General features: G+C 50.0%; 55 protein-coding genes, 1 tRNA gene and 4 pseudogenes (1 of these 60 running past the window's edge). 42 read left to right on the forward strand and 18 right to left on the reverse strand.

Annotation, left to right across the window (positions count from 1 at the left end):
* The coding region (locus BEB42_RS18980; RefSeq protein ID WP_004200914.1) for an IS1 family transposase at nucleotides 1-74 on the forward strand (74 nt) is incomplete at its 5' end.
* An 11-nt stretch (nucleotides 75-85) separates the two neighbouring features.
* Nucleotides 86-1,447, forward strand: a pseudogene (gene emrY / locus BEB42_RS18985) (multidrug efflux MFS transporter permease subunit EmrY); the annotation flags it as partial.
* 128 nt (nucleotides 1,448-1,575) lie between these two features.
* On the opposite strand, the gene dsdA reads toward emrY, so the two are convergent.
* Nucleotides 1,576-2,904: a D-serine ammonia-lyase gene (dsdA, locus tag BEB42_RS18990; RefSeq protein WP_105267494.1), complete on the reverse strand. Its 1,329-nt coding sequence runs from the start codon at nucleotides 2,902-2,904 to the stop codon at nucleotides 1,576-1,578.
* Nucleotides 2,886-3,104: pseudogene (locus tag BEB42_RS18995) on the reverse strand (GntT/GntP/DsdX family permease); the annotation flags it as partial. The pseudogene BEB42_RS18995 and the gene dsdA, both read right to left, overlap by 19 nt.
* A gap of 256 nt (nucleotides 3,105-3,360) precedes the next feature.
* On the opposite strand from BEB42_RS18995, the gene BEB42_RS19000 reads away from it, so the two are divergent.
* Entirely contained in the window at nucleotides 3,361-4,356 is a 996-nt protein-coding gene (locus tag BEB42_RS19000) for a LacI family DNA-binding transcriptional regulator (RefSeq protein ID WP_001353060.1), read from the forward strand.
* Between the two features lie 7 nt (nucleotides 4,357-4,363).
* On the opposite strand, the gene cscA is transcribed toward BEB42_RS19000, so the two are convergent.
* Nucleotides 4,364-5,797 (reverse strand): sucrose-6-phosphate hydrolase, encoded by a 1,434-nt coding sequence (gene cscA, locus BEB42_RS19005; protein WP_000194537.1) that lies wholly within the window; start codon nucleotides 5,795-5,797, stop codon nucleotides 4,364-4,366.
* A gap of 215 nt (nucleotides 5,798-6,012) precedes the next feature.
* Between cscA and BEB42_RS19010 the strand changes: the two genes are divergently transcribed.
* Both BEB42_RS19010 and BEB42_RS19015 read left to right on the forward strand, forming a co-directional pair.
* Nucleotides 6,013-6,927, forward strand: coding sequence for an aminoimidazole riboside kinase (locus BEB42_RS19010; protein WP_001274880.1), 915 nt, complete (start codon nucleotides 6,013-6,015; stop codon nucleotides 6,925-6,927).
* Between the two features lie 71 nt (nucleotides 6,928-6,998).
* Nucleotides 6,999-8,246 (forward strand): oligosaccharide MFS transporter, encoded by a 1,248-nt coding sequence (locus tag BEB42_RS19015; RefSeq protein ID WP_074500925.1) that lies wholly within the window; start codon nucleotides 6,999-7,001, stop codon nucleotides 8,244-8,246.
* Between the two features lie 523 nt (nucleotides 8,247-8,769).
* Here the strand turns inward: BEB42_RS19015 and torI are convergent.
* The 4 genes from torI to BEB42_RS19040 all read right to left on the reverse strand — a co-directional run bounded on the left by torI (nucleotide 8,770) and on the right by BEB42_RS19040 (nucleotide 10,235).
* Nucleotides 8,770-8,970, reverse strand: a complete 201-nt coding sequence (gene torI, locus BEB42_RS19025; protein ID WP_001163428.1) for a response regulator inhibitor TorI — start codon at nucleotides 8,968-8,970, stop codon at nucleotides 8,770-8,772.
* A gap of 124 nt (nucleotides 8,971-9,094) precedes the next feature.
* The gene (locus BEB42_RS19030) at nucleotides 9,095-9,439 is read right to left on the reverse strand and encodes a hypothetical protein (protein ID WP_001281200.1); all 345 of its coding nucleotides are present in this window, start codon (nucleotides 9,437-9,439) and stop codon (nucleotides 9,095-9,097) included.
* Nucleotides 9,440-9,466: 27 nt separating this feature from the next.
* Nucleotides 9,467-9,634 (reverse strand): hypothetical protein, encoded by a 168-nt coding sequence (locus BEB42_RS19035; protein ID WP_000545725.1) that lies wholly within the window; start codon nucleotides 9,632-9,634, stop codon nucleotides 9,467-9,469.
* Between the two features lie 142 nt (nucleotides 9,635-9,776).
* On the reverse strand, nucleotides 9,777-10,235 hold the full coding sequence (locus tag BEB42_RS19040) for a multidrug/biocide efflux PACE transporter (RefSeq protein ID WP_001164448.1): 459 nt from the start codon (nucleotides 10,233-10,235) through the stop codon (nucleotides 9,777-9,779).
* Nucleotides 10,236-10,338: 103 nt separating this feature from the next.
* Between BEB42_RS19040 and BEB42_RS19045 the strand changes: the two genes are divergently transcribed.
* On the forward strand, nucleotides 10,339-11,223 hold the full coding sequence (locus BEB42_RS19045; RefSeq protein ID WP_105267495.1) for a LysR family transcriptional regulator: 885 nt from the start codon (nucleotides 10,339-10,341) through the stop codon (nucleotides 11,221-11,223).
* Nucleotides 11,224-11,424: 201 nt separating this feature from the next.
* Here BEB42_RS19045 and BEB42_RS19050 read toward each other — a convergent pair.
* From BEB42_RS19050 to BEB42_RS19065, 4 genes and pseudogenes are all read right to left on the reverse strand, one after another.
* Nucleotides 11,425-11,720, reverse strand: a pseudogene (locus BEB42_RS19050) (dATP/dGTP pyrophosphohydrolase domain-containing protein); the annotation flags it as partial.
* Nucleotides 11,716-12,198 (reverse strand): annotated as a pseudogene (intS, locus tag BEB42_RS19055) (prophage integrase IntS); the annotation flags it as partial. The pseudogenes BEB42_RS19050 and intS, both read right to left, overlap by 5 nt.
* 161 nt (nucleotides 12,199-12,359) lie before the next feature.
* Nucleotides 12,360-12,434, reverse strand: a tRNA-Arg gene (locus BEB42_RS19060).
* Nucleotides 12,435-12,509: 75 nt separating this feature from the next.
* On the reverse strand, nucleotides 12,510-13,442 hold the full coding sequence (locus tag BEB42_RS19065; RefSeq protein WP_000368131.1) for a formate/nitrite transporter family protein: 933 nt from the start codon (nucleotides 13,440-13,442) through the stop codon (nucleotides 12,510-12,512).
* Between the two features lie 293 nt (nucleotides 13,443-13,735).
* On the opposite strand from BEB42_RS19065, the gene mlaA reads away from it, so the two are divergent.
* Complete coding sequence (gene mlaA, locus BEB42_RS19075) at nucleotides 13,736-14,491, forward strand: phospholipid-binding lipoprotein MlaA (RefSeq protein ID WP_000776770.1); 756 nt, start codon at nucleotides 13,736-13,738, stop codon at nucleotides 14,489-14,491.
* A gap of 181 nt (nucleotides 14,492-14,672) precedes the next feature.
* On the opposite strand, the gene BEB42_RS19080 is transcribed toward mlaA, so the two are convergent.
* Entirely contained in the window at nucleotides 14,673-15,872 is a 1,200-nt protein-coding gene (locus BEB42_RS19080) for a hypothetical protein (protein WP_000937961.1), read from the reverse strand.
* 375 nt (nucleotides 15,873-16,247) lie between these two features.
* Complete coding sequence (gene fadL, locus BEB42_RS19085) at nucleotides 16,248-17,588, reverse strand: long-chain fatty acid transporter FadL (RefSeq protein WP_001353061.1); 1,341 nt, start codon at nucleotides 17,586-17,588, stop codon at nucleotides 16,248-16,250.
* A 371-nt stretch (nucleotides 17,589-17,959) separates the two neighbouring features.
* Between fadL and BEB42_RS19095 the strand changes: the two genes are divergently transcribed.
* The 11 genes from BEB42_RS19095 (at nucleotide 17,960) to BEB42_RS19145 (ending at nucleotide 29,583) form a co-directional block, all read left to right on the forward strand.
* Nucleotides 17,960-18,244 (forward strand): YfcZ/YiiS family protein, encoded by a 285-nt coding sequence (locus BEB42_RS19095; protein WP_001296261.1) that lies wholly within the window; start codon nucleotides 17,960-17,962, stop codon nucleotides 18,242-18,244.
* A 181-nt stretch (nucleotides 18,245-18,425) separates the two neighbouring features.
* Nucleotides 18,426-19,736, forward strand: a complete 1,311-nt coding sequence (fadI, locus tag BEB42_RS19100; RefSeq protein WP_074500922.1) for an acetyl-CoA C-acyltransferase FadI — start codon at nucleotides 18,426-18,428, stop codon at nucleotides 19,734-19,736.
* Complete coding sequence (gene fadJ / locus BEB42_RS19105) at nucleotides 19,736-21,880, forward strand: fatty acid oxidation complex subunit alpha FadJ (RefSeq protein WP_000425049.1); 2,145 nt, start codon at nucleotides 19,736-19,738, stop codon at nucleotides 21,878-21,880. Before fadI ends, fadJ begins: the two co-directional genes overlap by 1 nt.
* A gap of 202 nt (nucleotides 21,881-22,082) precedes the next feature.
* The gene (sixA, locus tag BEB42_RS19110; RefSeq protein WP_074497235.1) at nucleotides 22,083-22,568 is read left to right on the forward strand and encodes a phosphohistidine phosphatase SixA; all 486 of its coding nucleotides are present in this window, start codon (nucleotides 22,083-22,085) and stop codon (nucleotides 22,566-22,568) included.
* A gap of 547 nt (nucleotides 22,569-23,115) precedes the next feature.
* The gene (locus tag BEB42_RS19115; protein WP_000032643.1) at nucleotides 23,116-23,676 is read left to right on the forward strand and encodes a fimbrial protein; all 561 of its coding nucleotides are present in this window, start codon (nucleotides 23,116-23,118) and stop codon (nucleotides 23,674-23,676) included.
* 84 nt (nucleotides 23,677-23,760) lie between these two features.
* Complete coding sequence (locus BEB42_RS19120) at nucleotides 23,761-26,397, forward strand: fimbrial biogenesis outer membrane usher protein (protein ID WP_001353062.1); 2,637 nt, start codon at nucleotides 23,761-23,763, stop codon at nucleotides 26,395-26,397.
* Nucleotides 26,398-26,416: 19 nt separating this feature from the next.
* The gene (locus BEB42_RS19125; RefSeq protein ID WP_000288456.1) at nucleotides 26,417-27,169 is read left to right on the forward strand and encodes a fimbria/pilus periplasmic chaperone; all 753 of its coding nucleotides are present in this window, start codon (nucleotides 26,417-26,419) and stop codon (nucleotides 27,167-27,169) included.
* Between the two features lie 15 nt (nucleotides 27,170-27,184).
* On the forward strand, nucleotides 27,185-27,700 hold the full coding sequence (locus BEB42_RS19130) for a fimbrial protein (RefSeq protein ID WP_000877915.1): 516 nt from the start codon (nucleotides 27,185-27,187) through the stop codon (nucleotides 27,698-27,700).
* On the forward strand, nucleotides 27,697-28,185 hold the full coding sequence (locus tag BEB42_RS19135) for a fimbrial protein (protein ID WP_000746677.1): 489 nt from the start codon (nucleotides 27,697-27,699) through the stop codon (nucleotides 28,183-28,185). The genes BEB42_RS19130 and BEB42_RS19135 overlap by 4 nt, the downstream gene beginning before the upstream one ends.
* Complete coding sequence (locus BEB42_RS19140; RefSeq protein ID WP_000846254.1) at nucleotides 28,182-28,721, forward strand: fimbrial protein; 540 nt, start codon at nucleotides 28,182-28,184, stop codon at nucleotides 28,719-28,721. The genes BEB42_RS19135 and BEB42_RS19140 overlap by 4 nt, the downstream gene beginning before the upstream one ends.
* Before the next feature lies 1 nt (nucleotide 28,722).
* A complete protein-coding gene (locus tag BEB42_RS19145) occupies nucleotides 28,723-29,583 on the forward strand; it encodes a StfH/YfcO family fimbrial adhesin (RefSeq protein ID WP_000723789.1) in 861 nt (286 codons plus the stop codon).
* 54 nt (nucleotides 29,584-29,637) lie between these two features.
* On the opposite strand, the gene smrB is transcribed toward BEB42_RS19145, so the two are convergent.
* A complete protein-coding gene (smrB, locus tag BEB42_RS19150; RefSeq protein ID WP_000730533.1) occupies nucleotides 29,638-30,189 on the reverse strand; it encodes an endonuclease SmrB in 552 nt (183 codons plus the stop codon).
* 164 nt (nucleotides 30,190-30,353) lie between these two features.
* Between smrB and prmB the strand changes: the two genes are divergently transcribed.
* From prmB to BEB42_RS19180, 6 genes are read left to right on the forward strand one after another with little or no spacing between them, the layout of a single operon-like run.
* On the forward strand, nucleotides 30,354-31,286 hold the full coding sequence (prmB, locus tag BEB42_RS19155; protein WP_001353063.1) for a 50S ribosomal protein L3 N(5)-glutamine methyltransferase: 933 nt from the start codon (nucleotides 30,354-30,356) through the stop codon (nucleotides 31,284-31,286).
* A gap of 34 nt (nucleotides 31,287-31,320) precedes the next feature.
* Nucleotides 31,321-32,406 carry a chorismate synthase gene (aroC, locus tag BEB42_RS19160; protein WP_001353064.1) on the forward strand — a complete coding sequence of 362 codons (1,086 nt, stop codon included), beginning with the start codon at nucleotides 31,321-31,323 and terminating at the stop codon, nucleotides 32,404-32,406.
* 2 nt (nucleotides 32,407-32,408) lie between these two features.
* Nucleotides 32,409-33,233, forward strand: a complete 825-nt coding sequence (gene mepA, locus BEB42_RS19165; RefSeq protein ID WP_001043810.1) for a penicillin-insensitive murein endopeptidase — start codon at nucleotides 32,409-32,411, stop codon at nucleotides 33,231-33,233.
* The gene (locus tag BEB42_RS19170; protein ID WP_000447349.1) at nucleotides 33,233-34,042 is read left to right on the forward strand and encodes a sulfite exporter TauE/SafE family protein; all 810 of its coding nucleotides are present in this window, start codon (nucleotides 33,233-33,235) and stop codon (nucleotides 34,040-34,042) included. Before mepA ends, BEB42_RS19170 begins: the two co-directional genes overlap by 1 nt.
* Nucleotides 34,042-34,590 (forward strand): elongation factor P hydroxylase, encoded by a 549-nt coding sequence (epmC, locus tag BEB42_RS19175; RefSeq protein WP_001089252.1) that lies wholly within the window; start codon nucleotides 34,042-34,044, stop codon nucleotides 34,588-34,590. The genes BEB42_RS19170 and epmC overlap by 1 nt, the downstream gene beginning before the upstream one ends.
* A 33-nt stretch (nucleotides 34,591-34,623) precedes the next feature.
* Nucleotides 34,624-34,902: a YfcL family protein gene (locus tag BEB42_RS19180; protein WP_000559764.1), complete on the forward strand. Its 279-nt coding sequence runs from the start codon at nucleotides 34,624-34,626 to the stop codon at nucleotides 34,900-34,902.
* 55 nt (nucleotides 34,903-34,957) lie between these two features.
* Here the strand turns inward: BEB42_RS19180 and mnmC are convergent, their stop codons facing one another.
* A complete protein-coding gene (gene mnmC / locus BEB42_RS19185) occupies nucleotides 34,958-36,964 on the reverse strand; it encodes a bifunctional tRNA (5-methylaminomethyl-2-thiouridine)(34)-methyltransferase MnmD/FAD-dependent 5-carboxymethylaminomethyl-2-thiouridine(34) oxidoreductase MnmC (protein ID WP_074500921.1) in 2,007 nt (668 codons plus the stop codon).
* Between the two features lie 158 nt (nucleotides 36,965-37,122).
* Between mnmC and fabB the strand changes: the two genes are divergently transcribed.
* Both fabB and BEB42_RS19195 read left to right on the forward strand, forming a co-directional pair.
* The gene (gene fabB, locus BEB42_RS19190) at nucleotides 37,123-38,343 is read left to right on the forward strand and encodes a beta-ketoacyl-ACP synthase I (RefSeq protein ID WP_000817187.1); all 1,221 of its coding nucleotides are present in this window, start codon (nucleotides 37,123-37,125) and stop codon (nucleotides 38,341-38,343) included.
* Between the two features lie 266 nt (nucleotides 38,344-38,609).
* Nucleotides 38,610-39,788: an arabinose transporter gene (locus tag BEB42_RS19195; protein WP_000127791.1), complete on the forward strand. Its 1,179-nt coding sequence runs from the start codon at nucleotides 38,610-38,612 to the stop codon at nucleotides 39,786-39,788.
* On the opposite strand, the gene flk is transcribed toward BEB42_RS19195, so the two are convergent.
* Complete coding sequence (flk, locus tag BEB42_RS19200; RefSeq protein ID WP_000615830.1) at nucleotides 39,785-40,780, reverse strand: flagella biosynthesis regulator Flk; 996 nt, start codon at nucleotides 40,778-40,780, stop codon at nucleotides 39,785-39,787. The two genes, BEB42_RS19195 and flk, sit on opposite strands and share 4 nt — an antisense overlap.
* Before the next feature lie 98 nt (nucleotides 40,781-40,878).
* Here flk and pdxB point away from each other — a divergent pair, with 98 nt between their 5' ends.
* The 16 genes from pdxB (at nucleotide 40,879) to rpnB (ending at nucleotide 56,064) form a co-directional block, all read left to right on the forward strand.
* Nucleotides 40,879-42,015: a 4-phosphoerythronate dehydrogenase PdxB gene (gene pdxB / locus BEB42_RS19205; protein WP_105267496.1), complete on the forward strand. Its 1,137-nt coding sequence runs from the start codon at nucleotides 40,879-40,881 to the stop codon at nucleotides 42,013-42,015.
* 65 nt (nucleotides 42,016-42,080) lie between these two features.
* Entirely contained in the window at nucleotides 42,081-43,094 is a 1,014-nt protein-coding gene (locus tag BEB42_RS19210; RefSeq protein ID WP_001289165.1) for an aspartate-semialdehyde dehydrogenase, read from the forward strand.
* Nucleotides 43,094-43,906: a tRNA pseudouridine(38-40) synthase TruA gene (truA, locus tag BEB42_RS19215; protein ID WP_001283592.1), complete on the forward strand. Its 813-nt coding sequence runs from the start codon at nucleotides 43,094-43,096 to the stop codon at nucleotides 43,904-43,906. The genes BEB42_RS19210 and truA overlap by 1 nt, the downstream gene beginning before the upstream one ends.
* Nucleotides 43,907-43,988: 82 nt before the next feature.
* Entirely contained in the window at nucleotides 43,989-44,648 is a 660-nt protein-coding gene (locus tag BEB42_RS19220; RefSeq protein ID WP_000364335.1) for a DedA family protein, read from the forward strand.
* A gap of 155 nt (nucleotides 44,649-44,803) precedes the next feature.
* Nucleotides 44,804-45,718 (forward strand): acetyl-CoA carboxylase, carboxyltransferase subunit beta, encoded by a 915-nt coding sequence (gene accD / locus BEB42_RS19225; RefSeq protein ID WP_000118404.1) that lies wholly within the window; start codon nucleotides 44,804-44,806, stop codon nucleotides 45,716-45,718.
* 69 nt (nucleotides 45,719-45,787) lie between these two features.
* Complete coding sequence (gene folC / locus BEB42_RS19230; protein WP_000584600.1) at nucleotides 45,788-47,056, forward strand: bifunctional tetrahydrofolate synthase/dihydrofolate synthase; 1,269 nt, start codon at nucleotides 45,788-45,790, stop codon at nucleotides 47,054-47,056.
* On the forward strand, nucleotides 47,046-47,708 hold the full coding sequence (gene dedD, locus BEB42_RS19235) for a cell division protein DedD (protein ID WP_000146990.1): 663 nt from the start codon (nucleotides 47,046-47,048) through the stop codon (nucleotides 47,706-47,708). The genes folC and dedD overlap by 11 nt, the downstream gene beginning before the upstream one ends.
* A 243-nt stretch (nucleotides 47,709-47,951) precedes the next feature.
* Nucleotides 47,952-48,440, forward strand: a complete 489-nt coding sequence (cvpA, locus tag BEB42_RS19240) for a colicin V production protein (protein ID WP_000262113.1) — start codon at nucleotides 47,952-47,954, stop codon at nucleotides 48,438-48,440.
* A gap of 36 nt (nucleotides 48,441-48,476) precedes the next feature.
* Nucleotides 48,477-49,994 carry an amidophosphoribosyltransferase gene (gene purF / locus BEB42_RS19245; protein ID WP_000334212.1) on the forward strand — a complete coding sequence of 506 codons (1,518 nt, stop codon included), beginning with the start codon at nucleotides 48,477-48,479 and terminating at the stop codon, nucleotides 49,992-49,994.
* A 94-nt stretch (nucleotides 49,995-50,088) separates the two neighbouring features.
* The gene (ubiX, locus tag BEB42_RS19250; RefSeq protein WP_000825694.1) at nucleotides 50,089-50,658 is read left to right on the forward strand and encodes a flavin prenyltransferase UbiX; all 570 of its coding nucleotides are present in this window, start codon (nucleotides 50,089-50,091) and stop codon (nucleotides 50,656-50,658) included.
* A gap of 265 nt (nucleotides 50,659-50,923) precedes the next feature.
* A complete protein-coding gene (gene argT / locus BEB42_RS19255; protein ID WP_000748235.1) occupies nucleotides 50,924-51,706 on the forward strand; it encodes a lysine/arginine/ornithine ABC transporter substrate-binding protein ArgT in 783 nt (260 codons plus the stop codon).
* A gap of 219 nt (nucleotides 51,707-51,925) precedes the next feature.
* Nucleotides 51,926-52,708 carry a histidine ABC transporter substrate-binding protein HisJ gene (hisJ, locus tag BEB42_RS19260; RefSeq protein ID WP_000737621.1) on the forward strand — a complete coding sequence of 261 codons (783 nt, stop codon included), beginning with the start codon at nucleotides 51,926-51,928 and terminating at the stop codon, nucleotides 52,706-52,708.
* 89 nt (nucleotides 52,709-52,797) lie between these two features.
* The gene (hisQ, locus tag BEB42_RS19265; RefSeq protein ID WP_000965505.1) at nucleotides 52,798-53,484 is read left to right on the forward strand and encodes a histidine ABC transporter permease HisQ; all 687 of its coding nucleotides are present in this window, start codon (nucleotides 52,798-52,800) and stop codon (nucleotides 53,482-53,484) included.
* Nucleotides 53,481-54,197, forward strand: a complete 717-nt coding sequence (locus BEB42_RS19270) for an ABC transporter permease (protein WP_000569957.1) — start codon at nucleotides 53,481-53,483, stop codon at nucleotides 54,195-54,197. The genes hisQ and BEB42_RS19270 overlap by 4 nt, the downstream gene beginning before the upstream one ends.
* A 7-nt stretch (nucleotides 54,198-54,204) precedes the next feature.
* Nucleotides 54,205-54,978 (forward strand): histidine ABC transporter ATP-binding protein HisP, encoded by a 774-nt coding sequence (hisP, locus tag BEB42_RS19275; RefSeq protein ID WP_001293612.1) that lies wholly within the window; start codon nucleotides 54,205-54,207, stop codon nucleotides 54,976-54,978.
* A 195-nt stretch (nucleotides 54,979-55,173) separates the two neighbouring features.
* On the forward strand, nucleotides 55,174-56,064 hold the full coding sequence (gene rpnB / locus BEB42_RS19280) for a recombination-promoting nuclease RpnB (RefSeq protein WP_000156127.1): 891 nt from the start codon (nucleotides 55,174-55,176) through the stop codon (nucleotides 56,062-56,064).
* A gap of 47 nt (nucleotides 56,065-56,111) precedes the next feature.
* Here the strand turns inward: rpnB and BEB42_RS19285 are convergent, their stop codons facing one another.
* Complete coding sequence (locus BEB42_RS19285; protein WP_000706595.1) at nucleotides 56,112-57,005, reverse strand: TIGR01777 family oxidoreductase; 894 nt, start codon at nucleotides 57,003-57,005, stop codon at nucleotides 56,112-56,114.
* Between the two features lie 20 nt (nucleotides 57,006-57,025).
* On the reverse strand, nucleotides 57,026-57,251 hold the 3' portion of the coding sequence (gene folX, locus BEB42_RS19290; protein ID WP_000068457.1) for a dihydroneopterin triphosphate 2'-epimerase. It continues 137 nt past the right edge of the window; only the last 226 of its 363 coding nucleotides appear in the window; its start codon lies off the right edge, out of view — the gene reads right to left on this strand; the stop codon is at nucleotides 57,026-57,028.

A 57,251-nucleotide genomic window follows, 5' to 3' on the forward strand; every position in this document is an offset into this window, starting at 1 on the left:
TGTCGTTCTCAAAATCGGTGGAGCTGCATGACAAAGTCATCGGGCATTATCTGAACATAAAACACTATCAATAAGTTGGAGTCATTACCCGTTTGGCGTAGCAAATGCCATTGCGATCCCTGTTACCGGCAGGCTGGCACAAAGAATAGGCGAATTAAGGTTATTTTTACTATCAGTAACCTTCTTTTCGCTGTCTTCATTAATGTGTAGTCTTTCGACTAATCTTGATGTTCTTATATTTTTTAGAGTCGTCCAGGGATTAATGGCGGGGCCGTTAATTCCATTGTCACAGAGTTTATTATTAAGGAATTATCCGCCAGAAAAAAGAACATTTGCTTTGGCGTTATGGTCAATGACCGTAATTATCGCTCCGATTTGTGGGCCGATATTGGGTGGCTATATTTGTGATAACTTTAGTTGGGGATGGATATTTTTAATCAATGTCCCTATGGGGATTATCGTCCTGACATTATGTTTAACTTTACTTAAAGGAAGAGAAACTGAAACTTCACCGGTCAAAATGAATTTACCAGGGTTGACCCTGTTAGTGCTCGGTGTTGGTGGCTTGCAAATTATGCTTGATAAAGGGCGCGATCTGGATTGGTTCAACTCGAGTACAATAATAATATTAACAGTAGTATCAGCTATTTCTCTGATCTCTTTAGTCATTTGGGAGTCGACCTCAGAGAACCCGATTCTTGACCTCAGTTTGTTTAAGTCCCGTAATTTCACCATTGGTATTGTGAGTATCACCTGCGCGTATTTATTTTACTCTGGAGCGATAGTACTTATGCCGCAGTTACTCCAGGAAACGATGGGGTATAATGCGATATGGGCCGGACTTGCTTATGCGCCCATCGGCATCATGCCACTATTGATTTCGCCTTTGATAGGACGTTATGGCAACAAAATAGACATGCGGGTGTTAGTGACATTTAGTTTTTTGATGTATGCGGTTTGCTATTACTGGCGTTCTGTGACATTTATGCCAACGATTGATTTCACAGGCATCATTTTGCCACAGTTTTTCCAGGGATTCGCCGTTGCCTGTTTCTTTTTACCCTTAACAACGATTTCGTTTTCAGGGTTGCCAGATAATAAATTTGCCAATGCCTCGAGTATGAGTAATTTTTTTCGTACCCTGTCAGGATCAGTTGGTACGTCGTTGACAATGACGTTGTGGGGACGACGCGAATCGTTACACCATAGTCAGTTGACAGCAACCATCGATCAATTTAACCCCGTGTTTAATTCATCATCACAAATTATGGATAAATACTATGGTTCGCTTTCAGAGGTTCTTAATGAAATTAATAATGAAATAACTCAGCAGTCACTTTCAATTTCTGCAAATGAGATTTTCCGTATGGCGGCTATTGCTTTTATCTTACTTACGGTATTGGTTTGGTTTGCGAAACCGCCGTTTACAGCGAAAGGTGTTGGGTGATGGTAAAAAGAGGAGGCTAGAGCAGGCAAGTCCGCGGAATTTTGAACCTGTACCATCATTTTATATGGATATTATCAGGCAGCATCGCTCACCCAGGGAAAGGATGGCGATGCTGCGGTGAAACGTTATTAACGGCCTTTAGCCAGATATTGCTTCATCTCTTCTTCCGGCACCATTCCACCTCCTGTCGCCCACACCAGATGAGTGGCATTACGCAGTTGTTCTGTGCTGAAACCTTGCATCTGTTGGTAAATTACTGATGCGCACACGCGCTGAGGCCCGGCCATACCCGCCAGTGCTGAAGGCTCAAGACGAATGTCTTCTTCCTGCGCCAGCCAGCCAAGCATGTCATACATGGTTTGATCGCTAAGGGTATAGAAGCCATCCAGCAGACGCTCCATTGCCCGCCCGACAAAGCCTGATGCGCGACCAACTGCAAGGCCATCCGCGGCGGTAAGGTTGTCGATACCAATATCCTGAACAGAAATCTGATCGTGTAATCCAGTATGGACGCCTAACAGCATACAAGGGGAGTGCGTGGGTTCGGCAAAAAAGCAGTGAACATGATCGCCAAACGCCAGTTTAAGCCCGAATGCGACGCCACCAGGACCACCGCCAACGCCACACGGCAGATAGACAAACAGAGGGTTATCAGCATCGACAATACGACCTTGCTCGGCAAATTGCGCTTTAAGACGCTGGCCTGCGACGGAATACCCAAGGAACAACGTGCGGGAATTCTCGTCATCAATAAAGAAACAGTTCGGGTCAGACTGCGCTGCTTTACGTCCTTCCTCGACGGCAACCCCATAATCTTGCTCATATTCCACGACCGTAACGCCATGGCTGCGCAGTTTCGCTTTTTTCCATGCCCGGGCATCAGCAGACATATGTACTGTCACCTTAAAGCCAATGCGGGCGCTCATAATACCGATTGATAACCCCAGATTTCCGGTTGAGCCCACAGCAATGCTGTATTGGCTAAAGAACTGCTTAAACTCCGGAGAAAGCAGTTTGCTGTAGTCATCTTCAAGCGTCAGCAACCCTGCTTCCAGAGCCAGTTTTTCTGCATGTGCCAGGACTTCATAAATCCCGCCGCGTGCTTTTATGGAGCCGGAAATAGGCAAATGGCTATCTTTTTTCAGTAACAGTTGCCCGCTGATCGGTTGCTGATATTCCTTTTCCAGCCGTTTTTGCATAGCCGGAATGGCAACCAGTTCTGATTCAATAATCCCTCCAGAGGCAGCCGTTTCAGGAAATGCTTTTGCCAGATAGGGGGCAAAACGAGATAAGCGCGCATGGGCGTCCTGAACATCCTGTTCGGTCAGGCCAACATAAGGTAAACCTTCAGCCAATGAGGTCGTGCCAGGATTGAACCAGGTGGTTTCTTTAAGAGCAACCAGATCCTTTACCAACGGATACTGGGCGATGAGCGAGTTCATTTTAGCGTTTTCCATAGTATGTCTCTTTGCGCTTCGATGATAAATGACAGCAGGAATGTGCCCGCCAGAGCGACGACTGAAGCGATAAATGTCGCTGTCGTATAGTATTTATATGTTTCACTGAGCGTAGCGCCGCAAAATTGTTTCATCAGCCAGAAAAACGAGTCCGTAACGATCGTGCAGCCAATCGCAATAATTTCCGGGCTGATGTCTGGTTACAGCCACAGCACAATGATCCATATTTATATTTTTTCTCCGGGTGGGTGATGCCAGTCGGCATGTTTTACCTACTTGTCTGCATGGTGACTCGTTGGCGAGAACAGAGGCGGAATTGGTTACAATTGTCCGGGAATTCTTGTTATTTTTTACTGTATTGTCGTGTCGGGTGATAGGACGTTAAGAATATCGCTGGATCTCGCCAGTGACGTCTGTTTCTGCTACAGTGCCCGTTTTACGGCAAACGGCTTGGGTATGGCTTCATTAAAGGATGTCGCACGCCTGGCGGGAGTGTCGATGATGACTGTCTCCCGGGTGATGCATAATGCAGAATCTGTGCGTCCTGCAACGCGTGACCGCGTATTGCAGGCAATCCAAACCCTGAATTATGTTCCTGATCTTTCCGCTCGTAAGATGCGCGCTCAGGGACGTAAGCCGTCGACTCTCGCCGTGCTGGCGCAGGATACTGCTACCACTCCTTTCTCTGTTGATATTCTGCTTGCCATTGAACAAACCGCCAGCGAGTTTGGCTGGAATAGTTTTTTAATCAATATTTTTTCTGAAGATGACGCTGCCCGCGCGGCACGTCAGCTGCTTGCCCTCCGTCCGGATGGCATTATCTATACTACAATGGGACTGAGGCATATCACGCTGCCTGAGTCTCTGCATGGTGAAAATATTGTATTGGCGAACTGTGTGGCGGATGACCCAGCGTTACCCAGTTATATCCCTGATGATTACACTGCCCAATATGAAGCAACACAGCATTTGCTCGCGGCGGGCTATCGTCAACCGTTATGCTTCTGGCTACCGGAAGGTGCGTTGGCAACAGGGTATCGTCGGCAGGGATTTGAGCAGGCCTGGCGTGATGCTGGACGAGATCTGGCTGAGGTGAAACAATTTCACATGGCCATAGGTGATGATCACTACACCGATCTCGCAAGTATACTCAATGCCCACTTCCAGTCTGTAAAACCAGATTTTGATGTTCTGATTTGTGGTAACGATCGCGCAGCCTTTGTTGCTTATCAGGTTCTTCTGGCGAAGGGGGTACGTATCCCGCAGGATGTCGCCGTAATGGGCTTTGATAATCTGGTTGGCGTCGGGCATCTGTTTTTACCGCCGCTGACCACAATTCAGCTTCCACATGACATTATCGGGCGGGAAGCTGCATTGCATATTATTGAAGGTCGTGAAGGGGGAAGGGTAACGCAGATCCCTTGCCCGCTGTTGATCCGTTGTTCCACCTGATATTATGTTACCCCAGTTGCCAGAGTGCTCCATGTTGCAGCACGGCCACTCCGTGGGCGGCATAGAGCGACAGTTCCCGTTCTTCTGGCTGCGGATAGATTCGGCTACTCATCACAGCTTCCCCGTCGTTAATAAATACTTCCACGGATGATGTATCGATAAATATCCTTAGGGCGAGCGTGTCACGCTGCGGGAGGGGAATACTACGGTAACCATCTAAATTCTCGTGTGGGTAATACCGCCACAAAACAAGTCGCTCAGATTGGTTATCAATATACAGCCGCATTCCCGTGCCGAGCTGTAATCCGTAATGTTCGGCATCGCTGTTCTTCAGAGCCCACTGCAACTGAATCTCAACCGCTTGCGCGTTTTCCTGCAAAACATATTTGTTGCTGATTGTGTGGGGAGAGATTGATTGATGCTGCTGGCGTAACGACTCAGCTTCGTGTACCGGGCGTTGTAGGAGTTTGCCATTGCTCTCAGATAGCTCGCGCGCCAGCGTCATGCAGCCTGCCCAGCCTTCACGTTTTGAGGGCATTGGCGATTCCCACATATCCATCCAGCCGATAACAATACGCCGACCATCCTTCGCTAAAAAGCTTTGTGGTGCATAAAAGTCATGCCCATAATCAAGTTCAGTAAAATGCCCGGATTGTGCAAAAAGTCGTCCTGGCGACCATATTCCGGGTATTACACCACTTTGAAAGCGATTTCGATAATTGTATCCCTCGGCATTCATTCCCTGCGGGGAAAACATCAGATAATGTTGATCGCCAAGGCTGAAAAAGTCCGGACATTCCCACATATAGCTTTCACCCGCATCAGCGTGGGCCAGTACGCGATCGAAAGTCCATTCACGCAATGAACTACCGCGATAAAGCAGGATCTGTCCCGTGTTGCCTGGGTCTTTCGCCCCGACTACCATCCACCAGGTGTCGGCTTCACGCCACACTTTAGGATCGCGGAAGTGCATGATTCCTTCTGGTGGAGTGAGGATCACACCTTGTTTCTCGAAATGAATACCATCCCGGCTGGTAGCCAGACATTGTACTTCACGAATTGCATCGTCATTACCTGCACCATCGAGCCAGACGTGGCCGGTGTAGATAAGTGAGAGGACACCATTGTCATCAACAGCACTACCTGAAAAACACCCGTCTTTGTCATTCTCGTCTCCTGGCGCTAGCGCAATAGGCTCGTGCTGCCAGTGGATCATATCGTCGCTGGTGGCATGTCCCCAGTGCATTGGCCCCCAGTGTTCGCTCATCGGGTGATGCTGATAAAACGCGTGATAACGATTGTTAAACCAGATCAGGCCGTTTGGATCGTTCATCCACCCGGCTGGAGGCGCGAGGTGAAAATGGGGATAAAAAGTATTCCCCCGGCGCTCGTGAAGTTTTGCTAGTGCGTTTTGCGCCGCATGCAATCGAGATTGCGTCATTTTAATCATCCTGGTTAAGCAAATTTGGTGAATTGTTAACGTTAACTTTTATAAAAATAAAGCCCCTTATCTTTATAAATGTGATTAATATCACAAATGTTAACGTTAACTATGACGTTTTGTGATCGAATGTGCATGTTTTAGTAAATCCATGACGATTTTGCGAAAAAGAGGTTTATCACTATGCGTAAGTCAGATGAATTTGAGGGAAAAAAATGTCAGCCAAAGTATGGGTTTTAGGGGATGCGGTTGTCGATCTCTTGCCTGAATCAGACGGGCGCCTACTGCCTTGTCCTGGCGGCGCGCCAGCTAACGTTGCGGTGGGAATCGCCAGATTAGGCGGAATAAGTGGGTTTATAGGCCGGGTGGGTGATGATCCTTTTGGCGCGTTAATGCAAAGAACGCTGCTAACGGAGGGAGTCGATATCACGTATCTGAAGCAGGATGAATGGCACCGAACATCCACGGTGCTTGTCGATCTGAACGATCAGGGGGAACGTTCATTTACGTTTATGGTCCGCCCTAGTGCCGATCTTTTTTTAGAGACGACTGACTTGCCCTTCTGGCGACATGGCGAATGGTTACATCTCTGTTCTATTGCGTTGTCTGCTGAACCTTCGCGTACCAGCGCATTTACTGCGATGACGGCGATCCGGCATGCCGGAGGTTTTGTCAGCTTCGATCCCAATATTCGTGAAGATCTGTGGCAAGACGAGCATTTGCTCCGCTTGTGTTTGCGACAGGCGCTACAACTGGCGGATGTCGTCAAGCTCTCGGAAGAAGAATGGCGACTTATCAGCGGAAAAACACAGAACGATCGGGATATATGTGCTCTGGCAAAAGAGTATGAGATCGCCATGCTGTTGGTGACTAAAGGTGCAGAAGGGGTGGTGGTCTGTTATCGAGGACAAGTTCACCATTTTGCTGGAATGTCTGTGAATTGTGTCGATAGCACGGGGGCGGGAGATGCGTTCGTTGCCGGGTTACTCACAGGTCTTTCCTCTACGGGATTAGAGACCGATGAGAGAGAAATGCGACGAATTATCGATCTCGCTCAACGTTGCGGAGCGCTTGCAGTAACGGCGAAAGGGGCAATGACAGCGCTGCCATGTCGACAAGATCTGGAATAGTGAGAAATAAACGGCGAGGCCGTTCTTGTCTCTGAATAGGACGTGAATATTTTAACGACAGGCAGGTAATTATGGCACTGAATATACCATTCAAAAATGTGTACTATCGTTTTGCATCCAGTTACTCATTTCTCTTTTTTATTTCCTGGTCGCTGTGGTGGTCGTTATACGCTATTTGGCTGAAAGGACATCTAGGGTTGACTGGGACGGAATTAGGTACACTTTATTCGGTCAACCAGTTTACCAGCATTCTATTTATGATGGTCTACGGCATCGTCCAGGATAAACTCGGTCTGAAGAAACCGCTTATCTGGTGTATGAGTTTCATCCTGGTCTTGACCGGACCGTTTATGATTTACGTTTATGAACCGTTACTGCAAAGCAATTTTTCTGTAGGTCTAATTTTGGGGGCGCTCTTTTTTGGCTTGGGGTATCTGGCGGGCTGCGGTCTGCTTGATAGCTTCACCGAAAAAATGGCACGAAATTTTCATTTCGAATATGGAACAGCGCGCGCCTGGGGATCTTTTGGCTATGCGATTGGCGCGTTCTTTGCTGGCATATTTTTCAGTATCAGTCCCCATATCAACTTCTGGTTGGTTTCGCTATTTGGCGCTGTATTTATGATGATCAACATGCGTTTTAAATATCAGGATCAGCAGTGCGTAGCGGCAGATGCGGGAGGGGTAAAAAAAGAGGATTTTATTGCAGTTTTCAAGGATCGAAACTTCTGGATTTTCGTCATATTTATTGTGGGGACGTGGTCTTTCTATAACATTTTTGATCAACAGCTCTTTCCTGTTTTTTATGCAGGTTTATTCGAATCACACGATGTAGGAACGCGCCTGTATGGTTATCTCAACTCATTCCAGGTTGTACTCGAAGCGCTGTGCATGGCCATTATTCCTTTCTTTGTTAACCGGGTAGGGCCAAAAAATGCATTACTTATCGGTGTTGTGATTATGGCGTTGCGTATTCTTTCCTGCGCACTGTTCGTTAATCCCTGGATTATTTCATTAGTGAAGCTGTTACATGCCATTGAGGTTCCACTGTGTGTCATTTCCGTCTTCAAATACAGCGTGGCAAACTTTGATAAGCGCCTGTCGTCGACGATCTTTCTGATTGGTTTTCAAATTGCCAGTTCGTTGGGGATTGTGTTGCTTTCAACGCCGACTGGAATACTTTTTGACCATGCAGGTTACCAGACGGTTTTCTTCGTAATTTCGGGTATTGTCTGCCTGATGTTGTTATTTGGCATTTTCTTCCTGAGTAAAAAGCGTGAGCAAATGGTGATGGAAACGCCTGTACCTTCTGCAATATAGACGTAAACTCTTTCCGGTTGTTGTCGATAGCTCTATATCCCTCAACCGGAAAATAATAATACCAAAATGCTTAGCGCGGCTAATAATCGCCTAATCCAAACGCCTCATTCATGTTCTGGAACAGTCGCTCAAATGTTCTCAGGATACGCGGTTCGCTGATTTCCAGGAAATTGTCGTAATTCAGCGACCTGTCCCGTGTATCACGGGCCTGCTAATCCATCAAGGAATGCATTGCGGAGTGAAGTATCGAGTCAAGCCAGATTTCGCGATCAGGATTCTGTGTGATGATTACATTGCCAGGCCCGGGGCTGTTTAGTCATCGCCGCACAGTGCTGAGATTTCAACCTGTTGCAGGGAAAATGAGTAGATTTAGGGCAAGTGTGCTGCCAAACCCAACTTTTACGCGGGGAAGGTAGATTTCGTTGGAAGGATAAATGGTGTCCCCTGCAGACATCTACTTGAGGCGGCAGGGGATTGATTGGAATGGTGTTTTTTAGATGTGAGAAATATTTTACCCGCTATTTTACCCATTGGCGCGGCTTAAGAGCTTATTTTTGAATTCACAATGGTCACGATATAACCATCTTGCTCGCCCGTGGATAACTTTGGCTTTTGGCAGGTCGCCGGACTTAATCCGGTCATAGATGAAGGTTTTACCGAAGCCAGTATCGGCCATGATGAATTTCAAATCAACCAGTGAATCAGGTTGTAGTTCGTGTTGCATGAGTGCTATCTCCGAATAGGGAATCGAACCTGCAAATCAGGCAATAAAAAACCGCATTGATGCGGCAATGGTAGGTCTGGATATCTTGAGAAATGAACGGGCCTCATCGAGTGTGAGGCTGTGGTTAGTCCTTGCGTAACTCGCTAATTCTTCTGTAAGTCTCTGGTGCTTTGTTTCCGTGTATCTTCATTTCAGACTTCAACAGAGCAACGAGAGAATCCCATTCGTTGAGGATGCCTTTGAATGCCGGAACGCGCTTTGCAACCTTGTCGAATGAATCCCTGATTTCTGGAATCTGCTCGACAAGCGCAACGCATCGTCGGAAATCGGCTGCGTCATGTGGAGCACCGAAGCTATGACCATAGATATTCTTTTTCAGTCCACATGCGATTGAGGCAAGAGTTGCGCTACTGATGCCAACATCGCCAGTCGATTGCCATTTCAAAACCTTCATAGCCAAATCTGACATTTCTTGTCTCCAATAAAAAAACCGCCATCAGGCGGCTTGGTGTTCTTTCAGTTCTTCAATTCGAATATTGGTTATGTCTGCATGTGCTATCTGCGCCCATATTATCCAGTGGTCATAGCAGTCGTTGATGTTCTCTGCTTCGATAACCCTGTTGAATGGCTCTCCATTCCATTCTCCTGTGACTCGGAAGTGCATTTATCATCTCCATAAAACAAAACTCGCCGTAGCGAGTTCAGATAAAAGAAATCCCCGCGAGGGCGGGGATGTTAAGTCGGTGGGGGTACAGTATGGATATCGAAAATTATTGCGCGATTCTCATTACTCCCCTGGGAAAACATTATCTGGCAAGCATACGTTGTTGATGCTGTTTCACAACACGTAAACGTAAGCTGTCATAGGCCCAATTGTAGAACATGGTATATGGTAGAAAGAAAAGGAAGAATCCTATCTCTAGTGTAAAAGCCTGTAACAGACTGACGCTCAGAATCCAGGACACCATAATGACGCCGATCGCGATAAATCCACTTTCAAAGCCCAAAGCATGGAATGCACGAACTTTTGCAGTTCGTTTTACCTGATGAGCAGGCCAGTAGCGATCAAATAGCATGTTATAGATGATATTCCAGATCATTGCAGTTGAAGCCAACAAGATAGTCATCCCGCCCATTTCGAGTATAGTTCGCTGCATTAACCATGCTGTGGTGGGGGCCAGAATCGCAGTGGCAATTCCTTCAAAGCAAATAGCGTGAAAAATACGCTCAAGTAACGATCTGCGTTGAATCGCATTATGTTGCATAACTTACCTTTCTTACAGTTTCGACCGCGTTATGGAGTTGTGAGATTTTTATCGATTTATGTGATATATAAAAGATAGATACCATCGAAAAAATTGATAGATTATGCGTTACTCACTTGAAGCGTTAAGTACATTTGTTGAAGCGGTTTCCTGTGGCTCCTTTTCTGCTGCGGCACGAAGATTACGCAAAAGTCAGTCCGCAGTCAGTACGTCAATTGCCAATCTTGAGGTCGATCTTGGTATATCATTATTCGATCGCTCTTCGCGAGAACCTGTGCTGACAGAGGAAGGAAAGAAAGTATTGAGTTACGTTCATGCGATTTTGTCAGCCAGTGAACGTCTTGAGGAGGTGGCGGTTTCGCTTGCCGGAGAGACTGAAGCTCGTCTGACGTTTGTGCTTTCCGATACCCTACACCCTGACTTATTAGAAGACATCATGGTGCAGTTTGATAGTCAGTTTCCACATACTGAGTTAGAGGTTTTAATTGGTGAGGATGTCGATGTCATCGATCTTTTGCAAAAAGAACGAGCGCAGATCGGCTTAATTGAGTTTCGGGAACACTACCCCACCGATATTGGCTCAACCCGTTTACCGATGCAAGCGTGGATGGGCATTTATGTTTCGGCGTCACATCCACTGTCTGCAGAAAAAACAATCCAGCGGGAACAACTTCATTCATGGCGAGAACTTCGTCTTAATACTTATATCGATAACCGGGAGATGATTGCCCGTGGACCGGTTTGGTCTGCACCTAACTATTTGTTGTTACTCAGTATGGCCGTACAGGGATTTGGCTGGTGCTCTCTGCCCTGTGCTCTGGTTGAGGAGTTTGCAACAGAAAAACCGCTGGTTCAGCTCGACGTACCTGGCTGGCCAAAGGCAATTTCTATCGATCTGCTTTGGAATAAAAAATCGCCACCAGGCGCGGCTGGAAATTGGCTTAAGCATCATTTACAGCATATCAATGCCCCAAATAGTCGAACTTAGATTAGTTAAAATATGGAATCCTGAAATAATCTATGTTGATATGTGGAGCCATCTTCCGGGCTCCCACCTAAATCATGTTAGCAGTTCCATTTTTTTGATGATTTCCGCATGAGCATCATCGTTATCCCCAGCGATAAATTGAATACAAAACCAGTGCTACCGCCATTGCAATTCCTACCGTTGCGAATGCTTCAGGCCAGCTCATTGATTCACCTCCTGCGCGGTTCTGGTAGTGGTATCCAGAACAAGGCGTTCCCTAACCACGATAAAGTGCCGTCGCTCAACTCCACGTATTCCCCTTGCACCTGTCCTGCCATATACTCACCGTGCTTTGAATAAATTAAAATCCAATCATCTTGAGCGGGCATTCGCTCACTACAGCTTATCCAACCACCCGGAGTTACCGGAGAGTTGCCGCGTTCTTTAATGTGCAAGCGAGGCTCACCATCTTTTGGTTCAGGCCACTGGCGCTCCATGTTGATCTTCAATTTATCTTCCTGTAGTGGCTCGCTCCATTGCACCGCGATCTTCAAATCTGCGGATTACTTCCAGCAGTTGCATCGGCTCAATATCCTGAATCTCAAGACCGCCGATGATGGGTAAAATGTCGTCATCAAACATTTTGGCAAGTTCAGTTGCATAGCCTACTGACCAGACTTGCTTCTTGTGCTCGTACCATTCCTTGTAAATCGCACTAAATGAATTGTTGTTAGACGAAGCCTTTTTCGCCTTTACCGGATCGATGCCAACCGAGATGTCTTTCCTCGCAGTCCATGCTTTATCCCTTGCCTGCTGCAAAGTCATAAGCGGATATTTTCCGACAGTCAGGATTTTCTCCTTACCGTCAATCTTGTAGCGAAGCTGCCATACCTATTTCCCGGATACAGGGACATAAAGGTACAGGCCATTACCATCGAGAAGGCGGTATGGTTTTTCTTTCGGCTTAGCTGCTTCAATCTGCTTAACGGTGAGCATGGGTAAAAATCCGGTGGGTAAAATTATTTTATCCACTTTTTACCCGTCATGGAGTGCGGCTGTCAACGATCTGACGCGAACCATTACGAACTGTTAATCTACGGAAGACTTGATATTCAGGGGATTTTACGGACTGGTACGGATGGGAGCGAACTGATAAATGGTGTCCCCTGCAGGAATCGAACCTGCAATTAGCCCTTAGGAGGGGCTCGTTATATCCATTTAACTAAGAGGACAATGCGGCATGAGTATACCCGCTAATGCTCAGCGGGGTAAGTACACTGCCGCTCGATTGCTTAAACCCTCGCCATTTATGCCGGGTTTTTATCATTTTTCTTAATGTTTTCCGCACGTTCTGCTTTTTGTCGTGCTTCTGCTTTGCGCTTGTTGCTCATGTCGTTACGGATCTGTGCATGACTCATTAACGCGAAGATAAAGGTGCCGCCGCAGATGTTTCCTGCCAGAGTAGGCAGCGCGAAGGGCCAGATGAAATCGCTCCAGTGCAGCGTGCCGTTAAATACCAGATAGAGGATTTCTACAGAACCGACAACGATGTGGGTGGTATCTCCGAGGGCGATAAGCCAGGTCATTAATATAATCACTACAATCTTTGCCGCACCCGCTGCAGGAAACATCCATACCATAGTGGCGATCAGCCAGCCGGAAATGATCGCGTTGGCAAACATCTCACTGGGGGTGTTCTTCATCACATCCATGCCGATTTTTACAAATGCATCGCGAGTTTCTTCATTAAAGATAGGCATATATTCAAATGCCCACGCCGCAATACCTGTCCCGAGAATATTCCCCAGCAGCACGACGCCCCATAACCGCATAAGTAAGCCGACGTTGCTCATTGTCGGTTTTTGCATGACGGGTAGTACCGCAGTCACGGTGTTTTCGGTAAATAATTGCTGGCGGGCCATAATGACGATAATAAAGCCAAAGGTATAACCGAGATTCTCCAGCAAGAAACTGCCCGGCACGCCTTCCAGTTCGACATGAAATATCCCTTTTGCCAGTAGTGAAGCGCCCATCGACAGACCCGCCGCAATGGCTGACCACAGTAGCGCCATTGCGTCGCGTTCCAGCTCTTTTTCACCATCCTGGCGGATATGTTCATGAATTGCCATCGCCCGGGAGGGGAGTCGGTCTTCATCTATTTCTATTTTTTTGCCGCGTTCTTTTTCTTCGCTCTCAACTTCAATTTCGTCGCTGTGTTGATCAATTTTGTCGTTGTCCATGGTCTCTTCTCTTGAATTAGCACGTATAGCTAAAGCGTAGCGGCTTTTTTGCTCGCAACTGGCGGGAGTTACTCTGAAAATGTAGAAAAGGCTGTGTTTGCCTTTTTCTGTTTCTATAGAATCAAGTAGCCTACAGGGCGTCGATTACCAGGCTATGATCAAATCAGCAAATCAGGGCGTCTGGACATCAGTTGACGTGCTGTTACAATCGCCCACACCTAAACAGGCGGATACGGTATCGTTCCGTCATGGATGGCAAACTGCATAAGCCATAAAAAAACAGGGAGACATTTATGAAGCTTCGCCTGTCGGCGCTTGCTCTTGGAACTACGCTTCTGGTGGGGTGTGCGAGTTCCGGTACAGATCAGCAAGGGCGTTCTGACCCATTAGAAGGGTTCAACCGCACCATGTACAACTTCAACTTCAATGTATTAGACCCGTATATTGTTCGACCGGTCGCAGTCGCCTGGCGTGATTATGTTCCGCAACCGGCGCGTAACGGTTTGAGCAACTTTACCGGCAACCTTGAAGAACCTGCGGTGATGGTTAACTACTTCTTGCAGGGCGACCCTTATCAGGGGATGGTCCACTTTACCCGCTTTTTCCTGAACACTATTTTGGGGATGGGCGGCTTTATTGATGTTGCGGGGATGGCGAACCCGAAACTGCAACGGACTGAACCTCACCGCTTCGGTAGTACGCTTGGTCATTATGGCGTGGGTTATGGGCCGTACGTACAATTACCGTTCTACGGTAGCTTCACGCTGCGTGATGACGGCGGTGATATGGCGGATGGTCTTTACCCGGTACTTTCCTGGCTGACCTGGCCGATGTCCGTGGGTAAATGGACGCTTGAAGGTATCGAAACCCGTGCGCAACTGCTGGATTCCGACGGCCTGCTGCGTCAGTCGTCCGACCCATACATTATGGTGCGCGAAGCGTACTTCCAGCGTCATGATTTCATCGCCAATGGCGGCGAACTCAAACCGCAGGAAAACCCGAACGCGCAAGCGATTCAGGATGAGTTAAAAGATATCGATTCTGAATAAGAAACAAATAAAAAAGGTGAGTCGCAAAACTCACCTTTTTTGTTGTTATCCATCAATTACCACAAGTAAAAGGAGACAAACCGACAATGACCCGGACGAAATTATGTAAAAATACTGATGTTCGCCACTGACTGTTTCCGATATTCAGACGTTGGAAAATCAAAAAACTGGACAAATAATTTTAATTATCATCAAAATTAACACCCAACGCAGAGAGTTGTTTAATTTCACTTTGATATTTCATCTGGCGATTTTGAAGTCTTTTTTCAACTTTATCTTCGATTTCCTTAAACTGTTTATATTCATTTTGAGAGTTGTCAACGTCAACTTCGTTAGCGAATAAAGTAGAAATTATTTCTTTTACATTATCGCGTCTAAATTTTGCATTGTCCACTTGAAAATTGTATCTTATTGCTCGACCTAAACGTTTAAAAACTTCGTTAGGTTCTCTCAGTCTTTCCCCGTTGAGCTCGTTTACAACCTGATGATCGGAACCTGTTGCAAATGACTCTGCCATGATAGCTTTACTGCTTTCAAACCACGCTGAAGCTTTCCTGGCGTTTTCACTACAATATTGGGTGAGACTATCACCATTAATACGAATTCCTCTTTGAATGTGGTAGTCGTCCTGATCGTAGTAACCGAGAGATAAGTAATCATTTCCGTTTTTATTTTTAATTACAATAGCGAGAGAGTCGCCTTTTTTATCTTTACCGTACCAGGTAAATAAGTCCGTTGGTTCGCTTTTCCCGCTCTCATCAAATTTCGTTACCGTATGTCTGAGTTTGTGCGATATTTTATCGAAGATAAAACCAGGATTTCCATCATATATTTCTTTTATTGCGCTGAAGATCATTTCCTTGTTATGGATATCATGAGTATTCTCTACTACATTTTTACTGATGATGGTTTGACCGACTTTTTTGTTTTCATCGTTCGCAGGTGATTTTGTTGGTTCTTGATTATGAATACCAATAATACCATCATCAGTATATTCAGCATTATTTATATCATCATGAGTCTTCTCAACTATGTTGTCATTAATGATAGTACGGACGAGTTCTTTGTCTTTATAGTTCGCAGATAATTTTATTGGTTCTTGGTTGTCGATACCAATAGTAATATAGTCTGTATCATTGGAGCCAATATCAATATAAGTAACTGAGGAATTATTGATAATTATTCTATCAGGTTCACCGGTTCCTCGTATGGCATTTTTTATAAGCTCAAGTAGATGTTTAATACAGGTACTTATTCCTTCCTTGCCATTAAAAAGGTTTTTGAACTCTTGTACTAATCCATTAACTTCATTATTGTTATTTTCATTGGTGGATTCTGTGTAAGTAGGGCAGGTATTGTTGATTGAAACAGATGGTAGCATGATTTTATTCCACGTTGATTGATTTGTTGCAAATATATATTACCTAATAAAATAGACTATCAAAAAACGCTCATTTATTTAGAACCTATCTTTAATTTGAGTGTATGAGCGCATAATAGCCAGGGTGGTTTGAGTATCCTGGAAATTCAGAAAAGTAAACTCATTGAGAAGGACGAGCAGAACGCCTGATAATCTATCTTTCCCTTCAGGCCTGTCTGTGGATAACGCTTACAAATTTGCAAGGGCAAGCTGACATCAGGCTGTTTGCAAAATTGTCTTATCTCAGGAGGCAAGCAATGAGGAAACTACTTTCGGTGAAGAGAGGGAGTTAAAGTCACCTGCATAGCAGGTGACTTTAACTAAGCTAACGCGTTATCAGAACGCGTAGTTAAAGTTCGTACCGAACAGCCAGGCTTTACCTTCAGACTCGAACTGATATGGCCCTTCGTTAATTTTCACGCTCTGGCCGTGCATATAAGAAACACCAACGTCGACTGAAGCATCTTTATTAAATGCGTAAGTCGTACCTGCACTCAGCCAGAAACGGTCCTGGTCCGGAATGGAGATAGAACGATTCTGTGCCGGAACTGGGCTGTCATCGAAGGCGATACCGGTACGGAAGGTCCAGTTATCATCGTAGTAATAAGTGGTACCCAACGCGATGCGGTAAGCATCTTTAAAGCCTTCATGTTTCTGGAACAGCGTGTCGCCACTCGTTGATGTCGCTTTCAGTTGCTGGAACTGACTCCAGCTGGTGTAAGCCAGGCTATAGTGAATTGCCCACTGCGGATCAACACGGTTATAACCCGACACTTCCCACATTTCAGGCAGGTTCAGCGTCAGATAACCCGACTGCGTTGCGCCACCTGTCGCGGTAGGAATTGGCAAACCGTAGTTATTAAAAGCCGGGTTAAGATCGCTGCTGTAGTTACCCTTGAAGTCAATTTTCACTTCAGAGCGGTAGGTCAATGCGTAGCGGTTGTTTTTATCCAGTTCGTACAGGATCCCGGCGTTCCAGCCAAAGCCCCACTGGTTACCGTTCAGGTGAGCGATTTTGGTATTACTGTCGATGCCGTTGGCGGTAGCTGCTAATGCTTGCCCCTGAGGAGTCCGCCCAGCAGGAGATTGCATAATCTGACCAGCCACCAGTTGCCCCAGATCGCCTGCAAAACGTTCAATTTTCGCACGAGCGTAGACGGCGTTGAAACCGAGACCAAAGCTCCATGCATTATTTAAGCGATATGCACCGCTTAAGTTCAGGTTCATGGTTTCGAGGTCGGTGGTACCACCGACAGAGCCGCCTGCATAAGTATCGTTAAACTCTGTCGCCAGACCATAGTTAGAGGTAATAGAAGCCCCCCAACCAAATTGGTCGTTAATCGGTGCAACAAAGTGCATGTTCGGAACCCATGCCGTAGGCGCGATATTATCGGCTTTCAGGCTACGACCAGACGGAGACGTTCCGCTGATATTTACGTCCGGATCTATATAAACCGCACCCGCAGAAAATGTCGGGCGGTCAAACATGGTAATCAACGCGGGGTTACGGCTGACGTTACCTGCATCATCGGCAATAGCGCCTTCCCCTGAATAAGCCCGGCCCAGGCCAGAGGAAGAAAATTCGTTTAACTGAAAGCCTGCCGACCAGGCCTGGGTGGAGATAAGTGCCACTGCGACTGCGATAGCAGACTTTGTAAACAGGGTTTTCTGGCTCATGACCATAACCTCAATGATTTATTTTTATACAAACTATGTTACGTACTGTAACAGGAGCGCGAAGTGTAGGGTCTGAGGTACATCTTAGAAATCAGACCAGTGGCGAGAGTATAGGTCGGACCAGATGGAATGTTGCAAGTATGTTTCTATATTTTTTCAAATATGATCTAAGAAACGCGATCCAGCTGGCAAAATTTGGAGGTGGCGCACTCATGGATTCGGGTGAATTTTGTTTTAGATCATTTTTAAGTGTGATTTCGGTCACTTATCCGATTTTGCAGAATTAACAACTGGAGCAGTACTTTCCGGAAGCGTAAAATATCCCCAACGTTTATCTGGCACCTTAGGTGCACATACAGAGGAAATCAACGATGAGTAAATGTAGTGCTGATGAAACCCCGGTTTGCTGCTGTATGGATGTTGGCACCATTATGGACAACTCCGACTGCACCGCGTCTTACAGCCGCGTGTTTGCAAACCGCGCAGAAGCAGAACAAACGCTGGCGGCGCTGACTGAAAAAGCCCGTAGCGTTGAATCCGAACCTTGCAAAATCACCCCGACTTTCACTGAAGAGTCTGACGGTGTGCGCCTGGATATCGATTTCACTTTTGCCTGCGAAGCTGAAATGTTGATCTTCCAGCTGGGTCTGCGTTAATTCCTCTCGGGTATATACGCCCCTGTCAGTTCCTGGCGGGGGCGTTTTTATTTTCTCTTCCTCTTTTCTCTCTGTGTCATAGCTCCCACTTTCCCTTTTCTCCACTTGGCTAAATGTAAAAAAATGGTTAAGACTATGATCAGGTCAGACCACTTTATTTATTTTTTTACAGGGGAGTGTTATGGGTCAGGTTTTACCGCTGATTACCCGCCAGGGCGATCGTATCGCCATTGTTAGCGGCTTACGTACGCCTTTTGCCCGTCAGGCGACGGCTTTTCATGGCATTCCCGCTGTTGATTTGGGGAAGATGGTCGTAGGCGAATTGCTGGCACGCAGCGAGATCCCCGCCGAAGTGATTGAACAACTGGTTTTTGGTCAGGTCGTACAAATGCCTGAAGCCCCCAACATTGCGCGTGAAATTGTTCTTGGCACCGGAATGAATGTCCATACCGATGCTTACAGCGTCAGCCGCGCTTGTGCTACCAGTTTTCAGGCGGTTGCAAACGTCGCCGAAAGCCTGATGGCGGGAACTATTCGTGCGGGGATTGCCGGCGGGGCAGATTCCTCTTCCGTATTGCCCATTGGTGTTAGTAAAAAACTGGCGCGCGTGTTGGTGGATGTCAACAAAGCCCGCACGATGAGCCAACGACTGAAACTTTTTTCTCGCCTGCGTTTGCGTGACTTAATGCCCGTACCGCCTGCGGTGGCGGAGTATTCCACAGGCTTGCGGATGGGCGACACCGCCGAACAAATGGCGAAAACCTACGGTATTACTCGCGAACAGCAAGATGCGCTGGCGCACCGTTCACATCAGCGTGCTGCTCAGGCATGGTCAGAAGGTAAGCTCAAAGAAGAGGTAATGGCCGCCTACGTTCCTCCTTATAAACAACCGCTCGCGGAAGACAACAATATTCGCGGCAATTCCACGCTTGCTGATTACGCAAAGCTGCGTCCGGCGTTTGATCGCAAACACGGGACGGTAACGGCAGCAAACAGTACACCGCTGACCGATGGCGCAGCGGCGGTGATCCTGATGACTGAATCACGGGCGAAAGAATTGGGCCTGGTGCCGCTGGGATATCTGCGTAGCTACGCATTTACCGCTATTGATGTCTGGCAGGACATGTTGCTCGGCCCGGCCTGGTCAACGCCGCTGGCGCTGGAACGCGCTGGATTGACGATGGCCGATCTGACATTGATTGACATGCACGAAGCCTTTGCCGCCCAGACGCTGGCTAATATTCAGTTGCTTGGCAGCGAACGTTTTGCGCGCGACGTACTGGGGCGTTCCCATGCTACTGGTGAAGTGGACGATAGTAAGTTTAACGTGCTTGGTGGTTCCATTGCGTACGGGCATCCCTTCGCAGCGACTGGAGCGCGGATGATTACCCAGACATTGCATGAACTTCGCCGTCGCGGCGGTGGATTTGGCTTAGTGACCGCTTGTGCTGCTGGTGGGCTTGGTGCGGCAATGGTTCTGGAGGCGGAATAATGGAAATGGCATCAGCTTTTACTCTTAATGTTCGTCTGGACAACATTGCAGTCATCACCATCGACGTTCCCGGTGAGAAAATGAATACCCTGAAGGCGGAGTTTGCCTCGCAGGTGCGCACCATTATTAAGCAACTTCGCGAAAACAAAGAATTACGTGGAGTTGTATTTATCTCAGCGAAACCGGACAACTTTATCGCCGGAGCAGACATCAACATGATCGGCAACTGCAAAACGGCGCAAGAAGCGGAAGAGCTGGCGCGGCAGGGGCAACAGTTAATGGCGGAGATTCATGCTCTGCCTGTTCCGGTTATCGCGGCTATTCATGGCGCTTGCCTGGGGGGCGGGCTGGAACTGGCACTGGCGTGTCATGGCCGCGTCTGCAGTGACGATCCTAAAACGGTGCTTGGCTTGCCGGAAGTTCAGCTTGGATTATTGCCAGGTTCAGGCGGCACCCAGCGTTTACCGCGCCTGATAGGTGTCAGCACAGCATTAGAGATGATCCTCACTGGAAAACAACTTCGGGCGAAACAGGCATTAAAGCTGGGGCTGGTGGATGACGTCGTTCCGCAATCCATTTTACTGGAATCCGCCGTTGAGTTGGCAAAGCATGATCGACTATCTTCCCGCCCGCTACCTGTACGCGAGCGCATTCTGGCGGGGCCGCTAGGTCGTGCACTGTTGTTCAAAATGGTCGGCAAGAAAACAGAGCAGAAAACTCAGGGGAACTATCCGGCGACAAAACGCATTCTTGAAGTCATCGAAACCGGATTAGCGCAAGGCACCAGCAGCGGCTATGACGCGGAAGCCCGTGCCTTTGGTGAACTGGCGATGACACCACAATCGCAGGCTCTGCGTAGTATCTTTTTTGCCAGTACCGAAGTGAAGAAAGATCCGGGCAGTGATGCTCCGCCTGCGCCGTTAAATAGCGTAGGGATTTTAGGCGGTGGCTTGATGGGGGGCGGTATTGCTTATGTTACTGCTTGTAAAGCGGGCTTGCCGGTCAGAATTAAAGATATCAACCCGCAGGGCATAAATCATGCATTGAAGTACAGCTGGGATCAGTTGGAGGGCAAAGTGCGCCGCCGACATCTCAAAGCCAGCGAACGTGACAAACAGCTGGCATTAATTTCGGGAACAACGGATTATCGCGGCTTTGCCCATCGTGACTTAATTATTGAAGCAGTGTTTGAAAATCTCGAATTAAAACAAAAGATGGTGGCGGAAGTAGAGGGAAATTGCGCCACTCATACCATCTTCGCTTCGAATACGTCATCTTTACCAATTAGTGATATTGCCGCTCACGCCTCGCGGCCGGAGCAGGTTATCGGTCTTCATTTCTTCAGCCCGGTAGAAAAAATGCCGCTGGTGGAGATCATTCCCCATGCGGGGACATCGGCGCAAACCATCGCTACAACGGTAAAACTGGCGAAAAAACAGGGAAAAACGCCAATTGTTGTGCGTGACAAAGCCGGGTTTTATGTCAATCGCATTTTAGCGCCTTACATCAATGAAGCTATCCGCATGTTGACTGAAGGTGAACGGGTTGAGCATATCGATGCCGCACTGGTCAAGTTTGGTTTTCCGGTGGGACCAATCCAACTTTTGGATGAGGTAGGAATCGATACCGGGACTAAAATTATTCCTGTACTGGAAGCCGCTTATGGAGAACGTTTTAGCGCGCCTGCAAATGTTGTTTCTTCAATTTTGAATGACGATCGCAAAGGCAGAAAAAATGGTCGGGGTTTCTATCTTTATGGGCCGAAAGGGCGTAAAAGCAAAAAACAGGTCGATCCTGCTATTTATCCGCTGATTGGCGCGCAAGGGCAGGGGCGACTCTCCGCACCGCAGGTTGCTGAACGGTGTGTGATGATGATGCTGAATGAAGCTGTACGTTGTCTGGACGAGCAGGTTATCCGTAGCGTGCGTGACGGGGATATCGGCGCGGTATTTGGAATTGGGTTTCCGCCGTTTCTCGGTGGCCCATTTCGCTATATCGACGCTCTCGGTGCGGCAGAAGTGGTTGCAATAATGCAACGTCTGACCGCGCGGTACGGTTCTCGTTTTACCCCTTGCGATCGTTTAGTTGAGATGAGCGAGCGTGGGGAAAGTTTTTGGAAAACAACTGCAACTGACCTGCAATAAGAAGGTCAAAGTTATATGAATCCGCGCTGAATGGCGGAGTGTTGGTCAAAATGTAAACGCATATTGACTATACTTACGCCATTGAGGTAAAAAACAGCGTTTCATTCGGTGAATGGATAAGGCACAATGCCGGCCACCGTCGTGTTTCTCTGGTTTCAGATGAAACACGACGGGCGAATCTGGTTAACAAAAGCGGTGCAATATGCAAGTTTTTATCATGCGTCACGGCGACGCAGCCCTCGATGCCGCCAGTGATTCGGTTCGTCCTCTGACCACTAATGGTTGTGACGAATCTCGCCTGATGGCGAACTGGCTGAAAGGTCAAAAAGTGGAAATCGAACGTGTTCTGGTGAGCCCGTTCCTGCGAGCCGAGCAAACACTGGAAGAAGTGGCGGATTGTATGGACCTGCCTTCCAGTGTAGAAGTTCTGCCTGAGCTAACGCCCTGTGGCGATGTTGGTCTGGTCAGTGCGTATCTCCAGGCACTGACCAACGAAGGTGTCGAGTCGGTACTGGTTATCTCCCACTTACCATTAGTCGGGTATCTGGTTGCCGAGTTATGTCCGGGCGAAACGCCGCCTATGTTTACCACTTCAGCGATTGCCAGCGTAACACTTGATCAAAGTGGAAACGGCCAATTCAACTGGCAGATGAGCCCGTGTAATCTGAAGATGGCAAAAGCAATTTAAAAGCTCATATGCCCGGTTGCGTACGCGTATACCGGGCAAATTTTTTCTGTCCTAATTGTGATCATATTTTACATATCACGAATTTTATTATCTTTCTTGTTATTGAAACTGGTAATAACACAGTGGAATAATGGTTTTGTATCTTGAATATAAATTAATTAATTTAATCAAGAATGAATCTTAGCAATAAATAAATGCAAAATCATTATAAATTCTTTTAGTGGTTTTTATATCCAATTCATTCATATCGGTTATGAAGTTTTTCTTTTTTTTTGATGGCGCGCATGTATTTTTATTGAAAATCGAGAGAGATATTCTGGTTGTGTATTGATTAATTAAATCTACATAAAGTCTTTAAGTATTACTACATTGCTTATTTTTAAAGATAAGACCAACATAACGACACACCAGAGAATATCTGTTTGCATTCTATGATTATTTGGGACATATGATGTTCAATGGTTAACTAAAAGTGTCAGACATAATATATACAATAATATTATGTCAGTTGCTTGTATTATACATTTTAATGATTTAAGGACAAATAATGAGTAAGTTTGCCAAAACAGCCATTGCTGCCGCAATGGTGATGGGCGCAGTTGTCTCCACGTCAGCATTTGCTGCAGGCAACAACGGTACTGCACGTTTCTATGGCACCATTGAAGACTCTCCGTGCTCTATCGTTCCAGACGATCACAAACTGGAAGTGGATTTAGGCAACATTGGTGCAGAAGCACTCAAAAACAACGGGACTACCACGCCGAAAGACTTTCAGATTCGTTTACAGGACTGCGTATTTGATACCCAAACGAACATGGAAACGACATTCACCGGTAACGTTTCTACGGGAAACGAGAATTACTACACCATTTTTAATACCGATACAGGTGCTGCGTTTAACAATGTAAGCCTGGCGATTGGTGATAAGCAAGGTACTTCCTATAAAAGCGGTGCTGGTATTAAACAGCCGATCGTAAATGACTCAGTAACCAATAAAGGCAAACCTAAACAGACGCTGAACTTCAAAGCCTGGTTAGTTGGTGCGGCTGGTACGCCTGACCTGGGTGGTTTTGAAGCAAATACCACCTTCCAGATTACCTATCTCTAAGGTAATTCACCCCCATAGCATCTCGCTATGGGGGATTTTGGCGAGTTTTTGGACTTATTATAATAATCACGGATGAATACGTGTATGCCTGACCATTCCCTTTTCCGCTTACGGGCGCTTCCCTGGTGCGTTGCCGTGGTCATCTCTGGATGCCATATCAATGCCTGGGCTGATGAAGATATTCAGTTTGATTCCCGTTTTCTGGAATTAAAAGGCGACACGAAAATCGATTTGAAGCGATTTTCAAGCCAGGGTTATGTTGAACCGGGTAAATACAGTTTACAGGTTGAGGTCAATAAACAGCCGTTACCCGGTGAATATGATATTTACTGGTATGCTGCAGAAAATGATGCCAATAAGACTTACGCCTGCCTGTCGCCAGACCTGGTGGCACTGCTTGGTTTCAAAGAAGACATTGCGAAAAATTTGCAATGGGTTCACGACGGTAAATGCCTTAAGCCAGGCCAATTTGACGGTCTGGAAATGCGTGTTGATTTAAGCCAGTCCGCGCTCCTTATCAGCTTGCCGCAGGCTTATCTTGAATACAGCGATGTCGACTGGGACCCTCCCTCGCGCTGGGATGATGGCATCTCAGGTTTAATTGCCGATTACAGCATCAACGCCCAAACCCGACACGAAGAAAATGGCGGTGATGACAGCAACGATATCAGCGGCAACGGTACGGTTGGCGTTAACCTCGGGCCGTGGCGCTTGCGAGCCGACTGGCAGAGCGATTATCAGCATACCCGCAGTAATGATGAAGAGACGGAAGACAGCACCGAAAGAAACTGGGACTGGAGCCGTTACTACGCCTGGCGCGCGTTACCGAGTCTGAAAGCCAAACTGGCACTCGGTGAAGATTACCTCGATTCCGATATTTTCGATGGCTTTAACTACATCGGCGGTAGTATCAGTACTGACGATCAAATGCTGCCGCCGAACCTGCGCGGCTATGCTCCGGATATTTCCGGCGTGGCCCATACGGCGGCGAAAGTCACCGTTAGCCAGGCCGGGCGCGTAATCTATGAAACCCAGGTGCCAGCCGGGCCATTCCGTATCCAGGATCTTGCCGATTTTAGCTCTGGTACGCTGCATGTGCGCATTGAAGAGGTGAACGGTCAGGTGCAGGAGTATGACATCAGCACTGCCTCCATGCCGTTCCTGACTCGCCCGGGCCAGGTGCGCTACAAAATTATGATGGGGCGACCACAGGAGTGGGGGCACCATGTGCAAGGCGGGTTCTTTTCCGGTGGCGAAGCGTCCTGGGGGATAGCAAACGGCTGGTCACTGTATGGCGGGGCGCTTGGCGATGAAAATTACCAGTCAGCCGCGCTTGGGATTGGTCGCGATCTTTCCGTTTTCGGTGCGATGGCCTTTGATATCACCCACTCGCATACCCGACTTGACGATTCGACCGCTTACGGAAAAAGCACGCTCGACGGTAACTCTTTCAGAGTCAGTTACTCCAAAGATTTTGATGAACTCAACAGCCGCGTCACCTTCGCCGGATACCGCTTCTCGGAAGAGAACTATATGACCATGAGCGAGTATCTGGACGCAAATGACAGCGCAATGGTTCGCTCTGGCAATGATAAAGAGATGTACACCGCCACCTATAACCAGAACTTCAGGGATGCCGGTGTTTCTGTTTACCTGAACTATACGCGCCACACCTATTGGGATCGTGAGGAACAGACCAACTACAACGTAATGCTCTCCCACTATTTCAATATGGGCGGCATTCGGAACATGAGTATCTCTCTGACCGGTTATCGCTACGAGTATGACGATAGCGCTGACAAAGGCGTCTACATCTCCTTAAGTATGCCGTGGGGCGATAGCAGCGTTGTGAGTTACAACGGCAACTACGGCAGCGGTTCAGACAGCAGCCAGGTAGGGTATTTCAGTCGTATCGATGACGCCAGTCATTATCAGATAAACGTGGGCAACAGTGAAAATCACTCCAGCGTGGATGGTTATTACAGCCGTGACGGTTCAATGGCCCATGTGGATCTCAATGCCAACTACCATGAAGGGCAGTACACCTCTGCCGGGTTGTCGCTACAGGGCGGCGCTACGCTCACGGCTCACGGTGGCGCGTTGCACCGTACTCAAAATATGGGCGGTACGCGATTACTGATTGACGCTGACGGTGTCGCGGACGTACCGGTCGAAGGAAATGGTGCAGCGGTTTACACCAATATGTTTGGTAAAGCCGTCGTTGCCGACGTCAATAACTACTACCGTAACCAGGCCACGATTGACCTGACCAGACTGCCAGAAGACGCCGAAGCCACGCAGTCAGTGGTGCAGGCGACGCTTACCGAAGGCGCCATTGGCTACCGTCAATTTGCGGTCATCAGTGGGCAAAAGGCGATGGCTGTCCTGCGCATGAGTGATGGCAGTTACCCGCCATTTGGTGCGGAAGTGAGAAACGAACATGACCAGCAGGTCGGCCTGGTTGATGATGACGGCAACGTCTATCTGGCTGGAGTAAAAGCGGGCGAACACATGCGTGTCTCATGGAATGGCGAACCCCACTGTGAGATTTCACTGCCAGACCCGCTGCCCGCCGACCTGTTCAACGGCCTGTTACTGCCGTGCAAGCAACAAGGCGCGGTGATGCCTGCGGCTCCGTCAGACATTAAACCGATGATTCAGGAACAGACGCAGCAGGTCACACCTGGCGCGGAACCCATGGCTATTTCAGCAAACCAATAACGTGATTAAGGATTGATCCATGTATACATTGACTCGCTCTGCAACACGCGCTGCCCCTGCGTTGGCGCTGCTGGTGGCGGCCACCAGTTTTACCACCCACGCATCGGTGACGCCCGACCGTACACGCCTGGTCTTCAATGAAGGCGACAAATCTATTAGCGTCACGTTGCGCAATAACGACCCGAAGCAGCCCTACCTGGCACAAAGCTGGATGGAGGACGAAAAGGGCAACAAAATCAGCTCGCCACTTACGGTACTGCCGCCGGTACAGCGTATTGATGCGATGATGAATGGGCAGGTAAAAGTCCAGGGAATGCCGGATATCAACAAGTTACCCGCCGATCGTGAGAGTATGTTCTACTTTAACGTGCGTGAAATCCCGCCAAAATCGAACAAACCTAATACGCTGCAAATTGCCCTGCAAACGCGTATCAAATTGTTCTGGCGACCAAAGGCACTGGCAAAAATTGACATGAGGGAGCCGTGGCAGCACAAGGTGACCTTAACCCGCAATGGCCAGGCGTTCACCGTCAATAACCCCACGCCCTATTACGTGATTATCAGCAATGCCAGCACGCAGAAAAATGGTAATCCGGCAGCCGGGTTTACGCCGCTGGTCATGCCGCCGAAATCGTCCGCACCGTTGAATGTGAAGATGGACACTGTGCCGGTGCTGACTTACGTCAACGACTACGGCGCGCGATTGTCGCTGAACTTTAAATGCACTGGCAATAATTGCCAGGTGGATGCAGAGCAAAGCCGCAAAGGCTGATGCCGGGAGAGTCTTATGAAATACACGTTTCTGGTGGGAACGGGCATTTTTCTCCTGAGCGGCTGGCTGATGGGGAACCTTGCTGTGGCAGCGGAAAGTAAACCGGTGTTATTGACGTTGCGCGTTCTGGTGGATGGGCCGCCGCCCTGTTCCGTAAAGGGGAGCAATGTGCAATTTGGCGAAGTCTACATTAGCAAAATCAATGGCACGAATTACCGCACCACGCAGCCGCTTTATACCCTGAACTGTAGTAGCAGGGCTTCAGGTGTTGATGATCTGCGGATGCAGCTTAAAGGCACCACTACCGTGATTAACGGGGAAACTGTTATTGCGACCGAAATACCCGGCCTGGGCATTCGCATTGAAAATGGTGCCGATAACTCTCTGTTCAGAGTGGGTGAAGGTAACTGGTCTGATTTTAATGTTAACCAGTTGCCCAACCTCACAGCGGTGCCGGTAAAACAGAGCGGAGTGCAGCTTACGCCAGCGGAATTTAACGCCAGTATGACGATGGTGGTGGATTACCAATGAAAAAACGCTTGTTACTTTTACTCTGCACCTGCGGTGGCGTTGCGCTGGCGGCTGACGATGACATCACCTTCCACGGTACGCTGGTGGCACCGCCTGCCTGTGCTATCAGCGATGGAAAGACCCTCGAAGTGGAATTTCGCGATCTCATCATCGACAGTATCAACGGAGACTATGGCCGCAAGGAAGTGGAATATAGTCTGAGCTGTGACTCTGACACGCGCGATCCCGAGTGGGTTATGACACTCACCTGGACGGGTACGCAGACCGCCTACAATGACTCGGCTATCGAAACAGACGTTCCCGGCTTTGGTATTGAACTTCAGCACGATGGTCAGCCTTTTAAGCTGAATACTCCGCTTACTATTAACGCCACCGATTTTACCCAAAAGCCGAAGCTGGAAGCCGTGCCAGTGAAGTCAGCCGATGCGGTGCTGAGTGATACCACGTTTTCAGCCTATGCAACATTGCGGGTGGATTATCAATGAAGACAGAACGTATTTATTCGCTCGGCTATGGGCTGTTAGCGGGCCTGTTGTTGATCGGCAGCACGCGTGCCCTGGCCGTGGACAACAACCTGCATTTTTACGGCAATTTAATTAGCCGCTCTTGTACGCTGGTGGTTGATAGCGGAAATCTGGCCGAAGTCCATTTTCCAACTATCAGTCGTCGGGATCTTATGGCTGCGGGGGAGTCTGCGCACGTCCCGGTGGTGTTTAAGCTGAAAGATTGTAAGGGACCTGCGAGTTATCAGGTCCAGGTGACCCTTACCGGTACGGAAGACAGTGAACAGCCCGGTTTCCTGGCGCTGGATACCACATCAACCGCGCAGGGCGTGGGGATTGGGATGGAAACGACTGACGGTGTACGGGTGGCAATTAACGACCCAACCGGGGCGAAATTCACGCTTAGCGATGGCAGTAATGACATTAATTTCAGGGCCTGGTTACAGGCGAAAAGCGGTCGGGAAGTGACGATGGGCGATTTTACCGCCAACCTGACGGCGACCTTCGAGTATATCTAATATGAAAAAAATACGATTTCTGCTTTGCGTCATGCTGGCGCTGTGCTTTAGCCAGGGAGCCCAGGCGAAACTGGGGACAACCTATAATAACGTGTACATCTATTATGGGAGTGTTACAGGTTTCGCAAAAATTGACTTCTTCCTTGATTTGTTGACGACTAATGGGGTTTATCATGGGGAGTATTATCAGAATATACCGCTTGGCGTTGAGGTAGGAAATCTCCCTAATCAGTCATGGACCGGACCTGGAAACATACCCGCACCCAAAATCACTGTCCTTACAGGCGATTATACCGATTTGTATAAGTGCCCGGGGGTTCTCAATATTGATCCAGATACCAACTGGAGTTGCTCATATTTAAAACTATCCATAGAGGTTGACGGCTCGGCAGAGACGTGTCCGTGGATGGTGGGTTTTACGGCAAACAGTAGTGTAAATTTTTATCTTTTACATAAGGTGGAATACTACAGGGGGCCGACAAGCTATACAACAGTGTGTCCGGGTGAGCCATTAACAAACTATGATATCTCCTGGAGTGACAGCCGGGTTGAACACAGTCAAATTTTGAATCTGCAATCGACAGGTTCAGTCATTGAAAAAAACTTATCTACCTATCTGATGAAAGATGGTCAGCTTTGTGATGGCAGTAAAATAGATGAGCGCGGTGCGTATTGCCGCTTTGTCAGTCAGCAAATCACGTTTACGGCTGAAGGGTGCGATGACGCCAGAGTAACAGTCGCGCCAACGCAGCACCCTATTACCGACCGGCAACTGCACGATATGTTGGTGCGTGTTGATACCAGTAACAGGCAGGCAATAGACTCCACGTGTCGCTTTCAGTATGTATTGAATATGTTGTAGCATTATTTCACCGACCAGTTAGCTGGTCGGTGAAAGTGCATGTTGATAATGATGTCAGGGCAACTCAGGCGGCAACCACTCTTCCACTTCAATCAACACTAATAAAGCTGCATCACCGCCGTACTCTTTCGGTGCCTGGTGAAACGCCATCACATGGGGATGTTGCGCCAGCCACAGCGGCGTTTGCTGCTTCAAAATATGCTTACCATGACCATGCATCACGCAGGCGCAAAACACATGTTCACGACGGCAGGCGGCAATCAGAGCCCCAAGTTCCTGCTTAGCTTGCAATTGCGTCAAACCGTGTAAATCCAAAAACAATTCCGGCGAATAATCGCCGCGGCGCAGTTTCTTCGCTTCAAAATGGCTTACATCCGGACGGACATATTTCACCGGACCTTCGGTATTCAATAACGGTTGAAACTCATCGGAGAAATAATGGCTGGCATCGGCCTGTTCCTGAATTAACCGCTTGACCGGTACTTCGCTAATTTTTTTACGCAGCGGCCGATGGACAATGGTGTCCTGCTTTATCTGGCGGGTTCCCGCCATCAACTGGCGAAAAAGCGCCTGGTCCTCCTCGCTAAGTGATGATTTCTTTTTCATTTACATCTCTCATTTCTAATTTTCCTACAGTTTACCCGACTCGTCGTCTAATCGATCGTTTTAAACGTATTTTTCCTCACTCACCGCGCGTGAATGCTGATTTATCGTCATCTTCATGGCAAACTAGCCGCCGAAATTAATGCGACCATGCCCTGGAGGAATACGTGGATAAAATTTTCGTTGATGAAGCAGTAAATGAGCTGCAAACCATTCAGGACATGTTGCGCTGGTCGGTGAGCCGCTTCAGCGCGGCAAATATCTGGTACGGCCACGGCACCGATAACCCGTGGGATGAAGCCGTACAACTGGTGCTGCCATCGCTCTACCTGCCGCTGGATATTCCGGAAGATATGCGCACCGCGCGTCTGACTTCCAGCGAAAAACACCGTATTGTTGAGCGCGTGATCCGCCGCGTCAACGAACGCATTCCGGTGGCCTACCTGACCAACAAAGCCTGGTTCTGCGGTCATGAATTTTACGTCGATGAACGTGTGCTGGTGCCGCGCTCGCCGATTGGTGAACTTATCAACAATAAATTTGCCGGACTCATCAGCAAGCAACCGCAACACATTTTAGATATGTGCACCGGAAGCGGCTGTATTGCGATTGCCTGCGCTTATGCCTTTCCGGAAGCAGAAGTCGACGCGGTAGACATCTCTCCTGACGCGCTGGCGGTTGCTGAACAGAACATCGAAGAACATGGTCTGATCCACAACGTCATTCCGATTCGTTCCGATCTGTTCCGGGACTTGCCGAAAGTGCAGTACGACCTGATCGTCACTAACCCGCCGTACGTTGATGCGGAAGATATGTCCGACCTGCCAAATGAATACCGTCACGAGCCGGAACTGGGTCTGGCATCTGGTACTGACGGCCTGAAACTGACGCGTCGTATTCTCGGTAATGCGGCAGATTACCTTGCTGATGATGGCGTGCTGATTTGTGAAGTCGGCAACAGCATGGTACATCTTATGGAACAATATCCAGATGTTCCGTTCACCTGGCTGGAGTTTGATAACGGCGGTGATGGTGTGTTTATGCTCACCAAAGAGCAGCTTATTGCTGCACAAGAACATTTCGCGATTTATAAAGATTAAGTAAACACGCAAACACAACAATAACGGAGCCGTGATGGCTGGAAACACAATTGGACAACTCTTTCGCGTAACCACCTTCGGCGAATCGCACGGGCTGGCGCTCGGCTGCATCGTCGATGGTGTTCCGCCAGGTATTCCGCTGACGGAAGCGGACCTGCAACACGATCTCGACCGTCGTCGCCCTGGGACATCGCGCTATACCACCCAGCGTCGTGAGCCAGATCAGGTCAAAATTCTCTCCGGTGTTTTTGAAGGCGTTACTACCGGCACCAGCATTGGTTTACTGATCGAAAACACTGACCAGCGTTCTCAGGATTACAGCGCAATTAAAGACGTTTTCCGTCCAGGCCATGCCGATTATACCTACGAACAAAAATATGGCCTGCGCGATTATCGCGGCGGCGGTCGTTCTTCCGCTCGCGAAACCGCCATGCGCGTTGCAGCAGGGGCGATTGCCAAAAAATATCTCGCTGAGAAATTTGGTATAGAAATTCGCGGCTGCTTGACCCAAATGGGCGACATTCCGCTGGAAATCAAAGACTGGTCTCAGGTCGAGCAAAATCCATTCTTCTGCCCGGATCCGGACAAAATCGAAGCCTTAGATGAACTGATGCGCGCGCTGAAAAAAGAGGGCGACTCTATTGGCGCGAAAGTCACCGTGGTGGCCAGTGGCGTCCCTGCCGGACTTGGCGAGCCGGTCTTTGATCGCCTTGATGCTGACATCGCCCATGCGCTAATGAGCATTAACGCGGTGAAAGGTGTGGAAATTGGTGATGGTTTTGACGTGGTAGCGCTGCGTGGCAGCCAGAACCGTGACGAAATCACCAAAGACGGTTTCCAGAGCAACCATGCGGGCGGTATTCTCGGCGGCATCAGCAGCGGGCAGCAAATCATTGCCCATATGGCGCTGAAACCGACCTCCAGCATTACTGTGCCTGGACGCACCATTAACCGCTTTGGCGAAGAAGTTGAGATGATCACCAAAGGCCGTCACGATCCTTGTGTTGGGATCCGCGCGGTGCCGATCGCGGAAGCGATGCTGGCGATCGTTTTAATGGATCACCTGTTACGGCAACGGGCGCAAAATGCTGATGTGAAGACTGATATTCCACGCTGGTAAAAATGAACAAAACTGCGATTGCGCTGCTGGCCCTGCTTGCCAGTAGCGCCAGCCTGGCAGCGACGCCGTGGCAAAAAATAACCCAACCTGTGCCGGGTAGTGCACAATCGATAGGCAGTTTTTCAAATGGCTGTATCGTTGGTGCTGACACGCTGCCGATACAGTCCGAACATTATCAGGTCATGCGTACCGATCAGCGTCGCTATTTCGGGCACCCGGACCTGGTGATGTTTATCCAGCGTCTGAGTAGCCAGGTGAGCAATCTGGGTATGGGCACGGTGCTGATTGGCGATATGGGAATGCCTGCTGGTGGGCGTTTCAATGGCGGTCACGCCAGTCATCAGACCGGACTGGATGTGGACATCTTCCTGCAACTGCCGAAAAAACGCTGGACCTCCGCGCAACTCTTGCGCCCACAAGCATTAGATTTGGTTTCCCGCGACGGTAAACACGTTGTCCCCACGCTGTGGAAGCCCGAAATTTTCAGCTTGATTAAACTCGCCGCGCAGGACAAAGACGTCACGCGCATTTTTGTTAATCCGGCGATTAAACAACAACTTTGCCTTGATGCGGGCACCGATCGCGACTGGTTGCGCAAAGTGCGACCCTGGTTCCAGCATCGCGCCCATATGCATGTACGATTACGTTGTCCTGCCGATAGCCTGGAGTGTGAAGATCAACCTTTACCGCCACCGGGCGATGGTTGCGGGGCAGAACTGCAAAGCTGGTTTGAACCACCAAAACCGGGAACAACAAAGCCTGAGAAGAAGACACCGCCTCCGTTGCCGCCTTCCTGCCAGGCGCTACTGGATGAGCACGTGATCTAATGGAAACGTTTAATAGCCTGTTTATGGTTTCCCCGCTATTACTGGGACTCCTCTTTTTTGTCGCCATACTGGCGGGATTTATCGACTCTATTGCCGGGGGCGGTGGGCTACTCACCATTCCGGCATTAATGGCGGCGGGGATGTCTCCGGCTAACGCGCTGGCAACCAATAAACTGCAAGCCTGCGGTGGCTCTATTTCTGCCACTATCTACTTTATTCGGCGCAAAGTGGTTAGCTTAAGCGATCAGAAACTTAATATCGCCATGACCTTTATCGGCTCAATGAGCGGCGCTTTGCTGGTGCAGTACGTTCAGGCTGATGTCTTGCGGCAGATTTTGCCCATTCTGGTGATTTGTATTGGTCTTTATTTCTTACTGATGCCCAAATTGGGAGAAGAAGATCGCCAGCGTCGGATGTATGGACTGCCATTTGCGCTGGTGGCGGGGGGCTGCGTTGGTTTTTACGATGGATTCTTTGGCCCGGCTGCCGGATCGTTTTACGCGTTAGCCTTCGTTACGCTGTGCGGCTTTAACCTCGCCAAAGCCACGGCCCACGCCAAATTACTCAACGCAACGTCAAACATCGGCGGTTTGCTGCTGTTTATTCTCGGCGGCAAAGTGATTTGGGCGACAGGATTTGTGATGCTGGTGGGGCAGTTCCTCGGCGCGCGCATGGGGTCAAGACTGGTGTTGAGCAAAGGACAAAAGCTGATTCGCCCGATGATTGTTATCGTCTCGGCGGTGATGAGTGCCAAATTACTTTATGATAGCCACGGACAGGAGATCCTCAACTGGTTGGGGATGAACTAATGAATAGTACACACCACTATGAGCAGTTGATTAAAATTTTTAATAGCTGCTTTGCCGATGAATTTAATACCCGTCTGATTAAAGGCGACGACGAACCGATCTATCTTCCTGCTGATGCGGAAGTACCGTATAACCGAATCGTCTTCGCTCATGGCTTTTATGCCAGCGCCATCCACGAGATTTCGCACTGGTGTATTGCCGGGAAAGCGCGCCGTGAGCTGGTTGATTTCGGCTACTGGTATTGCCCGGACGGACGCGATGCCCAGACGCAAAGTCAGTTTGAAGCTGTTGAAGTGAAGCCGCAGGCGCTGGACTGGTTGTTCTGTGTGGCGGCGGGATATCCGTTTAATGTCAGTTGCGACAATCTGGAAGGGGATTTCGAACCGGACCGCGTGGTATTTCAACGGCGGGTACATGCACAGGTGATGGATTATCTGGCAAACGGTATTCCCGAGCGTCCGGCACGCTTCATTAAAGCACTACAAAATTATTATCACACGCCGGAACTTACGGCGGAACAGTTCCCGTGGCCGGAAGCGCTCAACTGAAGCCTGCGCCACGTTTTACAATGAGGAAAGAAGATGATCGCGGAGTTTGAATCACGCATTCTGGCATTAATCGACGGTATGGTTGACCATGCCAGTGATGATGAGTTGTTTGCCAGTGGGTATTTGCGTGGCCACCTGACATTAGCCATCGCAGAACTGGAAAGTGGTGATGACCACTCCGCCCAGGCGGTACATACGACCGTTAGCCAGAGTCTGGAAAAAGCCATTGGTGCCGGTGAGTTGTCGCCGCGAGACCAGGCGCTGGTGACCGATATGTGGGAAAACCTGTTTCAGCAGGCGTCACAGCAGTAAGTAATGTGCCGGATAAGGCGTTCACGCCGCATCCGGCAAACACTGCCAAAGCAGATTACCCCGCCTTAATCGCTTTACCCTTCAACAACTTCCGCACCCATAACCGATTTGGATTTAACGCCGCCAGCGTATTGCTATCCATCGGAATCGGTTCGTCGCTCATCTGCGCTGCCAGAATCTCGGCACACAGCGGGGCAGAACACAAACCACGCGAACCTAAAGCCGCAAGCATAAAAAGATCGTCATAAACCGGCGCGCTGACCGCGTTGTCTTTCTGTTCCGCCAGAGAGGCATATTCTGCGAGCGTTGCCTCATAATCAGGGACATTGCCTACCATTGGCAGATGATCACGAGTGGCACAACGCACACCGCAGCGAGCGTCTTTATCACTGACATCAACCTCTTTTGCCCACTGCGCCTGTGGGAAACAATCAATCAACCGCTGGCGATTCTGCTGCTGATCTTCATCACTGTACGCCGTATCTTCGCTGCCGCGATGATAACTGGCACCAATACAATGGTGCTGATTCGCCGGATTTTGTGGCGTGAGATAACCGTCATAGCACAGCACCTGCTTCAGCTTCACCAGTTCCGGCGTTGTTGGAATATGGCTGACCTGACCGGCAACGGAATACATCGGCAGAGACGACGTTTGGCTGAAACCGCTGATTTGATACCCGTTCGCCAGTACCACCACGCTATGCGTCGCTTGCTGATCACCCGCAAAATTCAATAACCAACAGTCATCCTTACGGGATAAATCCTTTAACTGATGTTGATAACAAATCTGCAAACCCTGCTGTTGCGCCAGTTCCAGCACATTACGGGTCAGCTCTGCCGGACACAGCCAACCACCTTGCGGATAAGTAATACCGCTGCAATTTGTCGCAACGCCCGTAATTTGTTCAACCGCCTTAGCATCAACGGCCACAGCCAGTTCTGCGGGTAAATCCATCGACAGCATTTGTGCGATTTTGTGCTGACTTTTCTCATCCCAGCCTAACTGCGTGACGCCGCACCAGTCATGATCAAATTTAACGGGCAATAAATCGTAAAGCCGACGAGCAAAAGTAAACGCATTGGAGAAAAACCGGTTTAGTGCTTCATCATGTTTACTTAAGAGCGGATACAGCGCCCCCTGGCGATTGCCGGAAGCACCGAGCGCGGGGGCCTCATCCCCACAATAAAGCGTAACCTGCCATCCACGACGTAATAGCGCCAGCGACAACAATGCGCTGGCGATACCACCGCCAATAATCGCCGCTTCCCGTTTGTTGCTACCCGTACGGTTAAACCACGGCGTGGAACAGGGGAGGGGTAATGTCTGTTCCATTACCCCACAAAGCATCTCCCGTTTACGCCCAAACCCTTTGCGCTTTTGCATGGTGAATCCGGCTTCCTGCAAACCCCGGCGGACAAAACCGGCAGACGTAAATGTCGCTAGCGTACCGCCCGGACGCGCCAGCCTTGCCATGGCGTTAAACAGATTTTGCGTCCACATATCCGGGTTTTTCGCTGGCGCAAAGCCGTCCAGAAACCAGGCATCTACTTTTTGATTTAGCGAATCGTCCAGTTGGCTGGTCAGTTCGTTAATATCGCCAAACCATAAATCCAGCGTCACGCGGCCTTCATCGAGCAATAAACGATGGCAACCGGGCAAGGGCAAAGGCCACTGCGCCTGAAGTTTTTCTGCCCACGGTGCCAGTTCTGGCCAGTGTTGATGCGCTAAGGCTAAATCCGCACGAGTGAGGGGAAATTTCTCAAAACTAATGAAATGTAAGCGTTGTAATTGCGCTTGCGGATGAGCTTCGCGAAACTGATCAAATGCCTGCCATAGCGTCAGGAAGTTTAATCCGGTGCCGAAGCCGCTCTCTGCTACCACAAACAGAGGATGCGGATGTTCAGGAAAGCGTGCCTCTAATTGGTTACCCCCAAGAAAAACATAGCGTGTCTCTTCCAGTCCGTTATCGTTGGAAAAATAGACATCGTCAAAATCTCGGGAAACAGGTGTACCCTCAGCATTAAATTCGAGGTTGGCAGGTTGTATGGCGTAGTGTTTCACGTAAGTTACTCGTCTTACAGGCGGTGGCTCGATCTTAGCGATGTGTGTCAGGCTGCGCAAATTTCTCTATTAATTGGCTGATCGGACTTGTTCGGCGTACAAGTGTACGCTATTGTGCATTCGAAACTTACTCTATGTGCGACTTACAGAGGTATTGAATGAAACGTGCAGTGATTACTGGCCTGGGCATTGTTTCCAGCATCGGTAATAACCAGCAGGAAGTCCTGGCATCTCTGCGTGAAGGACGTTCAGGGATCACTTTCTCTCAGGAGCTGAAGGATTCCGGCATGCGTAGCCACGTCTGGGGCAACGTAAAACTGGATACCACTGGCCTCATTGACCGCAAAGTTGTGCGCTTTATGAGCGACGCATCCATTTATGCATTCCTTTCTATGGAGCAGGCAATTGCAGATGCTGGCCTCTCCCCGGAAGCTTATCAGAATAACCCGCGCGTTGGCCTGATTGCAGGTTCTGGCGGCGGTTCCCCGCGTTTCCAGGTGTTCGGTGCTGACGCTATGCGTAGCCCGCGCGGCCTGAAAGCGGTTGGCCCGTATGTGGTCACCAAAGCGATGGCATCTGGCGTTTCTGCCTGCCTCGCCACGCCGTTTAAAATTCACGGCGTTAACTACTCCATCAGCTCCGCGTGTGCGACTTCCGCACACTGTATCGGTAACGCAGTAGAGCAGATCCAACTGGGCAAACAGGACATCGTGTTTGCTGGCGGCGGCGAAGAGCTGTGCTGGGAAATGGCTTGCGAATTCGACGCGATGGGCGCGCTGTCTACTAAATACAACGACACCCCAGAAAAAGCCTCCCGTACTTACGACGCTCACCGTGACGGTTTCGTTATCGCTGGCGGCGGCGGTATGGTGGTGGTTGAAGAGCTGGAACACGCGCTGGCGCGTGGGGCTCACATCTATGCTGAAATCGTTGGTTACGGCGCAACGTCTGATGGTGCAGACATGGTTGCTCCGTCTGGCGAAGGCGCAGTTCGCTGCATGCAGATGGCGATGCACGGTGTTGATACGCCAATCGACTACCTGAACTCTCACGGTACTTCAACTCCGGTTGGCGACGTGAAAGAGCTGGCGGCTATCCGTGAAGTATTCGGTGATAAGAGCCCGGCGATTTCTGCAACCAAAGCAATGACCGGTCACTCTCTGGGCGCTGCGGGTGTGCAGGAAGCTATCTACTCTCTGCTGATGCTGGAACACGGCTTTATCGCACCGAGCATCAACATTGAAGAGCTGGACGAGCAGGCTGCGGGTCTGAACATTGTGACCGAAACGACCGATCGCGAACTGACTACCGTTATGTCTAACAGCTTCGGCTTCGGTGGCACCAACGCCACGCTGGTAATGCGTAAGCTGAAAGATTAATTCGGAGTAGGTCGGATAAGACGCGTCAGCGTCGCATCCGACGATACGCGCCAGTGCCGCTTCCGGCACTAAAGAAAAAGGGAACCCGATGGTTCCCTTTTTCACATCATTGACAATCGCCGCCTGTTCCAGGCAAACTTCCCGCTTTGTCGATTTCCTTCTGAAAAGACGTACGCGTTAAATCCTGCCAACGCGTACCGTAACCCTGAAACCAGAGAGATGAGACGGGGAAATTCCTCGCCTCGCGCTGCATTCTGGAGTAATGCATGACTGCTGTAAGCCAAACCGAAACACGATCTTCTGCCAATTTTTCGCTTTTCCGCATCGCTTTTGCGGTTTTTCTCACCTACATGACCGTAGGGTTACCATTGCCGGTTATCCCGCTGTTTGTTCATCATGAGCTGGGCTATGGCAACACCATGGTCGGGATTGCCGTCGGCATTCAGTTTTTGGCTACGGTACTGACGCGTGGCTATGCCGGACGACTGGCCGATCAATATGGTGCAAAACGTTCGGCGCTTCAGGGGATGTTAGCTTGTGGTCTGGCAGGGGGCGCACTGCTGTTGGCGGCGATTTTGCCCGTCTCCGCACCGTTCAAATTTACTCTGTTGGTCGTCGGACGTTTGATTCTTGGCTTTGGTGAAAGCCAGTTACTGACGGGCGCTCTGACCTGGGGATTGGGCATCGTTGGACCAAAACATTCCGGCAAAGTGATGTCATGGAACGGAATGGCGATTTACGGTGCCCTCGCTGTTGGTGCGCCGCTTGGCCTGTTGATTCATAGCCATTACGGTTTTGCTGCCCTGGCGCTCACCACAATGGCATTACCCATACTGGCGTGGGCCTGTAACGGCACAGTGCGCAAAGTACCGGCCCTGGCGGGAGAACGTCCATCGCTGTGGAGCGTTGTCGGGCTTATCTGGAAACCAGGGTTAGGTCTGGCGCTACAAGGTGTTGGTTTTGCGGTTATCGGAACTTTCGTTTCGCTCTACTTTGCCAGCAAAGGATGGGCGATGGCGGGCTTTACTCTTACCGCGTTTGGCGGGGCATTTGTCGTGATGCGCGTAATGTTTGGCTGGATGCCGGACCGTTTTGGCGGCGTGAAAGTGGCGATTGTTTCTCTGCTTGTAGAAACAGTGGGCTTGTTGCTGCTCTGGCAGGCGCCAGGTGCGTGGGTCGCATTAGCGGGCGCGGCCTTAACCGGAGCTGGATGTTCGCTTATCTTTCCAGCGCTGGGCGTGGAGGTGGTTAAACGTGTACCGTCACAAGTTCGTGGCACCGCACTGGGCGGATACGCCGCGTTTCAGGATATCGCCCTCGGCGTCTCCGGGCCGCTGGCGGGAATGCTGGCGACCACGTTTGGTTACTCATCGGTATTTCTTGCCGGGGCGATCTCTGCGGTGCTGGGAATTATTGTCACGATACTGTCGTTTCGTCGGGGTTAACGAACCAGCCAGACCAGCATCAGGATAATCGCGACTAATAGTATCCACAGCGCGGGACGCGTTGCCATATTTTGCAACGTGTCCATCATCGGTGGAAAAGGATTAAGCAGCGGTTGCATATCACGCGGATCAATCCCTTTAACCCGCCGTTGATAAAGCTGATTAAGGATATCCTCAGCCTGGGCTGAAGAAAGCGATGATTGTGCAGAAAGGCCATATTTTTGCTGGATATATGCCGATAACGCCGCTAGTTCACTGGCATCTAAAGGTTGTTTCAGCGCCATCTGTAGTGATTCCAGCGTCGGCGTATTTTGCTGGCTTAGCGTCTGACGCGCCTGCAGCCAGGTCACCAGATGGTTAAACAGTTTCGCTGGAATTAACTCACCATCTTTCACCCCGGAAAGTTCCAGCATCGATTGCCAGATCTGCTTGCTGGGTTCTCCCGTTGCCGCCGCAAGTTTGGTAACCAGCTGTTTGAGCGTATTGTGCTCCGCCGGTAATAACGGACGGTCGGTCGCCTCGCGCTGCTGCGGTTGCGGGATAACCATCTTCCCTTCCTGCAACAGGGTGAGAATGGTTTTTAATTGCTCCGGTGAGAGCTGATTCAGTGGCGTCTGACCAAAGTTATGACGAATATAATCCGTGACCGCCTGACGATTATTCCCCAGGCGTAAATACTCACCCAATTGGGCTAAAAGCTGGCGGGCAGAATGGCTTTTTTGCGCGGTCAGCAAACGTTGCGCCAGATTATGCTCAGCGGCGGGAAAGTGACGCGAAAGCAGCGGCGAATCTCCCGACAGGCCAATATCATGCCTGATACCCGCCCACAGTTCTGCTCTTTGCTGTTGCGTCAGCGAAGTCACTTTCGTCATTAAGCTTTCCAGCGAAGTACGTTGCTGACTGGATAAAGGCTGATTGCCCGCGCCAGACGGCAGGTTATCTCCCTGACCTGGTGGTTGCCCAGGAGGAGGGCCGGAAATAGGTTGTATCATTACGTATCCTTATACCTGAAATCATCGCAAGTATGCCTGGCCGCGAGATTATGGCACACTTGTCCGGTTAACTCTCGTCTCATACAGGTAACACAAACGTGAGAATCCTTGTTGATGAAAATATGCCTTATGCCCGCGACTTATTTAGCCGTTTGGGTGAGGTGACTGCGGTTCCGGGGCGTCCAATCCCAGTAGCTCAACTGGCAGATGCGGATGCGCTGATGGTGCGTTCGGTCACCAAAGTGAATGAATCTTTGCTGGCAGGAAAACCCATTAAATATGTTGGCACAGCCACAGCGGGAACCGACCATGTCGATGAAGCATGGTTAAAGCAGGCGGGAATTGGTTTTTCCGCAGCACCTGGCTGTAATGCGATTGCGGTGGTGGAATATGTTTTCTCCTCACTGCTGATGCTTGCTGAACGCGATGGATTTTCACTGCATGAGCGTACCGTGGGGATCGTGGGCGTTGGTAACGTTGGTCGGCGTTTACAGGCGCGACTGGAAGCGCTGGGGATCAAAACCTTGCTTTGCGATCCGCCGCGTGCCGATCGTGGGGATGAGGGCGATTTCCGTTCGTTGGATGAATTAGTCCAGCATGCGGATATCCTGACATTCCATACGCCACTCTTTAAAGACGGACCGTACAAAACGCTGCATCTGGCGGACGAAAAACTGATTCGTAACCTGAAGCCGGGAGCGATCTTGATTAACGCCTGCCGTGGCGCAGTCGTCGATAATACTGCCCTGTTGACCTGTCTGAATGAAGGTCAGAAGTTAAGCGTTGTGCTGGATGTCTGGGAAGGCGAACCGGAACTCAACGTGGAATTGCTGAAAAAAGTGGATATCGGCACGCCGCATATTGCGGGTTACACCCTCGAAGGTAAAGCCCGTGGCACTACGCAAGTATTTGAAGCGTATAGCAAGTTTATTGGGCGTGAGCAACACGTTGCGCTTGATACGTTGCTACCCGCGCCAGAGTTTGGCCGTATTACACTGCATGGTCCGCTCGATCAACCGACGCTGAAAAGGCTGGTGCATTTGGTGTATGATGTGCGCCGCGATGACGCACCGCTGCGTAAAGTCGCCGGGATACCGGGTGAGTTCGATAAACTGCGCAAAAACTATCTTGAGCGCCGTGAATGGTCATCTCTGTATGTGATTTGTGATGACGCCAGTGCGGCATCATTGCTGTGTAAACTGGGTTTTAACGCCGTTCATCATCCGGCACGTTAATCTCTTCTTCATGCTCTCTGCTGTAATATTGGCAGGGAGCTTTGCTATTTCTGGAGTAAACCACCATGTCTGAAGGCTGGAACATTGCCGTCCTGGGCGCAACTGGCGCTGTGGGCGAAGCCCTGCTTGAAACGCTGGCTGAACGTCAGTTCCCGGTTGGGGAAATTTATGCACTGGCACGTAACGAAAGCGCAGGCGAACAACTGCGCTTTGGTGGTAAGACAATCACCGTGCAGGATGCCGCTGAATTCGACTGGACGCAGGCGCAACTGGCGTTTTTTGTCGCAGGCAAAGAAGCTACCGCTGCCTGGGTTGAAGAAGCGACCAACTCAGGTTGCCTGGTGATCGATAGCAGCGGATTGTTTGCTCTCGAACCTGACGTACCGCTGGTGGTGCCGGAAGTAAACCCGTTTGTACTGACCGATTACCGCAACCGAAATGTCATCGCCGTACCGGACAGTCTGACCAGCCAGCTGCTGGCGGCACTGAAACCGTTAATCGATCAGGGCGGTTTGTCACGTATCAGCGTCACCAGCCTGATTTCTGCCTCCGCCCAGGGTAAAAAAGCGGTCGATGCGTTAGCAGGGCAGAGCGCGAAACTGCTGAACGGTATTCCGATTGACGAAGAAGATTTCTTCGGTCGTCAGCTGGCGTTCAATATGCTGCCGTTACTGCCGGATAGCGAAGGTAGCGTGCGTGAAGAACGTCGTATCGTTGACGAAGTACGCAAAATCCTGCAAGACGAAGGGCTGATGATTTCGGCAAGCGTCGTCCAGGCACCGGTTTTCTACGGTCATGCCCAGATGGTCAACTTTGAAGCACTGCGTCCGCTGGCGGCAGAAGAAGCGCGTGATGCGTTTGCCCAGGGCGAAGATATTGTGCTCTCTGAAGAGAACGAATTCCCGACGCAGGTGGGGGATGCTTCTGGTACGCCGCATCTTTCCGTTGGCTGTGTACGCAATGACTACGGTATGCCGGAGCAAGTCCAGTTCTGGTCAGTGGCCGATAACGTTCGCTTTGGCGGCGCGCTGATGGCAGTAAAAATCGCCGAGAAACTGGTGCAGGAGTATCTGTACTAATGTCCGACCAGCAACAACCGCCAGTTTACAAAATTGCGCTGGGCATTGAGTACGACGGCAGTAAGTATTACGGCTGGCAACGGCAGAACGAAGTACGCAGTGTGCAGGAGAAACTGGAAAAGGCACTCTCTCAGGTGGCGAACGAACCGATCACCGTCTTTTGTGCCGGGCGTACCGACGCAGGCGTACACGGTACAGGGCAGGTTGTGCATTTCGAAACTACCGCGCAGCGTAAAGACGCTGCGTGGACGTTGGGCGTAAATGCGAATTTACCTGGTGACATCGCCGTGCGTTGGGTTAAAGCTGTACCTGATGATTTTCATGCCCGATTTAGCGCCACGGCTCGCCGTTATCGCTACATCATCTACAATCATCGGCTGCGTCCGGCAGTGCTGAGTAAAGGGGTAACCCATTTTTACGAACCGCTGGACGCTGAACGGATGCATCGGGCCGCGCAATGCCTGCTGGGCGAGAATGATTTCACCTCGTTCCGTGCGGTGCAGTGCCAGTCCCGAACCCCGTGGCGCAACGTTATGCATATTAATGTCACGCGTCACGGTCCTTATGTGGTGGTAGATATCAAAGCAAATGCCTTTGTACATCATATGGTGAGGAATATTGTCGGCAGCCTGATGGAAGTCGGTGCCAACAACCAGCCGGAGAGCTGGATAGCAGAACTGCTGGCAGCAAAGGACAGAACGCTGGCGGCAGCAACGGCAAAAGCGGAAGGGCTGTATCTGGTCGCGGTGGATTACCCTGACCGGTTTGATCTTCCAAAACCGCCAATGGGCCCGCTATTTCTGGCGGACTAACGAGAATAAAGCTCGGAAAATTTCAGGCTGTAGCCAACGTAGTTACGGCCTGAAAGATGACGAGTACAAGGCATAGGCTAATATGGACCTGATTTATTTCCTCATCGATTTTATCCTGCACATTGACGTGCATCTGGCAGAACTGGTCGCAGAGTATGGCGTCTGGGTTTATGCCATTTTGTTCTTAATTTTGTTCTGTGAAACCGGTCTGGTGGTAACGCCGTTCTTACCGGGAGATTCGCTGCTGTTTGTTGCAGGGGCACTGGCCTCGCTTGAAACCAACGATCTCAATGTTCATATGATGGTCGTACTGATGTTAATTGCCGCGATTGTTGGTGATGCGGTCAACTACACCATAGGACGGTTGTTCGGTGAAAAGTTATTCAGTAATCCCAATTCGAAAATTTTCCGTCGCAGCTATCTCGACAAAACCCATCAGTTTTATGAGAAACATGGCGGCAAAACCATTATTCTCGCCCGTTTTGTGCCGATCGTCAGAACGTTCGCCCCGTTTGTTGCGGGAATGGGCCACATGTCGTACCGTCATTTCGCTGCCTATAACGTGATCGGCGCACTGTTGTGGGTACTGCTTTTTACCTACGCAGGCTATTTCTTCGGTACAATTCCGATGGTTCAGGATAACCTTAAGCTGCTGATCGTCGGGATTATTGTGGTTTCCATTTTGCCGGGCGTCATCGAAATTATCCGTCACAAACGCGCTGCGGCACGCGCCGCAAAATAAAAAGTAACTCCGCGGTTCGACCACTTTTTTATCCAAAGTTTCGGGCTGTTATGTTTTAATGTGCAACATTCATGGTCTGTTGGGGGCAAAAATGGCATTATGCGTCCCCAAAGATAAAACTGGCATCGAACCAGGTTCAGACAGAAAGGTCCCTAATGAGCTGGATTGAACGAATTAAAAGCAACATTACTCCCACCCGCAAGGCGAGCATTCCTGAAGGTGTGTGGACTAAGTGTGATAGCTGCGGTCAGGTTTTATACCGCGCTGAGCTGGAACGTAATCTTGAGGTCTGTCCGAAGTGTGACCATCACATGCGTATGACAGCGCGTAATCGCCTGCATAGCCTGTTAGATGAAGGAAGCCTTGTGGAGCTGGGTAGCGAGCTTGAGCCGAAAGATGTGCTGAAGTTTCGTGACTCCAAGAAGTATAAAGACCGTCTGGCATCTGCGCAGAAAGAAACCGGCGAAAAAGATGCGCTGGTGGTGATGAAAGGCACCCTGTATGGAATGCCGGTTGTCGCTGCGGCATTCGAGTTCGCCTTTATGGGCGGTTCCATGGGGTCTGTGGTAGGTGCACGTTTCGTACGTGCCGTTGAGCAGGCGCTGGAAGATAACTGCCCGCTGATCTGCTTCTCCGCCTCTGGTGGCGCACGTATGCAGGAAGCACTGATGTCGCTGATGCAGATGGCGAAAACCTCTGCGGCACTGGCAAAAATGCAGGAGCGCGGCTTGCCGTACATCTCCGTGCTGACTGACCCGACCATGGGCGGTGTTTCTGCAAGTTTCGCCATGCTGGGCGATCTCAATATTGCTGAACCGAAAGCGTTAATCGGCTTTGCCGGTCCGCGTGTTATCGAACAGACCGTTCGCGAAAAACTGCCGCCAGGATTCCAGCGCAGTGAATTCCTGATCGAGAAAGGTGCGATCGACATGATCGTCCGTCGTCCGGAAATGCGCCTGAAACTGGCGAGTATTCTGGCGAAGTTGATGAATTTGCCAGCGCCGAATCCTGAAGCGCCGCGTGAAGGCGTAGTGGTGCCACCGGTACCGGATCAGGAACCTGAGGCCTGATAACTGATAAGGGCAGGGCCACTGGCTCTGCCCTTTTGCTATTCTCACCGTAACGAATCAGCGGATACCATGATTATCAAACGCACTCCTCAAGCCGCGTCGCCTCTGGCTTCGTGGCTTTCTTATCTGGAAAACCTGCACAGTAAAACTATCGATCTTGGCCTTGAGCGCGTAAGCCAGGTCGCGGCACGTCTTGGCGTTCTGAAACCAGCGCCATTTGTGTTTACCGTTGCGGGTACGAATGGCAAAGGCACCACCTGCCGTACGCTGGAGTCGATTCTGATGGCGGCAGGGTACAGAGTGGGCGTCTACAGTTCGCCGCATCTGGTGCGTTATACCGAGCGCGTACGTGTGCAGGGCCAGGAATTGCCGGAATCGGCCCACACAGCCTCTTTTGCGGAGATTGAATCGGCACGCGGTGATATTTCCCTGACCTATTTCGAGTACGGTACGTTGTCGGCGTTGTGGCTGTTCAAACAGGCACAACTTGACGTGGTGATTCTGGAAGTAGGGCTGGGCGGACGTCTGGATGCAACCAATATTGTCGATGCTGATGTTGCGGTGGTGACCAGCATTGCGCTGGATCATACCGACTGGTTGGGGCCAGATCGCGAAAGCATTGGTCGTGAGAAAGCAGGGATTTTCCGCAATGAAAAACCGGCAATTGTCGGAGAGCCTGAAATGCCTTCTACCATTGCTGATGTGGCGCAGGAAAAAGGTGCACTGTTACAACGTCGGGGCGTTGAGTGGAACTATTCCGTCAGTGACAATGACTGGACGTTTAGCGATGCTCACGGCACGCTGGAAAATCTGCCGTTGCCGCTTGTCCCGCAACCGAATGCCGCAACGGCGCTGGCGGCACTGCGTGCCAGCGGGCTGGAGGTCAGTGAAAATGCCATTCGCGACGGGATTGCCAGCGCAATTTTGCCGGGACGTTTCCAGATTGTGAGCGAGTCGCCACGCGTTATTTTTGATGTCGCGCATAATCCACATGCGGCGGAATATCTCACCGGGCGTATGAAAGCGCTACCGAAAAACGGGCGCGTGCTGGCGGTTATCGGTATGCTACATGATAAAGATATTGCCGGAACTCTGGCCTGGTTGAAAAGCGTGGTTGATGACTGGTATTGTGCGCCACTGGAAGGGCCGCGCGGTGCCACGGCAGAACAACTGCTTGAGCATTTGGGTAACGGCAAATCATTTGATAGCGTGGCGCAGGCATGGGATGCCGCAATGGCGGACGCTAAAGCGGAAGATACCGTGCTGGTGTGTGGTTCGTTCCACACGGTCGCACATGTCATGGAAGTGATTGACGCGAGGAGAAGCGGTGGCAAGTAAGTTTCAGAATCGGTTAGTGGGTACGATCGTGCTGGTGGCGCTGGGGGTGATTGTACTTCCAGGGTTGCTGGACGGGCAGAAAAAACATTATCAGGATGAGTTCGCGGCTATCCCGCTGGTGCCAAAAGCGGGCGATCGCGATGAGCCTGATATGATGCCAGCCGCCACCCAGGCGCTGCCGACGCAGCCGCCGGAAGGCGCAGCGGAAGAGGTACGGGCAGGTGATGCCGCAGCACCGTCGCTCGATCCGGCCACTATTGCAGCCAATAACACCGAGTTTGAACCGGAACCTGCACCGGTCGCTCCACCGAAGCCGAAACCGGTGGAACCGCCTAAACCGAAGGTTGAAGCAGCACCTGCGCCGAAGCCAGAACCGAAGCCGGTCGTGGAAGAAAAAGCAGCGCCAACGGGTAAAGCTTATGTTGTGCAACTGGGCGCGCTGAAAAATGCCGATAAAGTGAATGAGATTGTCGGTAAGCTGCGCGGCGCGGGTTATCGGGTTTATACGTCGCCATCCACGCCGGTGCAGGGTAAAATTACCCGTATTCTGGTTGGGCCAGATGCCTCGAAAGATAAGCTGAAAGGTTCGCTGGGTGAACTCAAGCAGCTTTCTGGCTTAAGTGGCGTGGTGATGGGCTATACACCGAATTAATACGGTTTTGCCTGATGCGACGAGGTCTGTGCAGGAGTAGAACCGTAGGTCGGATAAGGCGTTCACGCCGCATCCGACCCGCATTGCCCGATGCCGCAAAGGCATGAAAAGTCGATGGCGTTGAATATTTTTTCAGCGCCATTTTTATTGAAGCGTGGGAAGGAAATCCCTACGCAAACGTTTTCTTTTTCTGTTAGAATGCGCCCCGAACAGGATGACAGGGCGTAAAATCGTGGGACACATATGGTCTGGATTGATTACGCCATAATCGCGGTGATTGCTTTTTCCTCTCTGGTTAGCCTGATCCGCGGCTTTGTTCGTGAAGCGTTATCGCTGGTGACATGGGGTTGTGCTTTCTTTGTTGCCAGTCATTACTACACTTACCTGTCAGTCTGGTTTACGGGCTTTGAAGACGAACTGGTTCGAAATGGGATTGCCATCGCGGTACTGTTTATCGCTACCCTGATCGTTGGTGCTATCGTGAACTTCGTGATAGGCCAGTTGGTGGAGAAAACGGGGTTGTCAGGCACCGACCGGGTGCTGGGCGTCTGTTTCGGTGCGTTGCGCGGTGTGTTGATTGTTGCTGCCATTCTCTTCTTTCTCGACTCCTTTACCGGGGTGTCGAAAAGCGAAGACTGGAGCAAATCACAGCTGATCCCGCAGTTCAGTTTTATCATCAGATGGTTTTTTGATTATCTGCAAAGCTCGTCAAGTTTCTTGCCCAGAGCGTAAGTGCTCTGAGATGTGGCTTAACGAGGAAAAAGACGTATGTGCGGTATTGTCGGTATCGCCGGTGTTATGCCGGTTAACCAGTCGATTTATGATGCCTTAACGGTGCTTCAGCATCGCGGTCAGGATGCCGCCGGCATCATCACCATTGATGCCAATAACTGCTTCCGTTTGCGTAAAGCGAACGGGCTGGTGAGCGATGTCTTCGAAGCTCGCCATATGCAGCGTTTGCAGGGCAATATGGGCATTGGTCATGTGCGTTACCCCACGGCTGGTAGCTCCAGCGCCTCTGAAGCGCAGCCGTTTTACGTTAACTCCCCGTATGGCATCACGCTTGCCCACAACGGCAATCTGACCAACGCTCATGAGTTGCGTAAAAAACTGTTTGAAGAAAAACGCCGCCACATCAACACCACTTCCGACTCGGAAATTCTGCTTAATATCTTCGCCAGCGAGCTGGACAACTTCCGCCACTACCCGCTGGAAGCCGACAACATCTTCGCCGCCATCGCCGCTACAAACCGCTTAATCCGCGGTGCGTATGCCTGTGTGGCGATGATTATCGGCCACGGTATGGTGGCTTTCCGCGATCCTAACGGTATTCGTCCGCTGGTACTGGGGAAACGTGATATCGACGACAATCGCACAGAATATATGGTCGCTTCCGAAAGCGTTGCGCTCGATACCCTGGGCTTTGATTTCCTGCGTGACGTCGCGCCGGGTGAAGCGATTTACATCACTGAAGAAGGGCAGTTGTTTACCCGTCAGTGCGCTGACAACCCGGTCAGCAATCCGTGCCTGTTCGAGTATGTTTACTTTGCCCGTCCGGACTCGTTCATCGACAAAATTTCCGTTTACAGCGCGCGTGTGAATATGGGCACCAAGCTGGGCGAGAAAATTGCTCGCGAATGGGAAGATCTGGATATCGACGTGGTGATCCCAATTCCGGAAACCTCTTGTGATATCGCGCTGGAAATCGCGCGTATTCTGGGCAAACCGTACCGCCAGGGCTTTGTGAAAAACCGCTATGTTGGCCGCACCTTCATTATGCCTGGCCAGCAGCTGCGTCGTAAGTCCGTGCGCCGTAAACTGAACGCCAACCGCGCTGAATTCCGCGATAAAAACGTCCTGCTGGTCGATGACTCCATCGTGCGTGGTACCACTTCTGAGCAGATTATCGAGATGGCGCGTGAAGCCGGAGCGAAGAAAGTTTACCTCGCTTCTGCGGCACCGGAAATTCGCTTCCCGAACGTTTACGGTATCGATATGCCGAGCGCCACGGAACTGATCGCTCACGGTCGCGAAGTAGATGAAATTCGCCAGATCATCGGTGCTGACGGGTTGATTTTCCAGGACCTCAACGATTTGATCGAAGCCGTTCGCGCTGAAAACCCGGATATCCAGCAGTTTGAATGCTCGGTGTTCAACGGCGTCTACGTCACCAAAGATGTTGATCAGGGCTACCTCGATTTTCTCGATACTTTACGTAATGACGACGCCAAAGCAGTGCAACGTCAGAACGAAGTGGAAAATCTCGAAATGCATAACGAAGGATGATGCCTTCGCTCAGGGTGCCGGTCTGGCACCCTGACTTGCAACTCCCGCCGAAATCCTGCAAAGTCTGCCTGCAAGTCTGACAGGGCAACTATTTATGAAACGACTTATTGTGGGCATCAGCGGTGCCAGCGGTGCGATTTATGGCGTGCGTTTATTACAGGTTCTGCGTGATGTCGCAGATGTTGAAACGCATCTGGTAATGAGCCAGGCCGCGCGCCAGACCTTATCTCTTGAAACGGATTTTTCCCTGCGCGAAGTGCAGGCGTTAGCTGATGTGACGCACGATGCGCGCGATATTGCCGCCACCATCTCTTCTGGTTCTTTCCAGACGTTGGGGATGGTGATTTTACCCTGTTCAATCAAAACCCTGTCCGGCATTGTGCATAGCTATACGGATGGCTTACTGACCCGTGCGGCAGATGTGGTGCTGAAAGAGCGTCGCCCGCTGGTGCTCTGCGTGCGTGAAACACCGTTGCACTTAGGCCACCTGCGTTTAATGACTCAGGCGGCAGAAATCGGTGCGGTAATTATGCCTCCCGTTCCGGCATTTTATCATCGCCCACAATCCCTTGATGATGTGATAAATCAGACGGTTAACCGTGTACTCGATCAATTCGCCATAACGCTTCCTGAAGATCTCTTTGCCCGCTGGCAGGGCGCATAACCTCATTGTTGCCCTGTTTCAGGGCAATTTTGCAACCGCGATCAAATCCTCAACATTTTGTTTCTGCCATTCAATCGAAACGCTGCGATTCAACCGCTATACCTGCTATCTTCAACTTCAGGACAATAATGCAACGTCTTGTTAACATATTTAACGTTGAATGTTACTGTTGTCGTCAAGATGGCATAAGACCTGCATGAACGAGCCTGCAAACACACAACACAATACACAACATAAAAAAAGCCATTTCACTTGAGGGTTATGTATGAAGAAGTCGATTCTCGCTCTGTCTTTGTTAGTCGGGATTTCTGCAGCAGCTTCCAGCTACGCGGCGCTGCCGGAGACGGTACGTATCGGAACGGATACCACCTATGCACCGTTCTCATCGAAAGATGCCAAAGGTGACTTTGTTGGCTTTGATATCGATCTCGGTAACGAGATGTGCAAACGGATGCAGGTGAAATGTACCTGGGTTGCCAGTGACTTTGACGCGCTGATCCCCTCACTGAAAGCGAAAAAGATCGACGCCATTATTTCGTCGCTCTCCATTACGGATAAACGTCAGCAGGAGATTGCCTTCTCCGACAAACTGTACGCCGCAGACTCTCGTCTGATTGCTGCCAAAGGTTCACCGATTCAGCCAACGCTGGATTCACTGAAAGGTAAACATGTTGGTGTGCTGCAGGGATCAACCCAGGAAGCGTATGCCAATGATAACTGGCGTAGCAAAGGCGTGGATGTGGTGGCCTATGCTAACCAGGATTTGGTCTATTCCGATCTGGCTGCAGGACGCCTGGATGCCGCTCTGCAAGATGAGGTTGCTGCCAGCGAAGGTTTCCTCAAGCAACCTGCCGGTAAAGATTTCGCTTTTGCAGGCCCTTCAGTGAAAGACAAAAAATACTTCGGTGACGGCACCGGTGTCGGGCTACGTAAAGATGATGCTGAACTGACGGCTGCGTTTAATAAGGCGCTTGGCGAGCTGCGTCAGGACGGTACCTACGACAAGATGGCGAAAAAGTATTTCGACTTTAATGTCTACGGTGACTGATACGTCGCAGGGAAGCTGTACCTGATGGAATGATCATCATGGTGCACGCCAGGTTGTTGCACTATCGTGGTGCATTAAAATGCATACTTAAGCATTTTTAATGAAAAATAATACGTCTAACGGGGCGGGATATTTTGCCTTGATGGTCAATTTTATGGCACGATAAGTGTAACAAACCTGTAAATATTCCCTATAAAAAGACTGTCAGTTGAGGACATTATGAAAAAACTGGTGCTATCGCTCTCTCTGGTTCTGGCCTTCTCCAGCGCAACGGCGGCGTTTGCTGCGATTCCGCAAAACATCCGCATCGGTACCGATCCGACCTATGCGCCATTTGAATCAAAAAATTCACAAGGTGAACTGGTTGGCTTCGACATCGATCTGGCGAAGGAGTTGTGCAAACGCATCAATACGCAATGTACGTTTGTCGAAAACCCACTGGATGCGTTAATCCCATCCTTAAAAGCGAAGAAGATTGACGCCATCATGTCATCGCTTTCCATTACGGAAAAACGTCAGCAAGAAATAGCCTTCACCGACAAACTGTACGCTGCCGACTCTCGTCTGGTAGTGGCGAAAAATTCCGACATTCAGCCGACAGTCGAGTCGCTGAAAGGCAAGCGCGTAGGCGTATTGCAGGGCACCACCCAGGAGACGTTCGGTAACGAACACTGGGCACCAAAAGGCATTGAAATCGTCTCTTATCAGGGGCAGGACAACATTTATTCTGACCTGACTGCCGGACGTATTGATGCCGCATTCCAGGATGAGGTCGCCGCCAGCGAAGGTTTCCTCAAACAACCCGTTGGTAAAGATTACAAATTCGGTGGCCCGTCTGTTAAAGATGAAAAACTGTTTGGCGTAGGTACCGGCATGGGTCTGCGTAAAGAAGATAACGAATTGCGCGAGGCACTGAACAAAGCCTTTGCCGAAATGCGCGCTGACGGTACTTACGAGAAATTAGCGAAAAAGTACTTCGATTTTGATGTTTATGGTGGTTAATCGCCATCGGTGAAAGAAAGCCCGCTCCCTTCGGGTAACCGGAGGGAGACAAGAGGCGGTAATTCACCACACACGACAGGACAGGCAGCATGTTGTATGGGTTTTCAGGTGTTATTTTACAGGGTGCGCTCGTCACGCTGGAGCTGGCGATCAGCTCTGTAGTGCTCGCTGTAATCATCGGTTTAATTGGCGCTGGCGGTAAGCTCTCGCAAAATCGGTTTTCGGGGCTGATTTTCGAAGGGTATACCACGCTGATTCGTGGCGTGCCGGATTTAGTGTTGATGCTGCTGATTTTCTACGGTTTGCAGATTGCGCTAAACACGGTGACGGAGGCGATGGGCGTCGGGCAGATTGATATCGATCCGATGGTCGCAGGTATTATCACTCTCGGTTTTATCTACGGTGCTTACTTCACCGAAACGTTTCGTGGCGCGTTTATGGCAGTGCCAAAAGGGCATATAGAGGCGGCAACGGCGTTCGGTTTTACTCGTGGGCAAGTGTTTCGGCGGATTATGTTTCCGGCGATGATGCGTTACGCCCTGCCAGGCATTGGCAACAACTGGCAGGTGATCCTCAAATCTACCGCTCTGGTTTCGTTACTCGGCCTGGAAGATGTGGTCAAAGCCACGCAGCTGGCAGGCAAAAGTACCTGGGAACCGTTCTATTTCGCCATCGTTTGTGGCGTGATTTACCTGGTTTTCACCACCGTTTCCAATGGTGTGCTGCTGTTCCTTGAGCGCCGCTACTCCGTGGGTGTGAAGAGGGCTGACCTGTGATCGAAATCTTACATGAATACTGGAAACCACTGCTGTGGACCGACGGTTATCGCTTTACTGGCGTGGCGATCACCCTGTGGCTGCTGATTTTGTCGGTAGTGATAGGCGGAGTCCTGGCGCTGTTTCTGGCGATTGGTCGCGTCTCAAGTAATAAATACATCCAGTTTCCAATCTGGTTATTTACGTATATTTTTCGCGGTACACCGCTGTATGTTCAATTGCTGGTGTTCTATTCCGGCATGTACACGCTGGAGATTGTTAAGGGTACCGAGTTCCTTAACGCCTTTTTCCGCAGTGGCCTGAATTGTACTGTGCTGGCGCTGACGCTTAACACCTGTGCTTACACCACCGAGATTTTTGCCGGAGCAATCCGTTCGGTACCGCACGGAGAAATTGAAGCCGCCAGAGCCTATGGCTTTTCGACCTTTAAAATGTATCGCTGCATTATTTTGCCTTCAGCGCTGCGTATTGCGTTACCGGCCTACAGCAATGAAGTAATCCTGATGCTGCACTCTACTGCGCTGGCGTTTACGGCCACGGTGCCGGATCTGCTGAAAATAGCCCGTGATATTAACGCCGCCACGTATCAACCTTTTACCGCTTTCGGTATCGCCGCGGTGCTCTATTTAATCATCTCTTATGTCCTGATCAGTCTGTTCCGCAAAGCGGAAAAACGCTGGTTGCAGCATGTGAAACCTTCTTCAACGCACTGAGAATACGATGTCCGAGAATAAATTAAACGTTATCGATTTGCACAAACGCTACGGCGAACACGAAGTGCTGAAAGGGGTCTCACTGCAAGCGAATGCCGGTGATGTCATAAGTATCATCGGATCGTCGGGATCGGGGAAAAGTACCTTTCTGCGCTGCATTAACTTCCTCGAAAAACCGAGCGAAGGATCGATCGTCGTTAACGGCCAGACGATCAATCTGGTGCGCGATAAAGACGGTCAACTCAAAGTCGCCGATAAAAATCAGCTGCGCTTACTGCGCACACGCCTGACGATGGTATTCCAGCACTTCAATCTCTGGAGCCATATGACGGTGCTGGAAAACGTCATGGAAGCGCCGATTCAGGTGTTAGGCCTGAGCAAGCAGGAAGCGCGCGAGCGGGCGGTGAAGTATCTGGCGAAAGTCGGGATAGACGAACGTGCGCAGGGGAAATACCCGGTGCATCTGTCCGGTGGTCAGCAACAGCGTGTTTCTATCGCGCGGGCGCTGGCAATGGAACCGGAAGTTCTGCTGTTTGATGAACCTACCTCGGCGCTCGATCCTGAACTGGTAGGCGAAGTGCTGCGTATTATGCAGCAACTGGCAGAAGAGGGAAAAACCATGGTGGTGGTGACTCACGAAATGGGCTTTGCTCGCCATGTTTCTACTCACGTCATTTTTCTCCATCAGGGGAAAATAGAGGAAGAAGGCGCGCCGGAGCAGTTATTTGGCAACCCGCAAAGCCCTCGTCTGCAACAGTTCCTTAAGGGATCGCTGAAATAATTCCCTCTCCGGTGGCTAACGCTGCCGGAGTATTTCATGGGGAATTTGCGAGTCCGCTTCCGCTGAAATGTAAAAGTTGCAGTCCGCTAAAAATACTTCTGAATTCGCTGTCCAAAGATAAAAACTGCCTGCTGCATTGGGTGTAAATCGTGGTTATTGTCGCGTCATCTTAAATTTGAGGGGTGACGGAACGCCATGACAATATCGACAACTTCCACGCCGCATGATGCGGTATTTAAATCTTTTTTACGCCATCCAGACACCGCGCGGGATTTTATTGATATTCATCTTCCCGCGCCGCTGCGCAAACTGTGTGATTTAACGACGCTCAAACTGGAACCAAACAGTTTTATTGATGAAGATCTGCGGCAATATTATTCCGACCTCTTGTGGTCTGTGAAAACGCAGGAGGGAGCGGGTTATATTTATGTGGTGATAGAGCACCAAAGTAAGCCGGAGGAATTAATGGCTTTTCGCATGATGCGCTATTCCATCGCGGCGATGCAAAACCATCTGGATGCAGGCTATAAAGAGCTTCCATTGGTGATCCCAATGCTGTTTTATCATGGTTGCAGAAGTCCTTATCCTTATTCACTCTGCTGGCTTGATGAATTTGCCGAGCCTGCGATAGCCCGCAAAATATATTCATCGGCTTTTCCGCTGGTGGATATTACCGTGGTGCCGGATGACGAGATTATGCAACATCGCAAAATGGCGCTGTTGGAGTTAATTCAGAAACATATTCGTCAGCGCGATCTGTTGGGATTAGTCGACCAGATTGTTTCGCTGCTAGTTACAGGGAACACTAATGACAGACAGCTAAAAGCCCTGTTTAATTACGTATTACAAACGGGAGATGCCCAGCGTTTCCGTGCATTTATTGGTGAGATAACAGAACGCGCACCACAAGAAAAGGAGAAACTGATGACCATTGCTGACAGATTACGTGAAGAAGGCGCAATGCAGGGCAAACACGAAGAAGCTCTGCGTATTGCTCAGGAGATGCTGGAGAGAGGTTTAGACAGAGAATTAGTTCTGATGGTGACCCGACTTTCGGCAGACGATCTTATCGCGCAAAGCCACTAATCCTGTAACACCGGGAATTAACTGGCGGATGTTTGCAGTACACCACATCAGTGAACAACATCCGCCAGCGCCTCTTCTAAATCGTACCAGCGAAACGCAAAACCCGCTTCTTCCAGCCTTTTGGGCAAAGCCCGTTGTCCACCTAATACCAGTACTGAAGATTCGCCCATTAACAGCCGAATGGCGGTCGCAGGGACGCGCAAAATGGCCGGACGATGCAGTGCATGACCGAGCGCATGGGCAAATTGTTCATTGCGTACCGGGTAGGGCGAAACCATATTAAACGGCCCGCGCAGCTCGTTATCCAGCAGCCAGAGAATACCGTTGACCATATCATCGATATGAATCCAGGCCAGATACTGCCGACCGGAGCCAATCGGCCCGCCCAGGCCAAGACGAAACGGCGGCAGCATTTTACCGAGGATCCCGCCGTCCGGTGCCAGCACCACGCCGGTACGCAGCAGGCACACACGTGTTTTGTCGCTTTGCGCCCGACAGGCAATCTCTTCCCAACGAGCGCAGAGTTTGTGGGTAAATTCGTTATGCGGCGGTTCCTCTTCAGTAACCACCACTTCACCTAAGTCGCCATAATAGCCCGTTGCCGAACCGGAAATGAGTACCGACGGCGGCGTGTCGCTGGCATTAATCAAATCGACCAGTTTTTGCGTGATATTCCAGCGGCTTTGGCAGAGACGCTCTTTTTGCTCGTGAGTCCAGCGTTTATCAGCAATCGGTTCTCCGGCCAGGTTGATTACCGCATCAACGCCGTTGAGGTTACTTTGATCGGCAAGCCCTTGCCATAGTGTCACCCGGGGGCCGAGAACGGAACTGGCTTTCTGCGGGTTACGCGTCACTACCGTGATTTGATGGCCCAGATCCAGCAAACGCGGAATCAAATGGCGACCAATTAATCCCGTCCCTCCGGTGATCACTATCTTCATGCAGCCTCCCGATATGGCGGTTAACGCTGCCAGCTTAAGGTCATGGATACCGAATCAGCGTAGCGCAGCGCGTGCAGTTTATCGATCTCTACTTCAGCATACGTTACCCAGTGATGTTCACGTGCGATATCGAGCACATCCTGAGTTAATTTCTCCAGCAAAGAGAAACGGTTATTCTCTACGTGCTGAATAATGTTTTTCGTTACGGTGCGATAATTCAGCGCATCGTTGATATCTTCGCTGGTG

Source organism: Escherichia sp. MOD1-EC5990, assembly GCF_002965285.1.
GTDB classification, from domain to species: Bacteria; Pseudomonadota; Gammaproteobacteria; order Enterobacterales; family Enterobacteriaceae; genus Escherichia; species Escherichia coli_F.

Bases quoted from the DNA above. Each gene is read 5' to 3' on its own strand.
- BEB42_RS19140 (WP_000846254.1), top strand. From the start codon at position 28,182: ATGAAGACAGAACGTATTTATTCGCTCGGCTATGGGCTGTTAGCGGGC.
- BEB42_RS19170 (WP_000447349.1), top strand. From the start codon at position 33,233: ATGGAAACGTTTAATAGCCTGTTTATGGTTTCCCCGCTATTACTGGGA.
- BEB42_RS19065 (WP_000368131.1), bottom strand. From the start codon at position 13,442: ATGGACAACGACAAAATTGATCAACACAGCGACGAAATTGAAGTTGAG.
- BEB42_RS19120 (WP_001353062.1), top strand. From the start codon at position 23,761: ATGCCTGACCATTCCCTTTTCCGCTTACGGGCGCTTCCCTGGTGCGTT.
- BEB42_RS19195 (WP_000127791.1), top strand. From the start codon at position 38,610: ATGACTGCTGTAAGCCAAACCGAAACACGATCTTCTGCCAATTTTTCG.
- BEB42_RS19115 (WP_000032643.1), top strand. From the start codon at position 23,116: ATGAGTAAGTTTGCCAAAACAGCCATTGCTGCCGCAATGGTGATGGGC.
- ubiX (WP_000825694.1), top strand. From the start codon at position 50,089: ATGAAACGACTTATTGTGGGCATCAGCGGTGCCAGCGGTGCGATTTAT.
- torI (WP_001163428.1), bottom strand. From the start codon at position 8,970: ATGCAACACGAACTACAACCTGATTCACTGGTTGATTTGAAATTCATC.
- BEB42_RS19135 (WP_000746677.1), top strand. From the start codon at position 27,697: ATGAAAAAACGCTTGTTACTTTTACTCTGCACCTGCGGTGGCGTTGCG.
- BEB42_RS19220 (WP_000364335.1), top strand. From the start codon at position 43,989: ATGGACCTGATTTATTTCCTCATCGATTTTATCCTGCACATTGACGTG.
- BEB42_RS19125 (WP_000288456.1), top strand. From the start codon at position 26,417: ATGTATACATTGACTCGCTCTGCAACACGCGCTGCCCCTGCGTTGGCG.
- mlaA (WP_000776770.1), top strand. From the start codon at position 13,736: ATGAAGCTTCGCCTGTCGGCGCTTGCTCTTGGAACTACGCTTCTGGTG.
- purF (WP_000334212.1), top strand. From the start codon at position 48,477: ATGTGCGGTATTGTCGGTATCGCCGGTGTTATGCCGGTTAACCAGTCG.
- flk (WP_000615830.1), bottom strand. From the start codon at position 40,780: ATGATACAACCTATTTCCGGCCCTCCTCCTGGGCAACCACCAGGTCAG.
- folC (WP_000584600.1), top strand. From the start codon at position 45,788: ATGATTATCAAACGCACTCCTCAAGCCGCGTCGCCTCTGGCTTCGTGG.
- BEB42_RS19010 (WP_001274880.1), top strand. From the start codon at position 6,013: ATGTCAGCCAAAGTATGGGTTTTAGGGGATGCGGTTGTCGATCTCTTG.
- cvpA (WP_000262113.1), top strand. From the start codon at position 47,952: ATGGTCTGGATTGATTACGCCATAATCGCGGTGATTGCTTTTTCCTCT.
- rpnB (WP_000156127.1), top strand. From the start codon at position 55,174: ATGACAATATCGACAACTTCCACGCCGCATGATGCGGTATTTAAATCT.
- fadI (WP_074500922.1), top strand. From the start codon at position 18,426: ATGGGTCAGGTTTTACCGCTGATTACCCGCCAGGGCGATCGTATCGCC.
- BEB42_RS19015 (WP_074500925.1), top strand. From the start codon at position 6,999: ATGGCACTGAATATACCATTCAAAAATGTGTACTATCGTTTTGCATCC.
- BEB42_RS19080 (WP_000937961.1), bottom strand. From the start codon at position 15,872: ATGCTACCATCTGTTTCAATCAACAATACCTGCCCTACTTACACAGAA.
- hisQ (WP_000965505.1), top strand. From the start codon at position 52,798: ATGTTGTATGGGTTTTCAGGTGTTATTTTACAGGGTGCGCTCGTCACG.
- cscA (WP_000194537.1), bottom strand. From the start codon at position 5,797: ATGACGCAATCTCGATTGCATGCGGCGCAAAACGCACTAGCAAAACTT.
- BEB42_RS19095 (WP_001296261.1), top strand. From the start codon at position 17,960: ATGAGTAAATGTAGTGCTGATGAAACCCCGGTTTGCTGCTGTATGGAT.
- sixA (WP_074497235.1), top strand. From the start codon at position 22,083: ATGCAAGTTTTTATCATGCGTCACGGCGACGCAGCCCTCGATGCCGCC.
- BEB42_RS19285 (WP_000706595.1), bottom strand. From the start codon at position 57,005: ATGAAGATAGTGATCACCGGAGGGACGGGATTAATTGGTCGCCATTTG.
- BEB42_RS19030 (WP_001281200.1), bottom strand. From the start codon at position 9,439: ATGTCAGATTTGGCTATGAAGGTTTTGAAATGGCAATCGACTGGCGAT.
- hisP (WP_001293612.1), top strand. From the start codon at position 54,205: ATGTCCGAGAATAAATTAAACGTTATCGATTTGCACAAACGCTACGGC.
- BEB42_RS19000 (WP_001353060.1), top strand. From the start codon at position 3,361: ATGGCTTCATTAAAGGATGTCGCACGCCTGGCGGGAGTGTCGATGATG.
- truA (WP_001283592.1), top strand. From the start codon at position 43,094: ATGTCCGACCAGCAACAACCGCCAGTTTACAAAATTGCGCTGGGCATT.
- mepA (WP_001043810.1), top strand. From the start codon at position 32,409: ATGAACAAAACTGCGATTGCGCTGCTGGCCCTGCTTGCCAGTAGCGCC.
- BEB42_RS19045 (WP_105267495.1), top strand. From the start codon at position 10,339: ATGCGTTACTCACTTGAAGCGTTAAGTACATTTGTTGAAGCGGTTTCC.
- fadL (WP_001353061.1), bottom strand. From the start codon at position 17,588: ATGAGCCAGAAAACCCTGTTTACAAAGTCTGCTATCGCAGTCGCAGTG.
- epmC (WP_001089252.1), top strand. From the start codon at position 34,042: ATGAATAGTACACACCACTATGAGCAGTTGATTAAAATTTTTAATAGC.
- BEB42_RS19035 (WP_000545725.1), bottom strand. From the start codon at position 9,634: ATGCACTTCCGAGTCACAGGAGAATGGAATGGAGAGCCATTCAACAGG.
- BEB42_RS19145 (WP_000723789.1), top strand. From the start codon at position 28,723: ATGAAAAAAATACGATTTCTGCTTTGCGTCATGCTGGCGCTGTGCTTT.
- BEB42_RS19210 (WP_001289165.1), top strand. From the start codon at position 42,081: ATGTCTGAAGGCTGGAACATTGCCGTCCTGGGCGCAACTGGCGCTGTG.
- hisJ (WP_000737621.1), top strand. From the start codon at position 51,926: ATGAAAAAACTGGTGCTATCGCTCTCTCTGGTTCTGGCCTTCTCCAGC.
- BEB42_RS19130 (WP_000877915.1), top strand. From the start codon at position 27,185: ATGAAATACACGTTTCTGGTGGGAACGGGCATTTTTCTCCTGAGCGGC.
- smrB (WP_000730533.1), bottom strand. From the start codon at position 30,189: ATGAAAAAGAAATCATCACTTAGCGAGGAGGACCAGGCGCTTTTTCGC.
- fabB (WP_000817187.1), top strand. From the start codon at position 37,123: ATGAAACGTGCAGTGATTACTGGCCTGGGCATTGTTTCCAGCATCGGT.
- dsdA (WP_105267494.1), bottom strand. From the start codon at position 2,904: ATGGAAAACGCTAAAATGAACTCGCTCATCGCCCAGTATCCGTTGGTA.
- aroC (WP_001353064.1), top strand. From the start codon at position 31,321: ATGGCTGGAAACACAATTGGACAACTCTTTCGCGTAACCACCTTCGGC.
- BEB42_RS19180 (WP_000559764.1), top strand. From the start codon at position 34,624: ATGATCGCGGAGTTTGAATCACGCATTCTGGCATTAATCGACGGTATG.
- fadJ (WP_000425049.1), top strand. From the start codon at position 19,736: ATGGAAATGGCATCAGCTTTTACTCTTAATGTTCGTCTGGACAACATT.
- BEB42_RS19040 (WP_001164448.1), bottom strand. From the start codon at position 10,235: ATGCAACATAATGCGATTCAACGCAGATCGTTACTTGAGCGTATTTTT.
- argT (WP_000748235.1), top strand. From the start codon at position 50,924: ATGAAGAAGTCGATTCTCGCTCTGTCTTTGTTAGTCGGGATTTCTGCA.
- accD (WP_000118404.1), top strand. From the start codon at position 44,804: ATGAGCTGGATTGAACGAATTAAAAGCAACATTACTCCCACCCGCAAG.